General features: G+C 71.0%; 49 protein-coding genes and 1 pseudogene (1 of these 50 cut by a window edge). 30 read left to right on the forward strand and 20 right to left on the reverse strand.

Annotation, left to right across the window (positions count from 1 at the left end):
• Nucleotides 1-55: 55 nt before the first annotated feature.
• Nucleotides 56-682: a TetR/AcrR family transcriptional regulator gene (locus IE153_RS38780; protein ID WP_189594380.1), complete on the reverse strand. Its 627-nt coding sequence runs from the start codon at nt 680-682 to the stop codon at nt 56-58.
• 103 nt (nt 683-785) lie between these two features.
• Between IE153_RS38780 and IE153_RS38785 the strand changes: the two genes are divergently transcribed.
• On the forward strand, nt 786-1841 hold the full coding sequence (locus tag IE153_RS38785) for an aldo/keto reductase (protein WP_189594381.1): 1056 nt from the start codon (nt 786-788) through the stop codon (nt 1839-1841).
• A 55-nt stretch (nt 1842-1896) separates the two neighbouring features.
• Here the strand turns inward: IE153_RS38785 and IE153_RS38790 are convergent, their stop codons facing one another.
• The gene (locus tag IE153_RS38790; protein ID WP_184912193.1) at nt 1897-2211 is read right to left on the reverse strand and encodes a hypothetical protein; all 315 of its coding nucleotides are present in this window, start codon (nt 2209-2211) and stop codon (nt 1897-1899) included.
• Nucleotides 2212-2439: 228 nt separating this feature from the next.
• On the opposite strand from IE153_RS38790, the gene IE153_RS38795 reads away from it, so the two are divergent.
• The 10 genes from IE153_RS38795 to IE153_RS38835 all read left to right on the forward strand — a co-directional run bounded on the left by IE153_RS38795 (nt 2440) and on the right by IE153_RS38835 (nt 11818).
• Nucleotides 2440-2799 (forward strand): arsenate reductase family protein, encoded by a 360-nt coding sequence (locus tag IE153_RS38795; protein WP_189594382.1) that lies wholly within the window; start codon nt 2440-2442, stop codon nt 2797-2799.
• A 146-nt stretch (nt 2800-2945) separates the two neighbouring features.
• A complete protein-coding gene (locus IE153_RS38800) occupies nt 2946-3632 on the forward strand; it encodes an SCO2207 family protein (protein ID WP_189594383.1) in 687 nt (228 codons plus the stop codon).
• Between the two features lie 355 nt (nt 3633-3987).
• Entirely contained in the window at nt 3988-5019 is a 1032-nt protein-coding gene (gene glnII, locus IE153_RS38805; RefSeq protein ID WP_097216221.1) for a glutamine synthetase, read from the forward strand.
• A gap of 89 nt (nt 5020-5108) precedes the next feature.
• The gene (locus tag IE153_RS38810) at nt 5109-6044 is read left to right on the forward strand and encodes a DUF6891 domain-containing protein (RefSeq protein WP_189594384.1); all 936 of its coding nucleotides are present in this window, start codon (nt 5109-5111) and stop codon (nt 6042-6044) included.
• 89 nt (nt 6045-6133) lie between these two features.
• Complete coding sequence (locus IE153_RS42515; protein WP_097216223.1) at nt 6134-6256, forward strand: hypothetical protein; 123 nt, start codon at nt 6134-6136, stop codon at nt 6254-6256.
• 118 nt (nt 6257-6374) lie between these two features.
• A complete protein-coding gene (locus tag IE153_RS38815) occupies nt 6375-6965 on the forward strand; it encodes a winged helix-turn-helix domain-containing protein (protein WP_189594385.1) in 591 nt (196 codons plus the stop codon).
• 77 nt (nt 6966-7042) lie between these two features.
• Complete coding sequence (locus IE153_RS38820; protein WP_189594386.1) at nt 7043-8053, forward strand: NAD-dependent epimerase/dehydratase family protein; 1011 nt, start codon at nt 7043-7045, stop codon at nt 8051-8053.
• An 89-nt stretch (nt 8054-8142) separates the two neighbouring features.
• A complete protein-coding gene (locus tag IE153_RS38825; RefSeq protein ID WP_189594387.1) occupies nt 8143-9402 on the forward strand; it encodes a sensor histidine kinase in 1260 nt (419 codons plus the stop codon).
• Nucleotides 9393-10046, forward strand: coding sequence for a LuxR C-terminal-related transcriptional regulator (locus IE153_RS38830; RefSeq protein WP_189594388.1), 654 nt, complete (start codon nt 9393-9395; stop codon nt 10044-10046). Before IE153_RS38825 ends, IE153_RS38830 begins: the two co-directional genes overlap by 10 nt.
• Before the next feature lie 203 nt (nt 10047-10249).
• Complete coding sequence (locus IE153_RS38835) at nt 10250-11818, forward strand: DUF1996 domain-containing protein (protein WP_189594389.1); 1569 nt, start codon at nt 10250-10252, stop codon at nt 11816-11818.
• Between the two features lie 75 nt (nt 11819-11893).
• On the opposite strand, the gene IE153_RS38840 is transcribed toward IE153_RS38835, so the two are convergent.
• Entirely contained in the window at nt 11894-12346 is a 453-nt protein-coding gene (locus IE153_RS38840) for a hypothetical protein (RefSeq protein ID WP_189594390.1), read from the reverse strand.
• A 162-nt stretch (nt 12347-12508) separates the two neighbouring features.
• On the opposite strand from IE153_RS38840, the gene IE153_RS38845 reads away from it, so the two are divergent.
• The 3 genes from IE153_RS38845 (at nt 12509) to IE153_RS38855 (ending at nt 15791) form a co-directional block, all read left to right on the forward strand.
• The gene (locus IE153_RS38845; RefSeq protein ID WP_189594391.1) at nt 12509-13036 is read left to right on the forward strand and encodes a tetratricopeptide repeat protein; all 528 of its coding nucleotides are present in this window, start codon (nt 12509-12511) and stop codon (nt 13034-13036) included.
• Nucleotides 13037-13084: 48 nt separating this feature from the next.
• Nucleotides 13085-15007 (forward strand): hypothetical protein, encoded by a 1923-nt coding sequence (locus tag IE153_RS38850; protein WP_189594392.1) that lies wholly within the window; start codon nt 13085-13087, stop codon nt 15005-15007.
• A 94-nt stretch (nt 15008-15101) separates the two neighbouring features.
• Complete coding sequence (locus IE153_RS38855) at nt 15102-15791, forward strand: TetR/AcrR family transcriptional regulator (RefSeq protein WP_189594393.1); 690 nt, start codon at nt 15102-15104, stop codon at nt 15789-15791.
• A 6-nt stretch (nt 15792-15797) separates the two neighbouring features.
• On the opposite strand, the gene IE153_RS38860 is transcribed toward IE153_RS38855, so the two are convergent.
• From IE153_RS38860 to IE153_RS38895, 8 genes are all read right to left on the reverse strand, one after another.
• Nucleotides 15798-16154 (reverse strand): 5-carboxymethyl-2-hydroxymuconate Delta-isomerase, encoded by a 357-nt coding sequence (locus IE153_RS38860; protein ID WP_189594394.1) that lies wholly within the window; start codon nt 16152-16154, stop codon nt 15798-15800.
• A gap of 31 nt (nt 16155-16185) precedes the next feature.
• Entirely contained in the window at nt 16186-17805 is a 1620-nt protein-coding gene (locus IE153_RS38865; RefSeq protein WP_189594395.1) for a fused response regulator/phosphatase, read from the reverse strand.
• Nucleotides 17806-17879: 74 nt separating this feature from the next.
• Complete coding sequence (pulA, locus tag IE153_RS38870; protein ID WP_189594396.1) at nt 17880-23285, reverse strand: pullulanase-type alpha-1,6-glucosidase; 5406 nt, start codon at nt 23283-23285, stop codon at nt 17880-17882.
• Between the two features lie 185 nt (nt 23286-23470).
• Nucleotides 23471-24844 (reverse strand): alpha-amylase, encoded by a 1374-nt coding sequence (locus IE153_RS38875; RefSeq protein WP_189594397.1) that lies wholly within the window; start codon nt 24842-24844, stop codon nt 23471-23473.
• A gap of 119 nt (nt 24845-24963) precedes the next feature.
• Entirely contained in the window at nt 24964-26658 is a 1695-nt protein-coding gene (locus IE153_RS38880; RefSeq protein WP_189594436.1) for a glycoside hydrolase family 13 protein, read from the reverse strand.
• Between the two features lie 173 nt (nt 26659-26831).
• The gene (locus IE153_RS38885) at nt 26832-27740 is read right to left on the reverse strand and encodes a sugar ABC transporter permease (protein ID WP_189594398.1); all 909 of its coding nucleotides are present in this window, start codon (nt 27738-27740) and stop codon (nt 26832-26834) included.
• 14 nt (nt 27741-27754) lie between these two features.
• Nucleotides 27755-28759: a carbohydrate ABC transporter permease gene (locus IE153_RS38890; RefSeq protein WP_189594399.1), complete on the reverse strand. Its 1005-nt coding sequence runs from the start codon at nt 28757-28759 to the stop codon at nt 27755-27757.
• A gap of 118 nt (nt 28760-28877) precedes the next feature.
• On the reverse strand, nt 28878-30146 hold the full coding sequence (locus IE153_RS38895; protein WP_189594400.1) for an extracellular solute-binding protein: 1269 nt from the start codon (nt 30144-30146) through the stop codon (nt 28878-28880).
• Between the two features lie 402 nt (nt 30147-30548).
• On the opposite strand from IE153_RS38895, the gene IE153_RS38900 reads away from it, so the two are divergent.
• Both IE153_RS38900 and IE153_RS38905 read left to right on the forward strand, forming a co-directional pair.
• Nucleotides 30549-31583, forward strand: a complete 1035-nt coding sequence (locus IE153_RS38900) for a LacI family DNA-binding transcriptional regulator (protein ID WP_189594401.1) — start codon at nt 30549-30551, stop codon at nt 31581-31583.
• A gap of 93 nt (nt 31584-31676) precedes the next feature.
• Entirely contained in the window at nt 31677-32717 is a 1041-nt protein-coding gene (locus IE153_RS38905; protein WP_189594402.1) for a phosphatase PAP2 family protein, read from the forward strand.
• On the opposite strand, the gene IE153_RS38910 is transcribed toward IE153_RS38905, so the two are convergent.
• The gene (locus IE153_RS38910) at nt 32714-35722 is read right to left on the reverse strand and encodes a bifunctional [glutamine synthetase] adenylyltransferase/[glutamine synthetase]-adenylyl-L-tyrosine phosphorylase (protein ID WP_189594403.1); all 3009 of its coding nucleotides are present in this window, start codon (nt 35720-35722) and stop codon (nt 32714-32716) included. The two genes, IE153_RS38905 and IE153_RS38910, sit on opposite strands and share 4 nt — an antisense overlap.
• A 354-nt stretch (nt 35723-36076) precedes the next feature.
• Between IE153_RS38910 and IE153_RS38915 the strand changes: the two genes are divergently transcribed.
• Together IE153_RS38915 and IE153_RS38920 are read left to right on the forward strand one after the other, a co-directional pair.
• Entirely contained in the window at nt 36077-36523 is a 447-nt protein-coding gene (locus IE153_RS38915) for a VOC family protein (protein WP_185014803.1), read from the forward strand.
• A gap of 57 nt (nt 36524-36580) precedes the next feature.
• Nucleotides 36581-37204, forward strand: coding sequence for a VOC family protein (locus IE153_RS38920; RefSeq protein WP_189594404.1), 624 nt, complete (start codon nt 36581-36583; stop codon nt 37202-37204).
• Between the two features lie 11 nt (nt 37205-37215).
• Here the strand turns inward: IE153_RS38920 and IE153_RS38925 are convergent, their stop codons facing one another.
• The 3 genes from IE153_RS38925 to glnA2 all read right to left on the reverse strand — a co-directional run bounded on the left by IE153_RS38925 (nt 37216) and on the right by glnA2 (nt 39829).
• Nucleotides 37216-37764 carry a TetR/AcrR family transcriptional regulator gene (locus tag IE153_RS38925; RefSeq protein ID WP_189594405.1) on the reverse strand — a complete coding sequence of 183 codons (549 nt, stop codon included), beginning with the start codon at nt 37762-37764 and terminating at the stop codon, nt 37216-37218.
• A gap of 19 nt (nt 37765-37783) precedes the next feature.
• Nucleotides 37784-38365 (reverse strand): sugar O-acetyltransferase, encoded by a 582-nt coding sequence (locus IE153_RS38930; RefSeq protein ID WP_189594406.1) that lies wholly within the window; start codon nt 38363-38365, stop codon nt 37784-37786.
• 102 nt (nt 38366-38467) lie between these two features.
• A complete protein-coding gene (gene glnA2, locus IE153_RS38935; RefSeq protein ID WP_189594407.1) occupies nt 38468-39829 on the reverse strand; it encodes a gamma-glutamylpolyamine synthetase GlnA2 in 1362 nt (453 codons plus the stop codon).
• Nucleotides 39830-40122: 293 nt separating this feature from the next.
• Between glnA2 and IE153_RS38940 the strand changes: the two genes are divergently transcribed.
• Nucleotides 40123-41310 carry a globin domain-containing protein gene (locus IE153_RS38940; RefSeq protein WP_189594408.1) on the forward strand — a complete coding sequence of 396 codons (1188 nt, stop codon included), beginning with the start codon at nt 40123-40125 and terminating at the stop codon, nt 41308-41310.
• A 44-nt stretch (nt 41311-41354) separates the two neighbouring features.
• Here IE153_RS38940 and IE153_RS38945 read toward each other — a convergent pair whose 3' ends face one another.
• Entirely contained in the window at nt 41355-41804 is a 450-nt protein-coding gene (locus IE153_RS38945; protein WP_189594409.1) for an RrF2 family transcriptional regulator, read from the reverse strand.
• 213 nt (nt 41805-42017) lie between these two features.
• On the opposite strand from IE153_RS38945, the gene IE153_RS38950 reads away from it, so the two are divergent.
• The 9 genes and pseudogenes from IE153_RS38950 (at nt 42018) to IE153_RS38990 (ending at nt 50702) form a co-directional block, all read left to right on the forward strand.
• Nucleotides 42018-43400 (forward strand): RNA-guided endonuclease InsQ/TnpB family protein, encoded by a 1383-nt coding sequence (locus tag IE153_RS38950; protein ID WP_229829385.1) that lies wholly within the window; start codon nt 42018-42020, stop codon nt 43398-43400.
• Entirely contained in the window at nt 43324-43992 is a 669-nt protein-coding gene (locus IE153_RS38955) for a thioredoxin-like domain-containing protein (RefSeq protein ID WP_189594410.1), read from the forward strand. The genes IE153_RS38950 and IE153_RS38955 overlap by 77 nt, the downstream gene beginning before the upstream one ends.
• On the forward strand, nt 43989-44609 hold the full coding sequence (locus IE153_RS38960) for a DUF305 domain-containing protein (protein WP_189594411.1): 621 nt from the start codon (nt 43989-43991) through the stop codon (nt 44607-44609). The genes IE153_RS38955 and IE153_RS38960 overlap by 4 nt, the downstream gene beginning before the upstream one ends.
• Nucleotides 44610-44957: 348 nt before the next feature.
• Entirely contained in the window at nt 44958-46895 is a 1938-nt protein-coding gene (locus IE153_RS38965; protein WP_189594412.1) for a S53 family peptidase, read from the forward strand.
• Nucleotides 46896-46973: 78 nt separating this feature from the next.
• Nucleotides 46974-48728 (forward strand): NAD+ synthase, encoded by a 1755-nt coding sequence (locus tag IE153_RS38970; protein ID WP_189594413.1) that lies wholly within the window; start codon nt 46974-46976, stop codon nt 48726-48728.
• Between the two features lie 55 nt (nt 48729-48783).
• Nucleotides 48784-49086: an ArsR/SmtB family transcription factor gene (locus IE153_RS38975; RefSeq protein ID WP_189594414.1), complete on the forward strand. Its 303-nt coding sequence runs from the start codon at nt 48784-48786 to the stop codon at nt 49084-49086.
• Nucleotides 49083-49406: pseudogene (locus tag IE153_RS38980) on the forward strand (VOC family protein); the annotation flags it as partial. The gene IE153_RS38975 and the pseudogene IE153_RS38980, both read left to right, overlap by 4 nt.
• A gap of 1 nt (nt 49407) precedes the next feature.
• Nucleotides 49408-50112, forward strand: coding sequence for a haloacid dehalogenase type II (locus IE153_RS38985; RefSeq protein WP_268251966.1), 705 nt, complete (start codon nt 49408-49410; stop codon nt 50110-50112).
• A 14-nt stretch (nt 50113-50126) separates the two neighbouring features.
• A complete protein-coding gene (locus IE153_RS38990) occupies nt 50127-50702 on the forward strand; it encodes an O-methyltransferase (protein ID WP_189594416.1) in 576 nt (191 codons plus the stop codon).
• A gap of 55 nt (nt 50703-50757) precedes the next feature.
• Here the strand turns inward: IE153_RS38990 and IE153_RS38995 are convergent, their stop codons facing one another.
• From IE153_RS38995 to IE153_RS39010, 4 genes are all read right to left on the reverse strand, one after another.
• Complete coding sequence (locus IE153_RS38995) at nt 50758-51975, reverse strand: MFS transporter (RefSeq protein ID WP_189594417.1); 1218 nt, start codon at nt 51973-51975, stop codon at nt 50758-50760.
• A gap of 136 nt (nt 51976-52111) precedes the next feature.
• Nucleotides 52112-53164 carry an endonuclease/exonuclease/phosphatase family protein gene (locus tag IE153_RS39000; RefSeq protein WP_189594418.1) on the reverse strand — a complete coding sequence of 351 codons (1053 nt, stop codon included), beginning with the start codon at nt 53162-53164 and terminating at the stop codon, nt 52112-52114.
• Between the two features lie 178 nt (nt 53165-53342).
• Nucleotides 53343-53993, reverse strand: a complete 651-nt coding sequence (locus tag IE153_RS39005) for a TetR/AcrR family transcriptional regulator (RefSeq protein ID WP_189594419.1) — start codon at nt 53991-53993, stop codon at nt 53343-53345.
• A gap of 70 nt (nt 53994-54063) precedes the next feature.
• Complete coding sequence (locus IE153_RS39010) at nt 54064-55665, reverse strand: MFS transporter (protein WP_189594420.1); 1602 nt, start codon at nt 55663-55665, stop codon at nt 54064-54066.
• A 201-nt stretch (nt 55666-55866) separates the two neighbouring features.
• Between IE153_RS39010 and panB the strand changes: the two genes are divergently transcribed.
• Both panB and IE153_RS39020 read left to right on the forward strand, forming a co-directional pair.
• On the forward strand, nt 55867-56742 hold the full coding sequence (gene panB, locus IE153_RS39015; RefSeq protein WP_097216257.1) for a 3-methyl-2-oxobutanoate hydroxymethyltransferase: 876 nt from the start codon (nt 55867-55869) through the stop codon (nt 56740-56742).
• A 155-nt stretch (nt 56743-56897) separates the two neighbouring features.
• On the forward strand, nt 56898-57397 hold the start of the coding sequence (locus IE153_RS39020) for an ATP-binding cassette domain-containing protein (RefSeq protein ID WP_189594421.1). Its footprint extends 520 nt past the window's final position; only the first 500 of its 1020 coding nucleotides appear in the window; the start codon lies at nt 56898-56900; its stop codon lies beyond the right edge, outside the window.

Raw genomic sequence — 57397 nt, forward strand, 5'->3', positions numbered from 1 at the left:
CATGGTCACCCTCGCCTGCCTACTGCTCTGGCTGCCCTGACTTTGCGGACACGACCTAGGCCTTCGTCCCCCGGTCCGTGACGTACACCCCCGCCCGCGCCGCCGTCACCGCGGCCTCGGCGGCGCGGGCGGCCGTGGTCTCGTCGAGCCGGTCCCCGCTGATCAGCAGGTGGTAGTAGAGCGGGGCGGAGACCGCGCGCACCACCTCGTGGGCGTCGGTGCCCTGGGGCACCTCGCCCCGTTCGACGGCCTGCCGGACGCAGGGGGCCCATTCCCGTACGCGGATGTCGTAGAAGCGGTGCAGGGCGGCGGCCGTTCTCGCGTCGCCGGTCGCGGCGGCGATCAGGGCCTTGAACAGCGGTCCCTGCCGAGGGTCCGTGAGCGTGCGCTGGACGAGGAGGGCGTTGGCCGTCAGGTCGCCGAGCAGCGAGCCCGTCTCGGTGCGCGGCGCGGACTGCTCGGCCATGTCCTGGAGGAGGTCGGCCACCAGTGCGGCCACCGTCCCCCAGCGGCGGTAGACGGTCGTCTTGCCCACGTCGGCGCGGCGGGCGATGTCGGCCAGGTCCAGGCCGCTGAAGCCCTGCTCGGTCAGGGCGTCCTCGGCCGCGCGCAGCACCGCCTCCCGCACGCGCGCCGTGCGTCCCCCGGGCCGTACGGTCCCCGGTTCACCCCCGTCAGCCATAACGGCACTCCTGTTCCATTAGCGACCTCACCCTGCTACTTTAGTGACTACTAACGGAACCAGAGACCCGTTAATGAAGGGTCGCTGCCGAGAGGGGTCCGCAATGGAATACAGGCGATTGGGCGCGTCCGGACTCATGGTCCCGGCGCTGAGCTTCGGAGCCGGCACCTTCGGCGGGCGGGGTCCGCTCTTCGGCGCCTGGGGCACCACCGACGCGCAGGAGGCACGCCGCCTGGTGGACATCTGCCTGGACGCCGGCATCACGATGTTCGACACCGCCGACGTCTACTCCGCCGGCGCCTCCGAGGATGTGCTCGGCCAGGCGGTCAAGGGCCGCCGCGACCAGGTGATCCTCTCCACCAAGACGAGCCTGCCGATGGGTGACGGACCGGGCGACGCGGGCTCCTCCCGCTCCCGGCTGATCCGCGCCTGCGAGGACGCCCTGCGCCGGCTCGGCACGGATCACCTCGATCTCTTCCAGCTCCACGCCTTCGACGCCGGGACACCGGTCGAGGAGGTGCTGGCCGCGCTCGACTCGCTGGTCCAGGCGGGCAAGGTCCGCTACACCGGCGTCTCCAACTTCTCCGGCTGGCAGGTGATGAAGTCCCTCGCGGCCGCCGAGCGGCACGGCCGTCCGCGCTATGTGGCCCACCAGGTGTACTACTCGCTGATCGGCCGCGACTACGAGTGGGAGCTGATGCCGCTCGCCCTCGACCAGGGCCTCGGCGCGATCGTCTGGAGCCCGCTCGGCTGGGGGCGCCTGACCGGCAAGGTCCGCCGCGGCACACCGCTCCCGCCCGGCAGCCGGCTGCACCGCACCGCCGAATTCGGCCCGCCCGTCTCCGACGAGCACCTCTACGACGTCGTCGACGCACTGGACGAGATCGCGGAGGAGACGGGCAAGGCGGTGCCGCAGATCGCCCTGAACTGGCTGCTCCAGCGGCCGACCGTGTCCTCCGTCCTCATCGGCGCCCGGGACGAGCGGCAGCTGCGCCAGAATCTCGGCGCCGTCGGCTGGAGCCTCACTCCCGAGCAGGTGGCGAAGCTCGACGCGGCGAGCCACCGCCCGGCGCCGTACCCCTACTTCCCCTACGAGCGTCAGGAGGGCTTCGCCCGCCTCAACCCGCCGGTGCTCACGGCGCCCGGCCGGGCGGCATGAGCGAGTGCCGGGCACCCCGCGGTTCGGGGCGCCCGGCACTCGGCGCGGAGCAGGGTCAGCGCGCGTACCGCATGAACGCCCGCACCATGTGGCACGTCGTGTCCGACGGCGGGTGCACGCCGATCATTTCGGCCGTGTCGCGAATCGTCTCGTTGCGGGCCTGGTTCGGCATGTAGACCCCCGAGTCGAGCAGGGCGATGGCGAGGCGCATCGCCTTGAGGCGGCGGTTGTGCGTCACGTACCACTGGCGCGGCCGGCCCGGCGGCAGCGGCCGCTTCTGAACGGGCACATAGGGCAGGTCGAGCAGGACGGGACGCTTCGCGGTGGACTGGGTGGGCAACGGCTTCGACTTCAGGGCGGCAGCGGGCACAGGCATCCTCCTGTCGCGGTCGGGCGGCTCACCGAAGACGTCGGCATCCCCGGCGCCACCCTCGAACACTGCTTACAGTTTACCGCCCGGCACTGACAACCGGGAGTCCGTAAAGCCCGGCAAATGCCCAGGTGAACAAGGGATTTGGCGGCATGTCACGGCAGGTCGGCGAGGTGCCCGTGGGGCGACAGGAAATCGAACAAGAGGCTCGGCGCGTACCGTGTGCACATGGAGATCTGGATCAACCCCGCGTGTTCGAAGTGCCGCAGCGCCCTGACGCTGCTCGACGCCGAGGGCGCCGACTACACCGTCCGCCGCTACCTGGAGGACGTGCCGAGCGAGGACGAGATCCGGGGCGTGCTCGAGCGCCTCGGTCTCGAGCCCTGGGACATCACCCGCACCCAGGAGGCCGACGCGAAGGAGCTCGGGCTCAAGGAGTGGCCGCGGGACGCCGGTTCGCGCGACCGCTGGATCACGGCGCTCGCCGGGCACCCCAAGCTGATCCAGCGCCCGATCATCACCGCCGACGACGGCACAGCGGTGGTCGGCCGCACTGACGAGGCCGTGCGGGACGCCCTGTCACGCTGACCATGACGCCGGCCCACCGGCGTGTTGACCAGCCCACAACGGCGTGTGGCGCAGGTCACTTGAGTGACTCCTGTAACCGCTGAGTAACCTCGTTCGGTATCTCGTACATAGCGGCGTACGCTCCCCTACCTCTTCAGGAGGCGCGCATGTCGCGCAGGAGAACTCTCGGCACGAAGAAGAAGATCGCGCTGCTGCTGAGCGCGGCGACGGTGGCGGGAGGCGGGGCCTTCGTCATGGCGAGCACGTCGAACGCGTCGCCGCCGGCCCCCAAGTCGGCGTCGGAGTCGACGGTCTGCCTGGGTCTCGCCACCGCCCTCGGCAACAACCAGAAGTTCATCGCGGACCAGCGGGCCAACCCGGACGCGCAGTCCGAGGCGCGGATCGCCAACCGCGAGGCGGTCGTCGCGGAGATCGAGCGGAAGCAGGAGGCGTCGGGGTGCGCCGTCGGGGAGTCGGCTCAGGACTCCCAGACCGCGCAGCCCTCGCAGCCCGCCCAGTCGGCGCAGCCACCCGCGGCGTCGGCCGAGCCGTCACAGCCCGCCGCGTCCGCCCCCGCGGGAAACGGCGGCGGTGCCGCTGCCTCCGGGCAGCAGGTGTGCAACGGCTCCACGGTCACGCTCTCCGGTGAGGGCGGTGCGCCTGCCGCGTCCAGCAACCAGTTCCCGGCCGGCACGAAGCTGAAGGTCACCAACCTGGACAACAACAAGTCCACGACGGTGGAGGTCACTTCGGTCTCCGGCAGCTGTGCGCTGCTCAACAACGCGGCCTTCGAACAGGTCCGTGAGCCCGGCAAGTTCCTGATCCGCCGGGCCCTGATCGAGAAGGTGGGGTGAGGCGTTACGACCGAATGAACGGATGAGGCGGCGGCCACCCCCTCGGCCGCCCCCTCGTACGTGTCACCGGTCCTGCCGCCCCCGGCCAGGGGCGGCAGGACCGGCACGTCCGGGCCGTGCGGCGCCGGTCACCGGCTTTGACGGAGGGGAGCCGGTGACCGGCGCCGCTCGACGAAAAAGCTCTCCGGCGTGAAGTGCGGCACAGCGTCACCAGGTAACACGGGGTTCACATTCGAGCAATGGCCGGGAAATCGCCTGTTGACAGGCTGCCGGGCAGTTGACGCGGCGCCTCAGTGCCGCAGCGCCGCAGCACCCGCGACACGCGCCCAGACACACCCCCGAAGGATGTGGCCCCGTGACCTTCAAGGCTGAGTACATCTGGATCGACGGCACCGAGCCGACGGCCAAACTGCGCTCCAAGACCAAGATCATCTCGGGTGCGCCCGCCGGTCTGGACGCGCTGCCGATCTGGGGCTTCGACGGGTCTTCCACCAACCAGGCCGAGGGGCACTCCTCGGACTGCGTCCTCAAGCCGGTCTTCACCTGCCCGGACCCGATCCGCGGTGGCGACGACATCCTGGTGCTGTGCGAGGTCCTGAACATCGACCTCACCCCGCACGCCAGCAACACCCGCGCGGCGCTGGCCGAGGTGGAGGAGAAGTTCGCGGCGCAGGAGCCGATCTTCGGCATCGAGCAGGAGTACACGTTCTTCCAGGACGGCTACCCGCTCGGTTTCCCCAAGGGCGGCTTCCCGGCTCCCCAGGGCGGCTACTACTGCGGTGTCGGCGCGGACGAGATCTTCGGCCGTGACGTCGTCGAGGCCCACCTCGACAACTGCCTGAAGGCCGGCCTCGCCATCTCCGGCATCAACGCCGAGGTCATGCCCGGCCAGTGGGAGTTCCAGGTCGGTCCGGTCTCCCCGCTGGAGGTCTCCGACCACCTGTGGGTGGCCCGCTGGCTGCTCTACCGCACCGCCGAGGACTTCGACGTCGCCGCCACCCTCGACCCCAAGCCGGTCAAGGGCGACTGGAACGGCGCCGGTGCGCACACCAACTTCTCCACCAAGGCGATGCGCGAGGGCTACGACGCGATCATCACCGCCTGCGAGTCGCTCGGTGAGGGCTCCAAGCCGCTCGACCACGTCAAGAACTACGGCGCCGGCATCGACGACCGCCTGACCGGTCTGCACGAGACCGCCCCGTGGAACGAGTACTCCTACGGCGTCTCCAACCGCGGCGCCTCGGTCCGCATCCCCTGGCAGGTCGAGAAGGACGGCAAGGGCTACATCGAGGACCGCCGCCCGAACGCCAACGTCGACCCGTATGTGGTGACCCGCCTGCTCGTCGACACCTGCTGCTCGGCGCTGGAGAAGGCCGGCCAGGTCTGACCGGCGCACCGCCCGGCTCCCGAGGGGGCGCTCACCGTTCGCGGTGGGCGCCCCCTCGCGTTGTCAGTGGGGCGTGCCATCGTGGGGGCATGGAGATCGACGGGGGCCTCGCGGTCAAGGTGCTGACGGAGAGCGGGCGGACGCACGCGCGGGTTTCGGCGGGTGAGCTGCGCGCGTTGGTGGAGCGGATCGGCGGTGCCGACGACCACTTCCTCGTGGTCCAGCGGATACCGGACCGGCCGAGGGTCTTCATCCAGACCGCGCGTGACGAGGACGGCGCGTACGACCTCCAGCACCGCACCGGGTCCGTTCCCCACCTGTGGGTGACCCGCGTGACCGACCCGGGCCTCGTCGCCGAGGTGATGGTGCGCTGGGCACGCCAGGAGGACGGCTGGGACGCCGGAGTCACCTGGGAGCGCGAGGAGTTCGGGCTGCCCGAGGAGCCGCCCGCGCTCGCGCCCGAGGTCGCCGCCCGGGCCGAGGGGCATGTCCGCGAGCTGCTCCAGGACGGCTACCTGGGCATCGACGCGGTGATCGGCGAGACGGTGTATCTGATGGAGGACGGCGAGGGCTCGTCCCCTCTGTCCCCGGCGCAGGCCCGCGCGTTGGTCGAGAGGCTGTGGCTGGAAGAGGTCGACGAGCAGGAGGCGTGGACCGGGCCGACCGATCCGGACCGGCTGGAGCGGGCCTTCGCGGCCCTGGAGGACGCCGGCATCGTCGCCCGGGAGAACTTCACCTGCTGCCGGGGCTGCGGCATGACGGAGATCGGCGCGGAGGTGGACGACGAGTCGGCGGTGCGCGGTTTCGTCTTCTTCCACCGGCAGGGCACGCGCGCGGCGGCGGAGGGGCACGGCCTGTCGCTGTACTACGGCGGGTTCGACGGCTCCGAGCAGACCACCACGGCCGTCGGACACGAGGTCGTGGCGGCGCTGACGTCGGCCGGGCTGTCCACGGAGTGGGACGGCGACCCGGGCCAGGCCATCGACGTGACACCGCTGGAGTGGCGCAAGCGCCTGGTGGGATGAGGGGCGAGCGGCCGCGCGGCGCTCCCGGCGCATGTCCAAGCAGTGAGAGGAGACTCCCGGCGGAGGACCGGCTCTGCTTCAATGGGCACATGGCCAGCTACCAGAAGCACACCGCGACGGGTCGTCATGACCTCGAGCCCTTCTGGCCGTCCCGCCAGGACCACGACTTCGACCGGGTGTGTTGCCGCGCGATGAACGCGCAGGCCCTCTAAAGCCGTACACCCCGGCCTTCGGCCAGCGCGAACCGCGTACGTCCCTCGGCGAGCCCGACCACGAATCGCGGCCGTCGACCTCCTGACGAACTCCTCGCGCGAAAAGAGCTGACCTCTCATGGCGACCACTCGTTCCCTGTCCACCGCCGCCCCCCTCACCGCCCCCGCGCCCCACGGCCCACGGCACCGGTTGCGTGCCGTCGACCGGGACGAGGTGGTGACGGTCGCTGACCTGCTGCCGCCGGGCGCCACCTGGCTGCCGGCTCCGCAGCACACCCTGCCCACGCTGCCGGGGCAGCCGCCGATGGTCGGCTACCTGGTGCTCGTCCCGGCCGATCAGCAGCCGCCGTTCCCGGTGGCGGTGCCCGACCTGCCTCAGTCCGCCGGCCCGGACCTCGATGCCGAGCCGGGAGGCGAGCCGCTGATCCGCGTCGACACCGTGCAGCGCACCGCCCGGGTGGCCGGGCAGCCGCTCGACCTCACCTACCTGGAGTTCGAGTTGCTGGCGCACCTGGTGGCGCACCCGAACCGGGTGCACACCCGTGACCAGCTGGTCGGCACGGTGTGGGGTTACGGGCACGTGGGCGACGGCCGCACGGTCGACGTCCACATCGCCCGCCTGCGCCGCAAGCTCGGCGCGGAGCACCGCGACACGATCCGCACCGTGCGCCGCGTGGGCTACAAGTACGTGCCGGCGACAGCACACTGACACCGCCCCGCCCTGACCCGTCTGCTGACAGCAGATCCCCGTTCCCTCCTCTTCCCCGACCGGGCAGAGTCACCGGCATGAGGCTTCTGATGCTGGGCGGTACGGAGTTCGTGGGGCGGGCCGTCGTGGAGGCGGCGCTGGAACGGGGCTGGGAGGTGACCGTCTTCCACCGGGGGCGGCACGACGCGCCGCCGGGTGTGCGGTCGTTGCTCGGCGACCGCACCGCTCCCGGCGGCCTCGCCGCCCTCGCCGACGACCCGGGCGAGTGGGACGTCGTCGTCGACACCTGGTCGGCGGCGCCCCATGCGGTGCGGGACACGGCGCGGCTGCTGCGGGGCCGCGCCGGCCGGTACGTGTACGTGTCGAGCTGCTCGGTGTACGCGTGGGCCCCGCCCGCCGGGTACGACGAGGGCGCGCCCCTGGTGGAGGGGGCGTCGGCCGACGCCGAGCAGACCGCGTACCCGCAGGACAAGCGGGGCGGCGAACTGGCCGTGCTGGACGCCTTCGGCGCCGACCGGTCGGTGCTCGTACGGTCCGGGCTGATCCTCGGCCCGTACGAGAACATCGGCCGGCTGCCCTGGTGGCTGGGCCGCACGGCACGCGGCGGCCCGGTGCTGGCGCCGGGCCCGCGTGACCTGCCCCTGCAGTACGTGGACGTCCGCGACCTGGCCGAGTGGATCGTGCTCGCGGCCGAGCGGGAGCTGAGCGGGCCGTACAACCTGGTCAGTCCGCAGGGCCACGCCACCATGGGCGCGTTGCTCGACGCCTGCACCCGGGTCACCGGCGACGCCGCCGAGCTCCGCTGGACCGAGCCCGGGGTGATCCTTGAGGCGGGCATCGAGCCGTGGACCGAACTGCCGGTGTGGGTACCGCCGGGCAGCGACCTGCACGACGCCCTGCACAGCGCGGACGTCTCCCGGGCGGTCGGGGCCGGGCTGGTGTGCCGGCCCGTCGAGGAGACCGTGGCGGACACCTGGCGGTGGCTCCAGGACCTCGGGGGCGTGGTGCCCCAGCGCCCGGACCGGCCGCGCTCGGGCCTCGATCCGGAGGTGGAGGCGAAGGTGCTCGCGTCCGGCGCCGGTGCCTGAACGACCCACCCGAGGTGTACGTAGCACCACCCCCCGGCCGGGTGTCCCGGCCCCGTGACCGGGCAGGCGCGCTCGGCGAGACTGACGCCATGACCATGGACACGAAGAACGGCAGCGGGCGGACGACAGGGCGGGGCATCGGGCTCGCAGCGGTGCGGGGGCTCGCGCTGGCCCTCGTCTCCCTGCCGGGGGCGGTGCTGTGCTTCTGCCTGTCCCTGGTCTCGATCGCGCTCATCCCGATCGGGGTCGGGATCGTCACCACGCCGTACGCGCTGACGGGGGTGCGGGCGTTCGCGAATTCACGGCGGGTGCTCGCGGCGGAGTGGGGCGGGGTGCGGATCCCTCCGGCGTACCGGCCGCTGCCCGAGGACGCCAACCCGTGGGCGCGCACCTTCGGGATGCTGCGCGACCCGGCGACCTGGCGGGACCTGCGGTGGCTGCCGGTCGACATGACCGCGGGGTTCGTCACCGCGCTGCTGCCTGCGGTGCTGCTGCTCTACCCGCTGGAGGGGTTCGCGCTGGCGATCGGGCTGTGGCGGGTCTTCCCCGACGGGTACTGGTACGGCTTCGTGCCGGTCACCGGCCAGGCGTCCGCCTTCGGTGCGGCGGCCCTGGGGCTGGTGCTGCTGTTCCTCGCGCACTTCCTCACCCCGCGCCTGCTCGGCGTCCACTTCCGGCTCACCCGGGCCGTGCTCGCCGGCGACCAGGGGGAACTGGCCGAGCGGGTGCGGGTGCTGACCGAGACGCGGCGCGACGCCGTCGACACCTCCGCCGCCGAACTGCGGCGCATCGAGCGGGACCTGCACGACGGGGCCCAGGCCCGGCTGGTCGCCGTCGGCATGGACCTCGGCACCATCGAGGCGCTCCTCGACAAGGACCCGGCGCGGGCCAAGGAGCTGATCGCGCAGGCCCGGAGGTCCTCGGTGGAGGCGCTGACCGAGCTGCGCGAGCTGGTGCGGGGCATCCACCCGCCGGTCCTCGCCGAGCGCGGTCTGGGAGACGCCGTACGGGCGCTGGCGCTGCGGCTGCCGGTGGCCACCGAGGTGAGCGTGGATCTGCCCGGGCGGGCCGAGGCGCCCGTGGAGTCGGCGGCGTACTTCGCCGTCAGCGAGGTGCTCACCAACGCCGTGAAGCACTCGGGCGCCGACCGGATCTGGGTCGATGTGCACCGGGCGGACGGCATGCTCCGGGCGACCGTCACGGACAACGGCAAGGGCGGTGCGGTGATCGGGGCCGGTTCGGGGCTGGCCGGGGTCGAGCGGCGACTGGGTACATTCGACGGCGTCCTGGCCGTCAGCAGCCCCGCGGGCGGCCCCACCATGGTCACCATGGAGATCCCTTGCGCGTAGTCCTGGCCGAAGACCTCTTCCTGCTGCGCGACGGACTCGTCCGGCTGCTCCAGGCGCACGACTTCGAGATCGCGGCGGCCGTCGAGACCGGGCCGGAACTGGCCGCCGCGCTGGCCGAACTGGACCCGGACGTCGCCGTGGTCGACGTCCGCCTGCCTCCCACGCACACCGACGAAGGTCTGCAGTGCGCGCTCGACGCCCGCAGGAAGCGGCCCGGGCTGCCGGTGCTGGTGCTCTCCCAGCACGTGGAGCAGCTGTACGCGCGCGAGCTGCTCGCCGACGGCACCGGCGGGGTCGGTTACCTGCTGAAGGACCGGGTGTTCGACGCCGAGCAGTTCGTGGACGCCGTACGGCGGGTGGCCGCCGGTGGCACGGCGATGGACCCGCAGGTCATCCAGCAGCTGCTGGCCCGCCGTTCGGGCGACGACCGGCCGCTGGCGCGGCTGACGCCCCGGGAGCGGGAGGTGCTGGAGCTGATGGCGCAGGGCCGCTCCAACGCGGCGATCGCGGGGAAGCTGGTCGTGACGGAACGGGCGATCGCCAAGCACACCGCCAACATCTTCGCCAAACTGGGGCTGGAGGTCTCGGACGACGACAACCGCCGCGTGCTGGCGGTTCTCGCCTATCTCGACCACGGCCGGTGAAACCGGACGAGCCCATTCACCCACCGTGGAGGATCAGCAACTCCCGATGTCAAAGGGGCTGTTGAGGACACACGGCCCTCACGAATCTCGCATCAATTTCCGAGACATCTGAACACCTGTGGGACCACCTCCGTATGGAAGGGAGCCGCTTCACTCCTGTCGGGCGCCTCGATGCCCCCGAAAAAGGAAGTCAGAGGAGTTCCATGGGACGCAACACAAGAAAACGCCGTACGCCGCTGGCCACCAAGGCCATTGCCGCATCGGCGGCCCTAGCGCTCGGTGGGGGCGGGCTGATCTGGGCAAACTTCTACGCCTCGGCGCACGAGGAGAACTCGGCGAACCAGACGAAGTCCGCGGGCGCACAGATCGCCACGATCCAGTGCCCGGACGTCGGACAGAAGCTGACCGATGTGCCGGACGGTGCTCGCCAGGGGGTGGACAAGGAGCTGGCCAACCTCGACAAGCAGATCAGCGAGGCCTACACCCGGCTCGCCTCCACCCGTCAGGCCCAGGCCGGTGACGCGGGCTTCGTCGACAACGCCATCCTCGGCCCGCTGAAGTCGAAGCGGACCGCGGTCATCGACCGGATCGGCATCAACATCCGCCGGGTCGGCGGTAAGGCCCCGGGCAACCTCGAGCAGCTGGCCTCGTGCCAGGGCATGGCCGCCGACGCCAACACCAACGACGGCCAGGCCGGCGGTGGTCAGAACAACGACGGCCAGAACAACGATGGTCAGAACAACGACGGTCAGAACAACGACGGCGGTCAGAACGACGGCGGTCAGGACCAGGGCCAGGACAACGGCGGCCAGGACAACGGGCAGGGCGGCAACGGCGGGCAGGGCGGCAACGGCCCGGTGGCGGACGACTTCATCAACATCGAGAACGTCCAGCCCAACTCCCGGAACCTGCCGAACGGCCTCGCCGCGAACGGCGACGGCGGTTCCACGGGCACGTTCACCACGCAGTGCGGCACCAACGAGAACGAGAACCGCAACTCGGACAACGTGATCGTGGCGCCCGGCGTCTCCAACGGTGCGCAGCACCAGCACGACTACGTCGGCAACCAGAACAACAACGCCTTCGCGAGCGACGACGACCTGGCCAACGGCGAGACGACCTGCCAGAACCAGGGCGACAAGTCCACGTACTTCTGGCCCGTCATCCGGATCCAGGACGGCTCGGACGACATCGACGCGGGCCAGCCCGGCGGTGGCCAGGACGGCAACGTCGGCAAGATCGTCGAGCCGGCCGAGGCCCAGCTGAAGTTCGTCGGCAACCGCACCAGCGACGTCGTCGCGATGCCGAAGGCCCTGCGCATCATCACCGGTGACGCCAAGTCCCTCACCAACGGCCTGAACAACGCCAACACGTCCTGGACCTGCACGGGCTTCGAAGACCGTCAGGTGACGGACAAGTACCCGATCTGCCCCGACGGCAGCAGCGTGGTCCGGCTGTCCAACTTCCAGAGCTGCTGGGACGGCCAGAACATCGACAGCGCCAACCACCGCACCCACGTGGACTTCGTGGAGGCGGACGGCAGCTGCTCGAACGGCTTCAAGGCCATCCCCCAGCTCCAGGTCCGACTGGTCTACGACGTCCAGGCGCCGCAGATCAACAACGGCCAGGTGCAGAACGCCTTCGCGGTGGACTCCTTCCCGGAGCAGCTGCACAAGCCGATCACCGACCACAACGACTTCATCAACTTCTTCGACGACAACGTGATGAACGAGATGGTCCAGTGCATCAACAACGGCCAGGACTGCCAGTAGTCCTGATCCGGTAACGGCGGAAGGCCGGCGGTGGGAATTCCCACCGCCGGCCTTCCGCCGTTCCGGCCCGCGCGTTCAGCCGTGGTGGCCGGCGCCGCCGTCGTGACCGTTCTTGTTGTGGCTGCCGCCGGGGTTCATGTGCTCGGAGCCCTCCTCCATGGTCCCGCCGAGGGTGCCCTGCAGCGACGTGACCGTCTTCTGCTGGCCGACGGCGACCCACTTGCGGCCGACGAGGTAGTAGCCGCCGTAGTCCTTGGCGCTGTTCAGCCACTCGCGCTGGCCGCGGTCGGTGGCGAAGGTGGCGAGGACGTACTTCTCCTTGCCCTTCTTGCAGAGGGCCTGGCGGATGGTGTCCGCGTCGGTCTGCATGTTCGGCTTGCAGTCGGCCTCCGCCGCGATGTGCTCCAGGCTGCCGCTCACCTCCTTCGGAACGGCCGCCTCGTCCTTGCCGCCGGATCCGCCGCAGCCGGTCAGCGCCAGTATCGCCACCGCGCCGCTCAGCGCGAGCATCGGTCGGGTCACCCTCATCTGTTCCTCCGGTCCTTGTCGGCACGGTCCTTGTCACGGCACGATCCGGACGCATGCCGCACGGAGCCCCGGCAAGAGGCTCTCGCCTTCGATACGGCTGCGGAGCCCCCCGTGCTCAAAATCCCGCTGCCCCGGTGTGCACTCCTGTGCGAGGGTGGTCCGGTGGATCAGGACTGGGAAGATCGTGTGGCCGCCCTGTGGGACCGTTTCGACGACTACGCCGAGACGGAGGAGGACGAGGCCCGCTTCCGCGCCGACGTCGACGCCCTGGTCGCCGAGCTGCCCGAGGGCAGCCCGCACGGCGCGTTCGAGCAAGCCTGCGCCTGGGACTCCACGGGCCGCTCCGACAAGGCGGTCCCCCTGTACCGGGAGGCGCTGGAGAACGGCCTCGCCGACGCCAGCCCCTACAAGGCCCGCCGGACGAAGATCCAGCTGGCCAGCTCCCTGCGGAACATCGGCCGGGCCGAGGAGGGCGTCGCGCTGCTGACGCCCGAGCTTCTCGCGCCGTCCGACGAGCTGGACGACCCCGTACGCGCCTGTCTCGCCCTGTGTCTGTCGAGCCTCGGCCGCGACCGGGAGGCCCTGGCGCTGGCCCTGGGCGCCCTGGCCCCGCATCTGCCGCGCTACCAGCGGTCCATGGCGAACTACGCCCGGCTGCTCGTGGAGCCCGGAGAGCACCCGGGCGCGTGACGCCGCGCGGCCAGGTGACCATCCAACGATTCGCTCGTTCTGCTGAACGTGCAGTCACAGGATGTCGCCCAGCGCCCCGCACCCCCCTCCCCGGCCGGCCCGGTCGTCGACGTCGAGCAGGCCGAGGCCGCGCTCGTCGAGCACTATCCGCGGCTCGTCCGGCTGGCCTATCTGGTGCTGCCACCCGGGCTGGGCCGCAGCCGCCGCGTCCTGACCGCGCACGCCCTCACCCAGCGGGCCCTCCCCCGCACCCGCACCCCGGCCCCGGTGATTCCGGCCCAGTCCACGGGCCGGGACGGCGACCCGGGGTACGCCCTGGTCCGTCTCCAGGTGTTGCGCACGGCGCTGGAGGCGGGGCTGCCGCTGAAGGCGAAGGCGTGGCCCAAGAGGTCCCAGCTGCCGCCGCTGCTGCCGCACGTGTGGGGTCTGAAGCTGTTCCCGCGCTCCGGCGGCGCCGACGAACTCTCCCTGGACCAGCGGCTGTCCACCCTGTCGGGCCCGGCCCGGGCCGCCTACGCGATGCGCGGCCTGGAGCGGCTCACGGACGAGGGGGTGTGCAAGGTCCTCGCTGCGGCGGGCGTCGCCGACCCGGAGGGCGCCGTCCTGGAGGCCGACGGGGTCCCCGCCCAGTACGGGTTGCTCGACTCCCCCGAGTTCGACCCCTGCTCGCTCCAGGCCCGCCCCACCGACCTGATGCGCCGCCGCCAGCACCTGAAGGCCGCCCTGGTCGCCGGTGCCGCGCTGCTGGCGTGCGGGGCGCTGCTCGGCCTGCCCGGTGAGGGCTGGGGGCCCGAGGGCGCCGCGGCACCCCCGTATGCGCAGAACCCGGCCGCGCAGGCCGCCCTGGACCCCTCGAAGCTGACCCGGATGCCCGCGTCCGCCTGGCGCAGCTCGGCGCGCACCGACTTCTCCGTGTGGCCGGCCCGCGGCGACCTGACCGGCGACAAGGCCCTGCTGCGCCGCGCCCTGGCCGTGTGGGCCCGCCCCGGCGAGACGGTCCAGGTGTCGGTGACCCCCGGCACCCTGTCCGGCGGCCCGGCCGGACCGCCCCAGCTGCTGTACGCGGGGACGGTCGACGCGGCGCGCGTGGTGATCCTCTACGACGGTCTGCGCATCGCCCGGTACGCCGAGCCGAAGGACGGCACCCAGGGCGCCGTCCTCGATTTCGCCCGGGTCGACGGGGCCGGCCGGGCCGAGGCGGGCGCGGTGGTCCTGGGCCGGTCCGACGGCAACGTCCGCTATCTGACGGCCCCTTGGGTGCGGAAGGCCGGCGAGCGGGACCTGATGAAGCCGGGCTCCGGCGCGATGGATCTCGCGCTCACCGACGGAGTGACCGCACCGCTGGCCAGCCCGGCGCTGCGGTCCGGCCCCTGCTCCTCGTGGAACGTGCTGCAGGTGGCCGACGGCACCAGGACCCGGCTGCTGACCGACCTCGGCGAACTGGTCCCGGCCCGGCTCACCGCCGGACGGCCGGGCTCCCCGCGCGAGGTGTCCGGGGCCGCGGCGCTGCACACCTGGCAGCCGTTCGCCTGCTCGCTGGGCACGGTGCGCTCGGCGGGGGTGCGCAGCGTCAACGCCTGGGCGTTCAACGAGCAGCCGCTGCCCGACGCGAGCGGCTCGGCGGCGTGGGTGTGCACCCGGGCCGAGACCTGGCGGGGCGGCGGGGCGCGGGTGCTGGCGCAGTTCCACACGCCGGGCGGGGCGTACGGAGCGGCTGCGGCGCAGGCCGAGAACGTCCCGGCGTGCGGGCCGCGGGACCCGCATGTGCTGGCCGGGGTGCTGTGGAAGGCGAAGGCCGGTGACTGGTACCTGCTGGCCGCGGGAAGCCGGGAGACCGCGTCGATCCGGGCGACGGGCGGAGTGAACGGGGCGGCTCGGAACAGTCTGCTGACCGTGCCGGCCGAGCAGGGGGCGCAGGCTCAGCTCAAGGGAACCCTGAAGGACGGTCGTTCGCTCGGCGGGCTGCGCTGACGGAGGCGGTTTTCGGGCCCGTCCGGTGAGGCCGGCGGAACCCCGCGATCGATCCGGGCCGTTCGAGGCCGGAATCGATCGGTAAGGTGTTCGTATGACTACCGGGGTTCGCCGCAGGATGGGAGTCGAGGAGCGGCGGCAGCAGTTGATCGGCGTCGCCCTCGAACTGTTCAGCCGCCGCTCGCCCGACGAGGTCTCCATCGACGAGATAGCGTCGGCCGCGGGCATTTCACGCCCGTTGGTCTACCACTACTTTCCCGGCAAACTCAGCCTGTACGAGGCCGCGTTGCAGCGGGCCTCGGACGACCTCGCGGCCCGTTTCGTGGAGCCGCACGAGGGTCCGCTGGGGGCGCGGCTGCTGCGCGTGATGCGCCGCTACTTCGATTTCGTGGACGAGCACGGGCCCGGTTTCTCCGCCCTCATGCGCGGCGGCCCGGCCGTCGGCTCCTCCACGACCAACGCGCTCGTCGACTCCGTACGGCAGGCCGCGTATGTCCAGATCCTTTCGCACCTGGGCGTGACCGATCCGCCCGCGCGCCTCGAACTGGTCGTCCGTTCCTGGATCTCCCTCGCCGAGTCGACGGCGCTGATCTGGCTGGACGGCCGGCGCATCCCGCGCGAGGAGCTGGAGCCCCAGCTCGTCAACGACTTCGCCGCCCTCGCCGCGGTCAGTGCCACCTACGACGAGGAGATGGCCACGCTGCTGCGCGGCATCGTCAAGGACGAGCCGGCCGACGGCCCGTTCGCGCTCCTGGCCGGCCGGCTCATCGCCCTGGCGAGCTGATCCGCCCTAGCTCTCGAACTTCGCGTACGACGGGTCCAGGTCGCGGACCTCGGCGGAGGCGTGCAGCGCGAGCCCCGCGGCCGGCTTCAGATGGGCCCGCAGCAGCTCCAGCGCGGCCTGGGTGAGCCGGGCCTTGACCTCGTCGGTGCGGCCGGCGAGCAGCGCGATGTGGATGTGGACATGGGCGTGCCCCTCGGCCTCGGGGCCGACCACGATGTCCTCGGTCGGACGGAACCGGCTCTTGCAGGCGGGCGGCTTGGCGGCCGCGATCTCGACCGTCGCCTCGTGCAGCGCCTTCGCGAAACCGGGCCGGTCGAAGTCGCCGGCGAGGTCGGCCGAGTAGTCGACGGTGATCTGCGGCATCAGTACTCCTGTTCCAGGGCGGCCATCGGGCTCACCCTAACCGCAGGGCCAGCATCGCGATGTCGTCCTCGCGGTCCTGGCCGAAGCAGCCCAGCAGCACGTCGCAGAGGCCGTCGAGGCCGGCCGGGGCGCCTGCGGCGGCCGTGCGGAGCTGCTCCATGGAGGTCGTGAGGGGGATGCCGCGGGTCTCGATGAGGCCGTCGGTGATCATGAGCAGGCGGTCGGTGCGGCGCAGCCGGCACTCGGTCGCCGGGGGCCGCTCCAGGCCCAGCCCGAGCAGCGGACCGCAGGCGTCGGCGTACGCGGCGCCGCCCCCGTCGCGCAGGATCAGCGGCGGGATGTGACCGGCGTTGGCGATGCGCACCCGCCCGCTGCCGGGGTCGAGCAGGGTCAGGCACACGGTGGCGGTGATGTCGGGGTGGTACTCCTGGAGCATCCGGTCGAGCCGCGTGGCCAGCACGACGGGGTCGCTCTCGTCGACGCAGTAGGCGCGCAGGGCGTGGCGGATCTCGACCATGACGGTGGCCGCGTCCAGGGAGTGCCCGACCACGTCCCCGACCGCGGTGAGGACACCGTCGCGGGTGCGCAGGGCGGCGTAGAAGTCGCCGCCGATCTCGGCCTGCTCGGAGGCGGGCACGTAGCGGACGACGATGTCGACGCCCGGCAGGTGCGGCAGCTTGTGCGGCCGGGGCAGGAAGCTGCGCTGGAGGGTGAGGGCGACGTGCCGTTCCACCTGGTACATCAGCAGCGGTTCGGCGGCGAGCACGGTGGCCTGGGCGAGGCGGGCGCGCAGTCCGTCGTCCGCGGGATCGCCGGTCGCCGTGGACCGCGCGGGCGTGGCGAGGCACACCGTCGTCCGGCCGTCCTGGGCCGTCGCCACGGTCAGGCGGGCGTCCTCCTCGACGCCGGCCCGGAAGACGCCGGCCGGCCACAGCGGCGCGGGGACGACGGTGGTGTGCACGCCCGTGCGGCCCTCCGCGAGCCGGCTGACCAGCCGGGCCGCCGCCTGGTGGGCGTCGCCGCCGGTGGTCGCGGGGCGGCCTCGGGCCGTGCCGCGGTACGGCTCGCCGTCCGGGCCGACGACGAACACCACGGCCGGTGAGGCGGTGAGGCGTGCGGTGCCGTCGGCGGCGGCGGTGGCGAGTTCCCGGGGGCAGCGGGCCGCCTGCACGGTGATGACGGCCTCGGCCAGGAGTGTGAGCCGGTGGACGGCGGTCTCGGCGCCGGTGGTGCGGCGGGCTCCGCGCACGGCGGCCCGGACGACGGCCTGGATCTCCAGTGGTTCGGCGGGCACGGTCAGATAGGCGTCCCCGCCTGCGTCGAGTCCCCTGCACCGGTCGCCGGGCGCGGTCGCGGCGGCGGAGAAGTGCACGACGGGGAGTGCGGCCATGGGCGGCTGGGCCCGAACCCGGCGGCACAGTTCGAAGCCGCTCATGTCGGGCAGCCCCACGTCGACGAGGGCCACGTCGGGCAGGGTGCCGTCCCGCAGCCGGACGTCGAGTTCGATGAGCGCCTCGCCGCCGCTGGCGACGGGGACGACGCGGTGGCCGGCCCGTTGCAGCACCGCGCCCATGGCGTAGCGGCTGGCCGCGACGTCGTCGACGACCAGCACCGTGGTGCCGGGGCTCTGCTGCGTGCCGCTGGGGTGCAAGTCGGCGGCCCCTCGGGAGCGTGCGGGGGTGGGGCGGACCGTGGGTCACGGCCCGCCCCACCCAACGTAGTGCGCTATCCGGCGGACCGGGTGAAGACGGCGACGGTACGCCCCGGAACGGCGAACGTGCCCGATTCGGCCGCGTAGGAGGAGGACTTGACGGTAGAGTCCGCCCCCGCCGCCTGCACCGGGTGCAAGCGGTAGCCGGCCCCGGCGAGTGCCGGGACGCGCTGTTCCTGCTTCTCGGGCGTGGCGTTGAAGACGACGACGAGGTCACCGAGCCGCATGGTGATCACGCCGGGCGTCTCGTCCTCGCCGGACAGCGGGAAGGAGAGCCGGGACTGCACCCGCTCGGCCGTGCCGAGGGAGAAGTCCTCCTCGGTGCTGCGGATCCGCAGCAGGTCGCGGTAGGCGGCCGAGGTGCCCTCGATCTGCTCGCAGCCCACCTCGACCGTGCTCAGCAGGGGCTTGGCGTACGGCCACTTGTCGGTGTTGTCGGCCGCCATGGGCAGTCCGCGGCCGAAGCCGTTGCCGTCCTCGCACCTCCAGTGGACGGCGTTGAACCAGTCGCCGCTGTCGTAGGAGTTGCGGTCCAGGGACTTGGAGCGCAGCAGGTCGGTGCCCGCCTGGGAGAGGGCCGGGCCCTGCGAGAGGGTGGCCGTCGCCATGGCCAGGACCTGCATCCGGGCCCGGTCGGCCGCGCTCGTCGAAGCGGGCAGCTTGAAGGCGAGCGCGTCGAACAGGGACTCGTTGTCATGGGCGTCGGCGTAGGCGAGGGCGTCACCGGGGGCGTCCGCGTAGCCGGCGGGGGCGCCGTTGTAGTCGACCTCGGAACCGTTGACCTCCTTGCCCGCGGTGTCGGTGAACCGGTAGTCGGCGAGGTTGCCGGACAGGCCGACCTTGATGAGGTCCTGGTAGTGCAGCAGGCGGGCCTTCTGCTCGGCCGGAGTGCCGTTGTTCTCAGAGGAGTTGGGGTCGGTGTACAGACCGGAGGCGAAGCCCTGGACGCCGGGGTCCTCGTCGAAGGGGCCGCCGCCGCGGACCGCGTCACGGGCGCGGTCGGAGAAGGTGGCGATGCCGGTGCCGGCCATGTTCTTCTGCGTGGCCTGGACGAACCGGGCGTCGTCGGCGATCTCGCCGAAGTTCCAGCCCTCCCCGTAGAGGATGATCTTCTTGCCGTCGACGCCGTCCTCCTTGAGGGTCAGCGCGTCGAGAGCCTTTCGGACCGCGAGGATGTTGGCCTTCGGGTGGTGGCCCATGAGGTCGAAGCGGAAGCCGTCGACCTTGTACTCCTTCGCCCAGGTGACGATCGAGTCGACGACGAGCTTGCCCATCATGGCGTTCTCGGTGGCGGTGTTGGCGCAGCAGGTGCTGTTCGCGACCGAGCCGTCGGCGAGGAGCCGCTGGTAGTAGCCGGGCACGATCCGGTCGAGGACGCTTGTCTTCTCCTGGCCGCTCGCGGCGGTGTGGTTGTAGACGACGTCCATGACGACCCGCAGTCCGTCGTCGTTGAGGGCCTTCACCATCTTCCGGAACTCGACCGTGCGGGCGGTGCCGTCCGGGTCGGTGGCGTAGGAGCCCTCGGGCACCGTGTAGTGGTACGGGTCGTAGCCCCAGTTGTAGGCGTCCTTCGCGGCGGTCTTCCCGACGCACTCCTGCTGCTTGTCGGAGTCGGCCGGGAAGGAGGCCAGGTCGCAGTCGGGCTTCGCCTGGTCGGCCTTCTTCTCCGGGATGGTGGCGATGTCGAAGGCGGGCAGCAGGTGGACGTAGGAGGTGCCCGCCTTCGCCAGCTCGCGCAGGTGCTTGCCGCCGTCGGCGGTCTTGTCGGTGAAGGCCAGGTAGGTGCCGGGGTGCTTCGCTGTGCGGTCCTCCACGGAGAAGTCCCGGATGTGCAGCTCCTGGATCTGCGCGTCCTTCAGCGGTACGGCCCTGGGCTTGGTGTACGCCGACCAGCCGGAGGGCTTGAGCGCCTTGTCGCGCAGGTCGACGACGAGGCTGCGCTCGGAGTCGGCGGTGAGGGCGAGGGAGTAGGGGTCGGTGACCTTGTTGGTGACGACCTCGCGGACGCTGGGCGCCCAGACCTTCACGACGTACCGGTAGGGCTTGCCCTTCCAGGACTTCGGGCCGGTGACGGACCAGACGCCGGTGGCGGCGTCGCGCTTCATCGGCACGGTGGAGTCACCGATCTCCAGTGACACCTGCTGTGCGGTCGGCGCCCACACGGACAGCGTGGGGCGGCCCTTGGAGAACGTCGGCCCCAGGTCGGCCTTGGTGGCGCCGGGGTACAAGTCGTCGAGGACTCCGGCGATCTGCACGCCGGTCGCGGCGAGCACGGCGCCGTTGGCCGCGTGCTGAGCGGCGACGACCTGGCCGCGCAGGGCCTCGCGGACCCGGTCACGGTCGCGCGGGTCGACGGTCCAGGCGTCGTACCCCTTCAGATGCGGGAACTTCGCCTTCTGGGCGTCGGTCAGCTCGCCCTTCGACAGGCGCAGCCACTTCGCGTCACCGGTCAGGACGCCGTCCTTCGCGGCGATCGAACCGTCGCGGGAGTACAGCAGCTGGGTGGAGGCGGCGGCGTCGGAGCCGTTCCAGGCGAGGGTGTTCCGGTCGATCCAGACGGCCTTGGAGGTGGTCAGGTCAAGGGCGGCCGCGCTGCCGGCGGGCTGCGGGAGCAGGTACTTCTCCTGGCCGTTCACCAGCCACACCTCGTGGCCGTTCGCCTTGAGGTCGAGCGACTGGTCGGTGGGCAGGTCCTTCTCGTCGCCCTTGTGGATGATGTAGCTGAGACTGGTGGCACCCTCGGTGAGCGGCACCTCGTAGACAGCGCCATAGGAGTCAGTCTTCACCGGCTTGAGGGGGTTCGACCAGTCGGTGGGGTTCGCGGCGCCGGTCCAGACGTGCAGGCCCCAGCCGTCGTAGTTCCCGTCGGCCCGGTGGTAGTGCAGGACGGCCTTGGTCTTGTCGGGCGCCGGTAGGTCGGGGCGCTCGGTGGTGACGGTGTCCTTGCCCTGCTCGATCCAGATCTCGCCGGTCTTGGTGACGTCGATGGTGCGGTCGGTGGAGACGTCCTTGTCGCCGTCCTTGTCGATGACGAGGAAGCCGACGTTCGAGGCGCCGGGCTTGAGCTTGACCCAGGCGAAGGCTCCGTAGGCGTCACGGCCGGTGAAGGGGTGGCTCTTCGGCCACTCGGTGGCCTCGCCCTCGGCGAGGTCGCCCCAGGCGTACAGACCCCAGTCGTCGTAGTCGCCGTCGGCGCGCTTGTAGTGGACGATCGCGTAGTCGCGGGAGGAGGCGGTGGGCGGCTCCTCGGCGGGCGGGGTGCCGGTGGTGGAGGCGGCGAGGGCGCTCGCGGTGCGGCCGGCCGAGTCGATCACGACGGCCTTGTAGCGCAGGGCCGTGCCGGGGGGCACGTTCTTGCCGATGGTGTGGGTGACCTTGTACGGGGCGTGGTCGGCGGAGCCGAGGGTCTGCCACCTGCCGTTGCCGGTCTGCGCGGCGAAGACGACCCGGTTGAGCTGTCCCCCGTCCACATCCGCGGAGACCTCCGCGGTGCCGGTGGCGCCGGCGGCCGGGGCCTTCAGGGTGATCGTGGGCGCCGTGGCGGGCTTGGCGAGCCTGCCGGACGCCTTGAGGACGACCGCCGAGCCGGCCGGGACGGTGACCGTGAGCTTCTTGCCGCCGTCGCTCTTCGGGGCGGCGTCGGTGCCGTGGATGCCCTTGAAGGTCATGCCGGCCGAGCCGGTCGGGAAGGTCGCGGTCTTCGCCTCGCCCGCGTTGTTGAAGGCGACGACGTACTCGGTGCCCGTCTTCGCGTCGGTGCGGGAGAAGGCGTAGACGCCCGGGCCGTCGGCCGCGTACCGCTGCTGCTGGACGCCGTCGGTGAGGGCCGGGTTGGCCTTGCGGAGTGCGGCGAGGGCGCTGATCTGCCGGTAGAGCGGGGCCTTGGTGTCGTAGGCGTCCTCGGCGTGGGTGCGGTCGGTGCCGATGCGGTCGTCGTCGAGGTAGTCGGCGGTGCGCGAGGCGAACATGCTCTGCCGGGCGTCCTTGTCGCCGCCCGGGCCGGTGAAGCCCTGCTCGTCGCCGTAGTAGACGACCGGGTTGCCGCGGCTGAGGAACATCAGCTCGTTGGCGAGCTCGTCCCTGGCGAGGAGCTCGGCGTCGGTGGCCTTCGGGTCGTCCTGCTTCAGGAACGACCCGATGCGGCCCATGTCGTGGTTGCCGAGGAAGGTGACCTGCTCGTACGCGTTGGCCTTGCCGGTCGTGTACTTGTGGTCGTCGCCGAAGACACCCGCGAGCTTCTGGGCGCTCGCGCCCTGCGAGGCGTACTGCCGGGCGGCCTCCTGGAAGGGGAAGTCGAGCGTGGCGTCGAGCCGGCCCTGGGTAACGTACGGGGCGGTGACGTTCGTGTCGGCCGAGTACACCTCGCCGAACATGAAGAAGTCGTCCCGGCCGCGCTGGGCGGCGTAGGCGTCGAGGGCGGTGGCCCACTGCGTCCAGAACTCCATGTTGACGTGCTTCACGGTGTCGATCCGGAAGCCGTCGACGTCGAAGTCCCGTACCCAGCGCTGGTAGATCTTCTCCATGCCCCGCACGACTTCGGGCCGTTCGGTCCACAGGTCGTCCAGGCCGGAGAAGTCGCCGTGTGCGGAGCTCTCACCGGCGAAGGTGGAGTCGCCCCGGTTGTGGTACATCGTCGGGTCGTTGAGCCACGACGGGACCTTGACGTTCTTCTTCGCCGTGGGGACGGCCGGGGTACGCGGGAAGGAGCCGGTGCCGACCTCGGGGAAGTCCCGTCGCCCGTCCGCGTAGTCGGCGTCGTCGAAGGGCTCGCCGCCCTTCGTCAGGTACGGGAAGGCGCCCTTGGAGAGGTAGTCGTAGGACTTCTCCTCGTAGTCGACGACGTCCGCCGTGTGGTTGGTGATGACGTCGAAGAAGACCTTCATGCCCTTGGCGTGGGCTTTGTCGATGAGGGTCTCGAGGTCCTTGTTGGTGCCGAAGTGCGGGTCGACCTGGGTGAAGTCCGTGATCCAGTAACCGTGGTAGCCGGCCGAGGCGTTCGCCCCGGTGCCCTGCACGGGCTGGTTCTTGAAGATCGGGGCCATCCAGAGGGCGGTGGTGCCCAGGCCCTTGATGTAGTCGAGCCGCTCGGTCAGGCCCTTGAGGTCGCCGCCCTGGTAGAAGCCCTTGTCGGTGGGGTCGTAACCAGTGGTCAGGCGGGTACCGGTGAGTGCGCCCTTGTCGTTGCCGGTGTCGCCGTTGGCGAAGCGGTCCGGCAGGACGAAGTAGAACTGCTCACGGGTGGCGTCGTGCCGGGCGGGCTCGGCGGCCAGCTTGGCTTCGGACGGGGGCGCCGGCGGGGTGGCCGCCCCGGCGGCGAGCGGTTGGACGAGTGTGGCGGCCAGCGCGGTGGCGGTGACCGCGGCGACCCGTCCGGTACGGGCGGTTCGGCGCCTTGCGGGCGCACGCCATCTCGGTATCACTGACGTGGACTCCTTGCATTGCGGCTCTCTCGGGTCCGACCCCGCGCGACCGTATCGCCGCCGAAACGCTTACAGCAAGAGTCTTGAAAGCATGGGAAAGAACTTTCAACCACCGGAGTGGGGCCTGAGGAGCGGCCCCGGCCGCCACAGGACGTGGTGGCCGGGGCCGCGCACGATGCCCGGCTTCAGCAGCCGGACTTGCCCGCGTGGATCGCCAGCGCCGTGTGCGAACCGAGGGTGGCCGTGAACTGCCCGCTGGAGTTCACCGTCACGGTCCTGTTGTTCTGCACATCGCAGTACGTCCCCGCAGGCAGCGACGTCTGATACGTACGGCTCAGCGAACCCGGCTCGTGGTTGATGGCCACGAAGCCCTTGCCGCCCCGGCCGAAGGCGATCGCGTCGCCGCCGTTGTCCCACCAGTTGGTGACGGCCTGACCCCGGGTGGCGTTGCGGAAGCCGACCATGGACTTGATCTCGGGCCAGTTGTGCTGGCACTTCCAGCCGTCCTGCCAGCAGGCGCTCACCTGGCCGCCGTTCGGTGGGCCGGCGTCGTGGTCGGAGAAATCGTAGCCGGAGTTGATGTCCGGGGCGCCGTAGGGCCAGGCCAGCATGAAGACGTTGGCCAAGGTGTAGGTGGCGCCGTCCTTGTAGCTGAGCGTCGAGCCGTTGCGCTCGGTGTCGTGGTTGTCGACGAAGACACCGGAGGCACCGCTGCTCATGTAGCCCCAGCCCTCGCCGTAGTTCTTCAGGTAGGCGAGGTTCTCGTTGTTGAAGACCCGCTTGAGGTCGTAGGCGTAGCGGAACTCCTGGACGTCGCCGTTACTCGTGTATTCGGTGGGCTGGACGGCCTCGCCGGAGCCGTAAATGACCTCCTGCTTCCAGTACACCGACGGGTTGCTCAGCCGGGACTTGATGGTGGCGAGGTCGGCGATGTCGATGTGCTTGGCCGCGTCGATGCGGAAGCCGTCGACGCCGAGGGAGAGCAGGTCGTTCATGTACCCGGCGATCGCGCCTCGGACGTAGTTCTCGCCCGTGTCGAGGTCGGAGAGGCCGACCAGTTCGCAGTGCTGGACGTTCCAGCGGTCCTGGTAATTGCTGATCTGGCCCGTGCAGTCGTCGAAGTCGGGCGCGGAGTAGAGGCCGGGGTAGGTGTACTTGCTGTAGGACGAGCCGCCGGTGCCGGTGCCGCTGCCGGCCGCCATGTGGTTGATGACGGTATCCGCGACGACCTTCACACCGGCCGCGTGGCAGGTGTTCACCATGTTCCGGAACGCCGTGCGGTCGCCGAGCCGGCCGGCGATCTTGTAGCTGACCGGCTGGTACGAGGTCCACCACTGCGAGCCCTGTATGTGCTCGGCGGGCGGGGAGACCTGGACGTAGCCGTATCCGGCGGGCCCGAGGGTGGTGGTGCACTCGCGGGCGACCGAGGCGAAGTTCCACTCGAAGAGGACGGCGGTGACGTCCTTGATGCCAGGTGGGGAGGCCTGCGCACCAGTCGGGTTCATGACAACCGCAGCCGCGGCGAGCGCGACGGCGGAGGCGAGGTATCTGCGTGCCATGTGGGGTTTCCTTCTTCGTTGAAGGTTCTTGCTGCAAGGTTCAGAAACCTTGCGGTGACGCAGATAGTAGAGGCCCGCCACCCGAAAGGGCAGCGGGCCGTACGGAATTCAAAGGAAAATCAGGCGCGGGCCCCCGCGGTCGCGGTGGTCCACCACACCGTGGTGTCGGCCGGCACCTTCGCCTCGTCGTCGACCTCGACGATCTCCCCGCTCGCCACGAGCACCCGGCCGTACGCGGGCATCGCCACCGACTCGCCGGTGGTGTTCGCGACGCACACGAACTCCCCGCGCCGGAAGGCCAGCACGCCCTCGGGCGCCCGCAGCCACTCGACGGACGTGCCGGCGCCGAGGTCGGGCTGCTCGCGCCGCACACGGAGCGCGGCCCGGTACAGCTCCAGGGTCGAACCGGCCTCGCCGGTCTGCGCCTCGACGCTCAGCTCACCCCAGCCCTCCGGCTGCGGCAGCCAGCTGCCGCCGTCACCGAAGCCGTACGACGAACCCGTCCGGGTCCACGGGATCGGCACCCGGCAGCCGTCGCGGAAGCCGTCCTGGCCCGCGCCCCGGAAGTACGCCGGGTCCTGGCGCACCTCGTCCGGCAGGTCGACGACGTCGGGCAGGCCGAGCTCCTCGCCCTGGTAGACGTAGGCCGAGCCGGGCAGCGCCAGCATCAGCAGGCTCGCGGCCCGGGCCCTGCGCAGGCCCAGTTCGCGGTCACCGGCCAGGCGGATCTGGGTGCCGAGGCCGGGCGGGTTGGCGAAGCGGGTGGCGTGCCGGGTCACGTCGTGGTTGGACAGCACCCAGGTGGCGGGGGCGCCGACCGGGCGCATGGCCTCCAGGGTGCGGTCGATGACCTCGCGCATCTCCTCGGCGTCCCAGTGGGTGCTGAGGTACTGGAAGTTGAAGGCCTGGTGCAGCTCGTCCGGGCGGACGTAGTGGGCCGTCCGCTCGATGGTGGGCGTCCAGGCCTCGGCGACGAAAATGCGCTCGCCCGCGTACTCGTCGAGGATGAGCCGCCACTGCCGGTAGATCTCGTGCACGCCCTCCTGGTCGAAGAAGGGCATGACATCGTTGCCCAGCAGCTTCACCTGGTCGTGGGATCCAAGGTCGGGCAGGCCTTCCGCCTTCACCAGACCGTGGGCGACGTCGATGCGGAAGCCGTCGACGCCCATGTCCAGCCAGAAGCGCAGGATGGAGCGGAACTCGTCGCCGACCGCCGGGTGCACCCAGTTGAAGTCGGGCTGCTCGGGGGCGAAGAGGTGCAGGTACCACTCGCCGGGCGTGCCGTCGGGCTCGGTGACCCGGGTCCAGGCCGGGCCGCCGAAGATCGACTCCCAGTCGTTGGGCGGCAGTTCGCCGTTCTCGCCCTTGCCGGGGCGGAAGTGGTAGCGGTCCCGCAGCGAGGAGCCCGGGCCCTCGGCGAGGGCCCGCTTGAACCACTCGTGCTGGTCGGAGGAGTGGTTGGGGACCAGGTCCACGATGACCCGCAGGCTCAGCCGGTGGGCGTCGCAGATGAGCGCGTCGGCGTCCAGGAGGTTGCCGAACATGGGGTCGACGGCGCGGTAGTCGGCCACGTCGTAGCCGGCGTCGGCCTGCGGCGAGGCGTAGAAGGGGCTGAGCCACACGGCGTCCACGCCGAGGTCGCGCAGGTACGGCAGGCGGCTGCGGACACCCTCCAGGTCGCCCATGCCGTCGCCGTTGCTGTCGGCGAAGCTGCGCGGGTACACCTGGTAGATCACCGCGTCCCGCCACCAGTCGCGGCGCTTGGCGACGGCCACTGTGGGGGTGGGGGCAGGTGCAGCTGAGTGCTGGCTCATGTCGTCCTTGATGCGTAACGAGGTGTCGGTCATGGAAAGCGTGGATGGGGTTCGGGCGGCCGCGGCACAGCGGGGTCGGATGGGCACCGCGGCCGCCCCCACGCGCCCCGAAAGGGGCGCGGGGAACTGCGCGACCGGCCACGACGGCGCCGCGGCCGGCCCATGGGCGGAGGTCACCCCTTGGTGCCGCCCGCGGTGAGCCCGGTCACCAGGTTCTTCTGCACGAGGTAGAAGAACAGGGCGGCCGGTATCGCGATCAGTACGGCCGTCGCGGCCATCAGGTTGCGCTGGGCGTCGTGTTCGCTGACGAACGTCTGCAGACCGACGGCGAACGTGTAGTTGTCGTCGCTCAGCATGAACGTCGAGGCGAACGCGACCTCACCGAAGGCCGTGAGGAAGCTGTAGAACGCCGCGACCGCGAGGCCCGGCTTGGCGAGCGGCAGGATGAGCCGCGCGAACGTGCCGAAGGGGGTCAGCCCGTCGACGCGCCCTGCCTCGTCGATCTCGAACGGGATGGTGTCGAAATAGCCCTTCATCAGCCAGGCGCAGTACGGCACGATCGTGGTGCAGTTGACCAGGATGAGACCAAGGTAGCTGTCGATGAGCTGCAGATCCGAGAGGATCTGGTACATCGGCACGATCAGTACCGCGATGGGGAACATCTGGGTGACCAGCAGCACCCACATCAGCTTCCGGTAGCCGGGGAACCGCATACGGGAGACGGCGTAGCCGGTGGACGCGGCGACGACGACGCCGATGAGTGTCGTGCCCAGCACCACGGCCAGCGTGCTCTTCAGCCAGTCGAAGAACCCGGTGTCCTGGAGGACATAGGCGTAGTTGTCGAGCGACAGCTTGCCCCAGATGCGTCCGGGGTGGAGGTAGTCGTCCTTGTCCGGGCCGAGGGACAGGAAGGCCAGCCAGGCGACCGGGAAGAGCGCGGTCAGGCTGGCGGCGATCAGCACGGCGTGCGAGGCGAGGGAGGCGCCGCGGCTGCGTTCGCCTCGGCCGCGGACCTTGCCGGGGGCGGTCGCGGGGCGCCGCTCGCCGGCCGGTGCGGAGCTCTCGACGGTGGTCGTACTCATGGGGAACTCCTGCCTCAGATCGCGAGCTGCTGCTCGTTGCGGTTCAGCCAGCGGCGGTAGAAGGAGGTGAAGACGATCAGGATGGACAGGAGCAGGATTCCGTAGGCGGCGGACTGGGCGTAGTCGCGCGGCTGCTGCCCGAAGCCCAGTTGGTAGGCCCACGTGACGAGGATCTGGGCGTCCGGTGCGGTGTTGCCGAACAACAGGAAGATGATGGCGAACTGGTTGAAGGTCCAGATGACACCCAGGAGGACAACCGTCGTGCTGACGGACCTCAGACCGGGCAGGGTGACGTAGCGGAATCGCTGCCAGGCGTTGGCTCCGTCCATCTCGGAGGCCTCGTACAGGCTCGCGTCGATCGACTGCAGGCCGCCGAGGAGCGAGACCATCATGAACGGCACACCGCACCAGGTGTTGACCATGATCGCGGCGAACCGCTGCCAGAAGGTGTCCTCCAGCCACAGCGGTGTCGGCAGACCGAGGCCCTCCAGGGCGGTGTTGATGACGCCGCCGTCCGCGAGCATGAACCGCCATCCGAAGACGGTGACGAAGGTGGGCACCGCCCAGGGCAGGACCAGGATCATCCGGTAGAGGGTGCGGCCGCGCAGCTTCTGGTTGAGCAGCAGGGCGAGGCCGAGACCGATGCCGTAGTGCAGGGCGACACAGGCCGCCGTCCAGAAGACCGTCCACAGGAAGTGCGACCAGAAGCGGTCGTAGGCCGTCGGGCCCCAGAGGATGTCGGCGTAGTTGTCCAGGCCGATGAACTTGTACGTGGCGTCGATGTGGTTGACGCCGATCGTGCGGGCGGTGTTGAGGCTGGTGGCGTCGGTGAGGGTGAGGTACAGGCCGTACACCAGCGGGTACACCACGAGGACGCCGAGCACGACGGCCACCGGGGCGATCATCGCGTAGGCGTACCAGTGCTTGTGGAAGCCGTTCTTCAGCCGCTGGGCCGGCCCGGGTCGCGGTTCCCGCTCACCGCGCCGCTTGCCGGTCGCTCGGTCGATGGCGACTGTCATGGTTCGACACCTTCTGGAGGTTCAAGGAGGTCAAGGGGGCTGCCCGGGCTCAGGCGCGGGCCGGTGGCCGCCGGATCCCCTCCCCCCACGACAGGGGGATCCGGCGGCCACCAGGCGGTCACTTGGAGAAGTCGGGCACCAGCTTGGCGATGGCGGTCTCGGCGTTGCCGAGGCCCTTGTCCAGGGATTCCTTGCCGCCGGCGATCTTGATCAGCTCGTCGTCGAGCGGACCCCACAGGGAGCTGTACTCGGGCAGCGCCGGGCGCGGCTGGGCGCTGGAGAGCACGCCCTGGTAGCCGGCGATGCCGGGGTCGGCCTTGACCTTGTCGGTGTAGGCGTCCTCGCGGGTGGGGAGCGTGGAGTTCTTCAGCGCGATGGTCTCCTGGGCCTTCGCCGAGGTCATGAAGTTCACGAACTTCATCGAGGCCTTCTGGTGGGCCTCGTCGGAGCCGGCGTAGACGGACAGGTTGTGGCCGCCGGTCGGGGCGCCCGCCTTGCCGGCGGAGCCGGCCGGGACGGTGGCGATGCCGAGGTTGTTCTTGTCCTTGAAGGCCGAGCCCTTGTAGAAGTTCGTGATCTCCCACGGGCCCTGGACGATCGAGGCGACCTTGCCGCTGACGAACGCCTCCTGGATGTGGGCGTAGGCGTCGGCGGTGGTGTCGGCCTTGTGCAGGCCCTTGCCGGAGAAGAGGCCCTGCCAGGTGCCGTAGGCCTTCTTGGCCTCGGGCGAGGTGACGGTGATCTTCTTGGCGTCGGCGTCGACGGTGTCGGTGCCCTCGCCGTAGAGGAAGGACTGGGCGTAGTAGGCCTGGGTGGAGCCCCAGTAGCCGTCGACGCCGGTCTTGCCCTTGATCGTGGCGGCGGCCTTCTTCAGGTCGTCCCAGGTCTTGGGGGCCTCGACGCCGGCCTTCTCGAACAGGGCCTTGTTGTAGACGAGGGCGAGGGTGTCCGTGGTGAACGGGACGCCGTAGGTCTTGCCCTCGTACTTGGCCTGCTCGATCAGGCTGGGCTGGAACGTGGCCTGGTCCTTGAGGGCCTCGGTGCCGTCCAGCGGCGCGAAGAAGCCCTTCTTGGCGAAGGCCGGGGTCCAGCCGACCTCGGAACGCAGCACGTCCGGGGCACCCTTGGAACCGGCGGCGGTGTCGAACTTGTTCTGCGCCTGGTCGAAGGGGACGTTGACGTACTTGACCTTGATGTCCTTGTTGGCAGCCTCGAACTGCTTCACCAGGGCCTGGTACGTCGGCGCCTCGTTGGTGGCGTTGGAGGTGTCCCACCAGGTGATGGTGACCGGGCCGTCGGCCTCGTCGCCACTGTCGCTACCGCCGCAGGCCGTCGCCGCCAGGGCGAGGGACGCCACCAGCGCGGTGGCCGCTATGCCACGCCGCATGAGTTCTCCTTGAGGGTGAAAGCCCGTTGTGCTGCCGACTGCGCCGTTGGCGGCCGGGCGTCGGTGACATTAACCGCGCCGCAACGTGTTGCGAAAGACCTTGCAGCAAAAAGTTGCAAGGGGTGCGGATGGTTATCCCGCCGTGACCTCTCCGCGGCCTCTCCCCCACGGCCCCGCAGCCCTTGTTTCCAGCTGTTCGACGGGGAGTCGGACAGCTGTGCAAGACTCTGCAAGCACTTGCCATCCGCGTCCGCCGGGGGAATCATCCGTTGCGGATCGGACGCCGACCACGAGTTTCGAGGGACCGCGATGACCAAGCCACCCGCAGCGGGCCGTGCGACGGCGCGCATCAGGCGTCCCGTCGGTGTGCAAGGAGAACCCCGGCCGCTACAGTCCAGTGCTGTGACCACACGGCTTGCCGACATCGCTGTGCAGGCGGGGGTGAGCGAAGCGACCGTCAGCCGGGTCCTCAACGGGAAGCCGGGCGTCGCCGCCACCACCCGCCAGTCCGTGCTGGCCGCTCTCGACGTGCTGGGCTACGAACGCCCGGTGCGCCTGCGCCAGCGCAGCGAGGGGCTGGTGGGGCTGATCACCCCGGAGCTGGAGAACCCGATCTTCCCGGCCCTGGCGCAGGTCATCGGCCAGGCGCTGACGCGGCAGGGCTACACGCCGGTGCTGGCCACCCAGACGCCGGGCGGCTCGACCGAGGACGAGCTCACGGAGATGCTCGTGGACCGCGGGGTCGCCGGCATCATCTACGTCTCCGGACTGCACGCGGACACCACCGCCGACATGCAGCGCTACGACCGGCTGCGCGCCCAGGGCGTGCCCTACGTGCTGGTCGACGGTTTCTCGCCGAAGGTGCAGGCGCCGTTCATCTCCCCCGACGACCGCGCGGCGATGAGCCTGGCGGTCACGCACCTGGCGTCCCTGGGGCACACCCGGATCGGTCTGGCCCTCGGGCCCAAGCGGTTCGTGCCGGTGCAGCGCAAGATCGAGGGCTTCGTGCGCGCGGTGCAGGATCAGTTGGGCCTCGATGCCGCGACGGTCGAGTCGGAGCTGGTGCAGCACTCCCTGTACACCCTTGAGGGTGGTCAGGCGGCGGCCGTCGCGTTGATCGAACGGAACTGCACGGCCGTGGTGTGCGCCAGCGACATGATGGCGCTGGGCGCGATCCGGGCGGCGCGGCAGCTCGGTCTGGACGTGCCGAAGGACATCTCCGTCGTCGGCTTCGACGACTCCCCGCTGATCGCCTTCACCGACCCGCCGCTGACCACGATCCGCAAGCCGGTCCCGGCGATGGGGCAGGCGGCCGTGCGCACGCTGCTGGAGGAGATCGGCGGGACGCCCGCGCCCCACAGCGAGTTCGTGTTCATGCCGGAGCTGGTGGTGCGTGGTTCGACCGCCTCGGCTCCGGGGGAACGCGGTCGCTCCTGAGGCCTTCGGCCTGATTTCGCCGCAGAACATGCGGCTCGTGCGGGGCCGCGGGATGATCGGTGGGGAAGTCCTTTTCTGGCAGACTTTGCGCCTATGGGTGAAACGACCGTAACGAAGCCGGAGGGCCTGGAAGCGGCCCTCCCGGAGACCGTTGCGGCCGATTCGGGTCACGGTCCGCTGCGCCGGCTGCGCACCCCGCGCCGGCCCCGCTTCTGGTTCGAGATCCTGCTGATCGCGGTGAGTTACTGGACGTACTCGCTCGTCCGCAACGCCGTGCCCGAGCAGAGGACCGAGGCGCTGCACAACGCCGACTGGATCTGGCAGGTCGAGCACCATCTGGGCATCGCCGTCGAGGAGTCGGTCAACCACGCCGTGAACTCGGTGCATTGGCTGATCGTCGGGATGAACTACTACTACGCGACGCTGCACTTCATCGTCACACTGGGTGTCCTGGTGTGGCTGTACCGTCGCCACCCCGGCCGTTACGCGGCGACCCGTCTGGTGCTGTTCGCGACCACGGCCGTCGCCCTGGTCGGTTACTACCTGTATCCGCTGGCGCCCCCGCGGCTGATGAACGGCGGCGACTTCATCGACACGGTCATGGTCCACCAGACCTGGGGTTCGATGGCGTCCGGCGACCTGAAGCACATGTCGAACCAGTACGCGGCGATGCCGTCGATGCACATCGGCTGGTCCCTGTGGTGCGGGCTGACGATCGCCGCGCTGGCGACGGTTCCCTGGGTGCGGGTGCTGGGGCTGCTGTACCCGGCGCTGACGCTGGTGGTCATCGTCGCCACGGCCAACCATTTCTGGCTGGACGCGGTGGGCGGCATGCTGTGCCTGGCCTTCGGGTTCACGGTCGCGCGGCTCTGGTACGGCAGGCAGCCGTACGCGCTGCCGCGGACGGTGCCGACGCGCGGGCCGCGCGCCTCCCGGGCTGAGGCGAAGAGGCCTGGGGCCGGGAGGCCTGGGGCCGGGAGGGCTGAGGCCGGGAGGGCTGCGGCCAGGAGGCCTGAGGCCGGGAGGGCCGCGGCCGGGACGTCAGGGCGTGGCGTGCCGGACAGGTCCCGGGGGGTGCCGGACAGGTCCCAGGGGGTGCGGGACAAGTCCCCGGGGTGGTCCGGCAGGCCCTAACGCTCGGCGATGCCGTAGAACAGTTCCTCCACCACACCGCGCGCCCGGCGTGCCGTGCGCCGGTACGCGTCCAGCATGTCGCCCGCGTGGCCGGGGCCGTAGCCCAGGTACCTGCCCACGGCGGCCAGTTCCCGGGGCTCCGTCGGGAACGTGTCGCCGGCCCGGCCGCGGACCAGCATCACCGCGTTGCGGACGCGGGTCGCGAGGACCCAGGCCTCGTCGAGGGTCGCCGCGTCCTCGTCCGTGATGAGCCCGGCGGCGCGGGCGGCGGCCAGGGCCTCGCGGGTGCGGGTGGTGCGCAGGCCCGGCTCCGCCGAGCCGTGCCGCAGCTGCATGAGCTGCACGGTCCACTCCACGTCGGACAGGCCGCCCGGCCCGAGCTTGGCGTGCAGCTTGGGGTCGGCGCCGCGCGGCAGCCGCTCGGACTCCATGCGGGCCTTCAGCCGCCGGATCTCGCGTACCGCCTCGTCGGCGAGTCCGTCCGCCGGGTAGCGCAGCGGGTCGATCAGCTCGATGAAGCGGCGGCCCAGGCCCTCGTCACCGGCGACGGGCTCGGCCCGCAGCAGCGCGTGCGACTCCCACGTCAGGGCCCACCGGCGGTAGTAGGCCGCGTACGACGTGAGGGTGCGGACCAGCGGCCCGGACTTGCCCTCGGGGCGCAGGTCGGCGTCGATGAGCAGGGGCGGGTCGGCGCTGGGGATCTGCAGCAGGCGGCGCATCTCGGAGACGACCTTGCTGGCCGCCTGGGAGGCCTCTCGCTCGTCTACGCCGTCGCGCGGTTCGTGCACGAACAGCACGTCCGCGTCGGAGCCGTAGCCCAGCTCGTGGCCGCCGAACCGGCCCATGCCGATGACCGCGAACCGGGTGGGCAGGTCGTCGCCCCAGCCGTCCCGCACGACCGCGCGGAGTGTGCCGGCGAGGGTCGCGGCGGTCAGGTCCGACACCGCGCCGCCGACCCGGTCCACCAGGGCGCCCTGGTCGGCCTCGGCGGGCTGCTCCTCGGTGCCGTAGGAGCCGACGATGTCGGCGGCGGCCGTGCGGAACAGCTCGCGGCGGCGCACCCCGCGGGCTGCCGTGACCGCCTGGGCGGCGCCGTCGGCGCGTTTCACCGCGGCGTATATCTCCTGCTCCAGGTGGGCGCGCGGCCGTGGCTCCAGGCCGCCGCCGTCCCCGTCACCGAGCAGCGCCACCGCCTCCGGGGCGCGCATGAGCAGGTCGGGCGCGAGCCGGCCGGCGGACAGCACCCGGGCGAGGTTCTGCGCGGCGGCGCCCTCGTCCCGCAGCAGCCGCAGGTACCAGGGGGTCTTGCCGAGCGCGTCGGAGACCTTGCGGAAGTTGAGCAGGCCCGCGTCCGGGTCGGCCGAGTCGGCGAACCAGCCGAGCAGCACGGGCAGCAGGGTGCGCTGGATGGCGGCCTTGCGGGTGACGCCGGAGGCCAGCGCCTCCAGGTGACGCAGGGCGGATGCCGGGTCGGCGTAGCCGAGGGCGACCATGCGCTCCCGGGCCGCCTCGGTGCTGAGCCGGGCCTCGCCGGTGGCGAGCTGGGCGACGGCGTCGAGCAGCGGCCGGTAGAAGAGCTTCTCGTGCAGGCGGCGTACGACACCCGCGTGCCGGCGCCACTCGCGGTGCAGGTCGGCGACCGGGTCCGTGCGCAGGCCGAGGGAGCGGCCGATGCGGCGCAGCTCGGCCTCCTCCTCGGGGACGAGGTGGGTGCGCCGCAGCCGGAAGAGCTGGATGCGGTGCTCCATGGAGCGCAGGAAGCGGTAGGCCTCGTCGAGCTGTGCCGCGTCGGCCCGGCCGACGTAGCCGCCGGCGGCGAGGGCCTTGAGGGCGTCCAGGGTCGTGCCGCTGCGCAGGGAGGTGTCGGCCCGGCCGTGCACCAGCTGGAGCAGCTGCACGGCGAACTCGACGTCCCGGAGGCCGCCCGGGCCGAGCTTCAGCTGGCGGTCGACCTCGGCGACGGGGATGTTCTCCACGACCCGGCGGCGCATCTTCTGCACGTCGGAGACGAAGTTCTCGCGTTCGGCGGCCTTCCACACCAGGGGCTGGACGGCGGCGACGTACTCCGCGCCGAGGTCGAGGTCGCCGGCCACCGGGCGGGCCTTGAGCAGCGCCTGGAACTCCCAGGTCTTGGCCCAGCGCTGGTAGTAGGCGAGGTGGCTGGAGAGGGTCCGCACGAGCGGGCCGTTCCTGCCCTCGGGCCGGAGGTTGGCGTCGACGGGCCAGATCGAACCCTCGACCGTCGTCTCGGAGCAGATCCGCATCATGTGCGAGGCGAGCCGGGTGGCGGCGCGCACCGCCTTGGTCTCGTCGGTCCCCTCGGTGGCCTCGCCCACGAAGATGACGTCCACGTCGGAGACGTAGTTGAGTTCGTGGCCGCCGCACTTGCCCATCGCGATGACCGCGAGCCGGCACAGGGCGGCGTCCTCGGGCGCGGCCGCCTCGGCGATCCCGAGGGCGGCGCGCAGAGTGGCGGTGGCGAGGTCGGCGAGCTCGGCGGCGGACTCGGCGAGGCCGGTGGTGCCGCAGACGTCCCGGGCGGCGATGGACAGCAGGCAGCGCCGGTAGGCGACGCGCAGGGATACCGGGTCGGTGGCCTCCGCGAGGCCGGCCTCGAACTCCTCCACCCCGGGGTGCAGGTCGTAGGCCTCGTACATGACGAGGGCCTGCCAGTCGTCCGGGTGCCGGGCGAGGTGGTCGGCGAGTGCGGTGGAGGCGCCGAGGACGCCGAGGAGGCGGTCGCGCAGGGGCTTGGCCGCGATGAGGGTGTCGAGCAGTTCCCGGCGGGCGCCGGGGCTCTGCTGGGCTTCCAGCAGCCGGACCAGCCCGAGCAGCGCGAGATCGGGGTCGGCGGTGCCGCCCAGCGCCTCCAGCAGCACCGGGTCGTCGCGCAGCGGCGCGAGCTCAGGACTGTCCAGGAGCCGCTCGGCGGCGGAGGCGTCGGTGAAACCGTGCCGCAGCAGCCGTGTGAAAGTACTGCTCCTGCGCCCCGGCGCCGCCGTCATCCGGGCCTCCCTCGCACTGTTCCTCGGACATGCATCGGATCAAGGTCGTACGGCTTTGAGCGTAACCGCCCGGGGCGGGGGAGGCGCCGCTGAGTCCGGCAGGCGGACGGGGCGGGCGCGTGGCTACGGCGACTGGCCGCGGAGGGGGAGGCACGCTACGGCGGTCTCCGGCCACAGGGGGTACGGGAGGGCCATTTCCCCTGCGGCGCGGGCCGTGCGGCCGTCCACTCGGTGGCGCGGCACACCGTTATCGGCTTCGGTGAGGGGAACCGTTCATCCGGCTTCAGTCCGCGCCAGCGGCTTCCGCCGGACAAGGTGATCGGTTCTCGTGAGGCCGGACGAAGGAGTCACGCCATGGACATCACCCTCGAAGTCATCCCGCTGCCCGTGTCCGACGTCGACCGTGCCCGGGACTTCTACCGGGACAAGGTCGGCTTCCATGTGGACATCGACCAGGAGGTCATGCCCGGGATGCGGATCGTCCAGCTGACCCCTCCGGGTTCCGGCTGTTCGATCGCGCTGGGCGAGTCGATCTGGCAGATGACCCCCGGCCCGACCCCGGCCCCGGGTTCCTACCAGGGTCTGCAGCTGTGCGTCGCCGACATCAAGGCGGCCCACGCGGAGCTGGTCGCCCGCGGCCTCGACGTCTCGGAACCCGTCCAGTACTCCCCGGACGACGGCGCGACGTTCATGCACTTCCAGGATCCGGACGGCAACGGGTGGGCGGTGCAGGAGTACCGGCGCAGGGCCACCGAGCCACTGCACCGGTTGCTGGCGGACCTGAAGCGGAAGCAGGCCTGAACAACCTGGTCAGGAATCGAGAAGCGGGGTGCGTGGAGCGCGATTAGCGTCGTTGTCATGACTTCCATCGCATCCGTCACCCTCGAGGTGGCCGACCCCGCGGCCGCCGACCGCTTCTACTCCGCCGCCTTCGGTGTGGGCGACCGGTTGCGCCTGCGGGCGTCGGAGGAACCGACCTCCGGCTTCCGCGGGTTCACGCTGTCGCTCGTGGTCTCCCAGCCGGCCGACGTGGACGCCCTCCTCGACGCGGCCGTGCAGGCCGGCGCGACGACGCTGAAGCCCGCCGCGAAGTCGCTCTGGGGCTACGGGGGCGTCGTACAGGCCCCCGACGGGACGATCTGGCAGCTCGCGTCGTCGTCGAAGAAGAACACCGGCCCGGCGACCCGGCAGGTCGACGAGTTCGTCCTGCTGCTCGGCGTCGAGGACGTGAAGGCCAGCAAGCAGTTCTACGTCGAGCACGGGCTGGCCGTGGGCAAGAGCTTCGGCAGCAAGTACGTCGAGTTCGCCACCGAGGGACCCGTGAAGCTGGCCCTGTACAAGCGCCGGGGCCTGGCCAAGGTCGCCGGCGTCTCCCCCGACGGCACCGGCTCCCACCGCCTCACCATCGGCAGCGACGCCGGGCCGTTCACCGACCCGGACGGGTTCGCGTGGACGACGGCGTCGGAGAGCGCGTCGGTGTGACGGGGCGGGCCTCAGGACGGCACTGCCGTCAGGCGGGTCACCGCCAGCCGCGTCAGCTCGCGGCTGTGCGGCTCGCCGTCGAGGGAGCGGTGCAGGGTCAGTCCTTCGATCAGCGCGTCCAGCTGACGTGCCGTGACGGGGTCGAAGTGCTGCTCCAGGAGCAGGCGGCTGCGGCGCATCCAGGCCTGTGTCAGCTCGCGGTACTCGGGCCGCCGGGCGGCCAGGGTGTACAGCTCGTGCACGAGGACGAGGTCACGCCGGGGCCCCTCGGACAGGGCGTGGACGAGGTCCGTGACGGCTTGACGGACCTGCTCGGGTGTCTCGGCACCGCCGAGATGGTGCTCGAAGACGGCCACGATGTGGTCCGCGAACCGGGTGAAGGCCTCCCGCAGCAGCTCGTCGATGCCGCTGAAGTGGTAGGTCATCGAACCGAGCGGCACCCCGGCCCGGGCGGCGATCCTGCGGTGGGAGACCCCGGCGACACCCTCGTCGGCGATGTGGTCGAGCGTGGCGGCGAGAATGCGTTCGCGGCGCTGCGGATCGGCGTGCCCGGTGGCCATGGCGGTCGTCTCCGGCGGGTCAGAAGTCGCGGACGGGCCGGGCGGGGTTGCCCACGGCGACGACGTTGGCGGGCACGTCCTTGGTGACGACCGCGCCCGCGCCGACGACCGCGTTGTCGCCGATGGTCACGCCCGGACACACGATGACCCCGCCCCCGAGCCAGACGTTGTCCCCGACCACGATCGGCCGCGCCGCCTCCAGCTTGTCCCTGCGCGGCTCCGGCTCCACGGGATGGGTGGGCGTGAGGAGCTGGACGTTGGGCCCGATCTGACAGTCCTCGCCGATGGTGATCCGGGCGACGTCCAGCGCGGTCAGGTTGTAGTTGACGAAGGTCCGGGCCCCGATGGAGATGTTGCTCCCGTAGTCGACGTACACCGGCGGCCGCAGATCGACCCCCTCCCCCACGGCACCGAGCAGCTCGTGCAGCATCGGCCGCGCCGACTCGGCGTCCTCGGTATAGGCGGCCAGATACCGCGCGGCGAGCCGCATCGCCCGCTGCTGCCGCCGGGCGATCTCGGGGTCGTCGGCGATGTAGAGATCACCGGCGAGCATGCGCTCGAGGTTGGTCCGGGGGTCGTCGGCGAAGTGGTCCGTGGCCATGCGTACGATCGTACGCTCTGGAAGGTACGAACGTACACTCGTGCGCCGAAAAGGGGGCCCGCGGTCCGCGACCGCCGGCCCCCTGGGACGTTCCACCTGCCCTTACAGCGCCGGAAGGTTCTTCCGCAGCTCGAACGCCGTGACCTCCGAGCGGTACTCCTCCCACTCCTGCCGCTTGTTGCGCAGGAAGAAGTCGAAGACGTGCTCGCCGAGGGTCTCGGCGACGAGGTCGCTGCGTTCCATGAGGGTCAGGGCCTCGCCCAGGTTCTGGGGAAGCGGCTCGATGCCCATCGCGCGGCGCTCCGCGTCGGAGAGGGCCCAGACGTCGTCCTCGGCGCCCGGCGGGAGCTCGTAGCCCTCCTCGATGCCCTTGAGGCCGGCGGCCAGCAGCAGGGCGTAGGCCAGGTACGGGTTCGCACCCGAGTCGAGGGAGCGGACCTCGACCCGCGCCGAGCCCGTCTTGCCGGGCTTGTACATGGGGACGCGGACCAGGGCCGAGCGGTTGTTGTGGCCCCAGCAGATGTAGGAGGGGGCCTCGCCGCCCGCGCCCGCGGTGCGCTCCGCGCCGCCCCAGATGCGCTTGTAGGAGTTCACCCACTGGTTGGTGACGGCGGAGATGTCCGCCGCGTGCCGCAGCAGGCCCGCGATGAAGGAGCGGCCCACCTTGGAGAGCTGGTACTCCGAGCCCGACTCGTAGAAGGCGTTGCGGTCGCCCTCGAAGAGCGACAGGTGCGTGTGCATGCCGCTGCCGGGGTGCTCGGAGAACGGCTTCGGCATGAATGTGGCGTGCACGCCCTGCTCCAGGGCCACCTGCTTCATGACGAGGCGGAACGTCATGATGTTGTCGGCCGTGGAGAGCGCGTCGGCGTAGCGGAGGTCGATCTCCTGCTGGCCGGGGGCGCCCTCGTGGTGGGAGAACTCGACCGAGATGCCCATCGACTCCAGCATGGTGATCGCCTGGCGGCGGAAGTCCATGCCGACGTTGGTCGGGGTGTGGTCGAAGTAGCCGGAGTTGTCGGCGGGCGTCGGACGGCTGCCGTCCAGCGGCCGGTCCTTCAGCAGGAAGAACTCGATCTCCGGGTGGGTGTAGAAGGTGAAGCCCAGGTCGGAGGTGCGGGCGAGGGCGCGCTTGAGCACGTAGCGCGGGTCGGCGAAGGACGGGGAGCCGTCCGGCATGAGGATGTCGCAGAACATGCGGGCCGTGCCCGGGGCCTCCGCCCGCCAGGGCAGGATCTGGAAGGTCGACGGGTCCGGCTTGGCGATCATGTCGGACTCGTAGACCCGGGCGAAGCCCTCGATCGCGGAGCCGTCGAAGCCGATGCCCTCGTCGAAGGCCTGCTCCAGCTCGGCCGGGGCCACCGCGACCGACTTGAGGAAGCCCAGCACGTCCGTGAACCACAGGCGTACGAACCGGATGTCGCGCTCCTCCAACGTCCGGAGCACGAACTCCTGCTGCTTGTCCATCTTCCGCTTCCCCATCCTTGCTGGTCAGGCCGCCTGTCTTCCGTACCACGGGAGGCGGTCGGGCACCAGAGCATCAGACCACACCACCGTTTCGTGCGCGTTGCGGACCATGATCGCCCGGGGGGCCTGGGGCCGAACGCCTCACATACGGCAGGTGAACTGCTCTTCCGCCCATAGTGCCTGCTCGCACCGGCATCCGTAACGGCCGGTTCCTTTCGCCGCCCCACCCACTTAATTTGCATCTTATATGCAACTTTAAATAGCGTGCCCCAGTCGAGCCTTGAGGAGCCCAGATGCTGTCCGAGCAGTCCGCCGCCACCGTCCGCGCCACACTCCCCGCCGTCGGCGCGGCCCTCGGCACAATCACCGAGCGCTTCTACGCCGGGCTGTTCGAGGCCCACCCGGAACTGCTGCGGGACCTGTTCAACCGGGGCAACCAGGCCGCCGGCACCCAGCGCCAGGCTCTGGCCGGGTCCATCGCCGCGTTCGCGACGCACCTGCTGGACCGTCCGGGGCAGCGGCCGGACGCGATGCTGCAGCGCATCGCCCACAAGCACGCCTCGCTCGGCGTCACGCCGGAGCAGTACGGCGTCGTCCACGAGCACCTGTTCGCCGCCATCGCCGAGGTGCTCGGCGACGCGGTCACGCCGGAGGTCGCCGCAGCCTGGGACGAGGTCTACTGGCTGATGGCGAACGCGCTCATCGCCGTGGAGCGGCGGCTGCGCGAGGAGCACGGCGGGCCCACCTGGCGGGCCTGGGAGGTCGTCGAGCGGGTCGCCGAGACCGCGGACGTCGCCACGTTCCGGTTGCGGCCGGCCGACGGCGGCCCGGTGCGGGACTTCCTCGCGGGCCAGTACGTCTCCGTCCGCGTCACCCTCACGGACGGTGCCCGTCAGATACGGCAGTACAGCCTGTCCGGGGCGCCCGGCCCGGACCTGCGGCAGATCAGCGTGAAGCGCGTGCACACGGCCGCCGCCCCCGACGGCGAGGTCTCGAACCACCTCCACGCGCGCGTGGAGGTGGGTGACGTCCTGGAGGTGTCCGAGCCGTACGGCGACCTGGTCCTGGACGCCGACTCCGACACGCCGCTGCTGCTGGCCTCGGCCGGCATCGGCGTGACCCCGATGACCGCGATGCTGGCGCACCTCGCCGACTCGGGGCACCGCGCCCCGGTCACCGTCGTGCACGCCGACCACTCCCCCGCGACCCACGCCCTGCGCACCGACCACGAGGCCTACGCGGCCAAGCTCCCGGACGCGGCCGTCCACCTCTGGTACGAGCAGGACGCCCCGGCGGGCACCCACCCGGGCCTGGTCGACCTCACCGGCGTTGCGCTGACCCCGGGCACGCGCGCGTTCCTGTGCGGACCGCTCCCCTTCATGCGGGCGGTGCGGACCCAGTTGATCGCGAAGGGCGTGGCACCCGCCGACATCCACTACGAGGTGTTCGGCCCGGACCTGTGGCTGGCGGGGCAGGCCTAGGCCTGCCCTCGGGGGAACCGGGCCCTGGTCGGGGGGACCGGGCCCTAGACGTCACGGGGATCCACGCCCCGCGAGATCCCCAGCAGCAGCACCCCCGTCGGCTCCGCCACGATGTCCTCCACCGTGACCGGGTCCAGTGAGGCGAAGAACGCCTCCTGGGCCCGGCGCAGGGCGCCGCGCAGGCGGCAGGCGGAGTTGAGGGGGCAGGGGGTGGCGCCCTCGCAGTCGACGACGTCGCCGCTGCCCTCGAAGGCACGGACCACGGCACCCACCGAGGCCGTGCGGCCCTGCTCGGTGAGGGTGAGGCCGCCGCCTCGGCCGCGGCGGGCCTCGAGCAGGCCCATGTGCTGGAGCTCGGCGACGACCTTCGCCAGGTGGGTGTACGGCACGTCCATGCCGTCCGCGACGTCCCGGGTCGTCGGACTCGACCCGCCCGCGACGGCGAGCCGCATCAGGACCCGCAGGGCGAGGTCGGTGGAGCGCAGCAGCCGCATGCAGGCAGCGTATGTAATAGGAATCCAGGGTTCAAATTATCCGGTACCCGAAGGTCAGCGGCTGACGGCCGCCTCCCAGACGTGATCGTGTCAGCCGCCCTCCTTCACCTCAACTTCGAAGCAATCGAACAAGGTTGCCCACATCGTGCGCAATTCCGATGAGATGTGATCTTTCGCAGCGAGCGACCGCGAAGCGTCCATATGGTGATCGCCATGCAGCTCCGCTACAACTACCGGGCCTATCCGTCTGCCTCTCAGTGCCGTGCGCTGGCGCGGGCGTTCGGGTGTGCCCGTGTGGTGTGGAACGACTGCCTGCGCGACCGGAGGGAAGCGCACGCTGCGGGGCTGCCGTACGTGAAATCGGCGGATCTTTCCCGTTTGCGGATCACCCAGGCCAAGCGCACTGAAGATCGCGCCTGGCTCGCCGAAGTGTCGGCGGTGGTCCTGCAGCAGTCCCTGCGGGACCTGGACACCGCTTACAAGAACTTCTTCGACAGCGTCAGCGGCAAGCGGACGGGTCGGAGGGTGGGGCCGCCCCGGTACAAGTCCAAGAAGGACACCCGGCATTCGATCCGGCTCAACACCAACGCCTTCTCCTTGCGCGACGACGGCACGGTGCACGTGGCCAAGGTCGGCAGCCTCAAGGTCAAGTGGTCGCGCCCGCTTCCGGCCGCACCGACGTCTCTCACGGTCACCAAAGACTGTTCTGGCCGGTATTTCCTGAGCTTCGTCGTGGACACCGAGCCCGAGACTCTCCCGCGAACGCAGACGGAAGCCGGTATCGATCTGGGTCTGTCCACTTTCGCGGTCCTGTCCGACGGCCGGAAGATCGACAGTCCCCGCTTCCTGCGCCGGGCGGAGAAGAAGCTCAGGCGTCTTCAGCGGGAGCTGTCTCGCAAGGTGAAGGGATCGAGGAACCGGGCCAAGGCCCGTATCAAGGTCGCCCGCCAGCATGCGCGTGTGGCGGACCGGCGGCGGGACTTCCACCACAAGGCATCCACGCAGATCATCCGCGACAACCAAGCGGTGTACGTGGAGGACCTCGCGGTGGCCGGTCTCGGCCGAACCCGGCTCGCGAAGTCGGTGCACGACGCGGGATGGTCCGCGTTCGTCGGGATGCTGGGGTACAAGGCGGCCAGACACGGCCGCACCTTCGCCAAGGTGGGCCGGGCGTTCCCGTCCTCCCAGATCTGCTCGGCCTGCGGATACCGGGACGGCCCCAAACCGCTGCACGTCCGGCAGTGGACGTGCGGCGGATGCGGCACGGTGCACGATCGTGACCACAACGCTGCCCGCAATGTCCTGCTCGAAGGACGCCGTATCGTCGCCGCCGGACGGGCGGAGACGCAAAACGCCTGTGGAGCGCGGGTAAGACGGGCACACGTGCCCGCACAGCGCGGTGAAGCAGGAAGCCCCCGGAAGGGCCCAGGCGGCCCAGGCCGGACCCCCTGGACATCAGGCCGGGAAGCACGTCAAGATCAGCCCACCCGACTGTCACTTTTCCCACGAAGGACACCTCATGGGCTCCGCCAAGAAGAGCAACACGGACCGCAGGGCGCGAATAGAGGAGATGCGGCGCGCCGAGCAGTCCCGTGAGCGTCGCAACCGGGTCCTCACCATCGCGGCCAGTGTCGTGGTCGTCGCCGGACTCGTGGTCGGCGGCGTCGTGCTCGTGCGGTCCCAGGACGACAAGGGCAGTGACACCGCTGCGGCGAGCGACTCCTCGGGCAAGGGCAAGTTCGTGACGGGCAAGGACGGCGTGAAGACCTGGGAGGGGAAGCTCGCCCGCAACCACGTCGCCAAGGCCGTGAAGTACGCCTCCGAGCCGCCGGTCGGCGGTGACCACAACCAGGTCTGGATGAACTGCAATGGCGACGTCTACACCGAAAAGCTGAACAACACCAACGCCGTGCACTCGCTGGAGCACGGGGCGGTGTGGGTGACGTACAACGCCGCCGCGAAGAAGGCCGACATCGACGCGCTCGCGGCGAAGGTGAAGAAGACGCCCTACACGCTGATGAGCCCGATGGACGACCAGAAGGACCCGATCATGCTCTCGGCGTGGGGCCACCAGCGCACGGTGACGGGCGCGAGCGACCCGAACGTGGACAAGTTCTTCGAGAAGTTCGTCCAGGGCGAGCAGACCCCCGAGCCGGGCGCCGCCTGCACGAACGGGCTGTCGAAGTGAGGCATGTCGGCCTGATCGCCGGGGCCGCGACGGCAGCGCTCGTCGCCGCCGGCGCGATCACCTACGCGGTCGCCGGGGACGACGGCGGCGGCAGGACACCGTCCGCCGAGTCCGCGGACGCCGGGTTCGCCCGGGACATGGCGGTGCACCACCAGCAGGCCGTGGAGATGTCGTACATCGTGCGCGACCGCACGAAGGACGAGGAGGTCCGGCGCCTGGCGTACGACATCGCGCAGACGCAGGCCAACCAGCGCGGCATGATGCTGGGCTGGCTCGACCTGTGGGGCCTGCCCAAGGTGTCCTCCGAGCCGCCGATGACCTGGATGGACATGGGCGGCATGGCGTCCGGCAAGGACGGCGCGCTGATGCCGGGCATGGCGACCAACTCCGAGATGAAGAAGCTCGGCGAGCTCGACGGGAGGCAGGCGGAGGTCTTCTACCTCCAGCTGATGACGGACCATCACAAGGGCGGCATCCACATGGCCGAGGGCTGCGTGGCCAAGTGCCAGGTCGGCGTGGAGAAGCGGCTCGCGCAGGGCATGGTGGACGCGCAGCAGTCGGAGATCTCCCTGATGGCCGACATGCTCAAGGAGCGGGGCGCGACGCCGCGGGCGTAGAGCGGTGGGCGCGGGCGATGAGCCGTCGGCGCGGGCGCGGAGCGGTCCTCCCGGGCAGGGAACGGTCACCGCGGGCACGGAGCGATCCTCCCGGGCAGGGAACCGGTCACCGCGGGCACGGAGCGATCCTCCCGGGCAGGGAACCGGTCACCGCGGGCACGGAGCGATCCTCCTGGGCATGCTTCGGCGGCGCGTAAGCCTCAAAACGCCCTTCCCAGCGGTCTCTTGGGCTCTTCTTGGTCTCCATAGGGCGCTTCTTGGGCTGCGCCATTCCCTGGCATGAACGGTTCATCGCGAGAGTGGCGACCGTCGAGTGATCCACTCGCGACGAACCGCACAGGGGGTTCCATGAGATCCAACCGCGCCAAGGTGCGCGCCGTGAGCGTGGCAGCGACACTGCCGATGCTCGCCGGTGCGCTGGCGCTCGGCATACCCGCGGCGCACGCCGCCGACCACCCGCTCCGCGATCTGCTGGCCGGGACCCGGCCCGCGTGGGCCACGGCCAAGGCGGACAAGGGCGCCACCTCCGACGGCGCCCGGGTCTCGGCCCGGGTCTACCTGGCCGGCAAGGACGCCGCAGGGCTCGCCGCCTACGCGAAGGCCGTCTCCGACCCGGACTCGGCCTCGTACGGCGAGTACCTGACGGCCAAGCAGGCGCAGGCCCGCTTCGGCGCCACGAAGGCCCAGGTGGCGGCCGTGAAGTCCTGGCTGACGGCGGCCGGTCTGAAGGTCACCGGCGTCACGCGGCACTACGTGTCCGTGAGCGGTGACGTGGCCGCGGCCGAGAAGGCGTTCGGCACCCAGCTGCACAACTTCGCCAAGGGCTCGAAGACCTACCGCGCCCCGGCGAGCGCCGCCTCCGTGCCGCAGGGCCTGGCCGACGCCGTCCTGACCGTGACCGGGCTGGACAACGCGCCGCACATGGCCACGCACGACGATCAACTGCCCCCGCCGGACACCGTGTTCCGCAACGCCGGGCCGTTCTCCTCGTACTACGGCTCGAAGACCGCGAGCACGCTCCCGAGTGCGTACGGCAAGAAGATCCCGTACGCCGTGAAGGGCTACACGGGCAAGCAGCTGCGGGCCGCCTACGGCGCGGGCAAGCGCACCGGCAAGGGCGTCCGGGTCGCCATCACGGACGCCTACGCCTCCCCGACGATCGCCTACGACGCCGGCACCTACGCCAAGCGCAACGGCGACGCGGCGTGGAAGACGGGTCAGCTGCACCAGTCGCTGCCCGCGACGTACACGAACACCGAGGACTGCGGGGCGTCCGGCTGGTACGGCGAGGAGACCCTGGACGTCGAGGCGGTGCACGCGGTCGCACCGGCCGCGGACGTCACGTACGTCGGCGCCGCCTCCTGCACGGACGGGGACCTGCTCGACGCGCTCGGCAAGGTCGTCGACAACCACCTGGCCGACATCGTCTCCAACTCCTGGGGCGAGGTGGAGGCCGCGCAGACGCCCGACCTCGCGGCCGCCTACGACCAGGTGTTCCAGCTGGGCGCGGTCGAGGGCATCGGCTTCTACTTCTCCTCGGGTGACGACGGCGACGAGGTCGCGAGCTCCGGGACGAAGCAGGTCGACTCCCCGGCCAACTCGGCGTGGGTGACCGCCGTCGGCGGCACCTCGCTGGCCGTCGGCAAGAACGACACGTACCTCTGGGAGACCGGCTGGGGCACCGACAAGGCGGTGCTGTCGGCGGACGGCAAGAGCTGGACCGACTTCCCCGGCGCCTTCACCTCCGGCGCGGGCGGCGGCACCAGCAGGACCGTCGCCGAGCCCGACTACCAGCAGGGTGTCGTGCCGGACGCACTGGCCAAGGCCAACAGCGCGAACGGCAACCGGGTCGTCCCGGACATCGCGGCGATCGCCGACCCGAACACCGGCTTCCTGGTCGGCCAGACGCAGAGCTCGCCGGACGGGAAGAGGCAGGCGTACAGCGAGTACCGCATCGGCGGCACCTCGCTCGCCGCGCCGGCCATCGCGGCCGTCCAGGCCCTGGCCCAGGAGGCCCGCGGCAAGGCGATCGGCTTCGCCAACCCGGCGATCTACGCGAAGTACGGCTCGAAGGTCTACCACGACGTCACCGACAACCCGACGGGCAAGGGTCTCGCCGTGGCCCGGCTCGACTTCGTGAACGGCTACGACGCCACCGGCGGTCTGGCCACCTCCGTGCGCAGTCTCGGCAAGGACAGCTCGCTGTCCGCCGTGAAGGGCTACGACGACGTCACCGGCGTGGGCACACCCGCGAGCGGTTACGTCGAGTCGTACCGGCGCCGCTGACCTCCGCAAGGGGACCGGGGTGGTGTGGGGTGACCCACACCACCCCATTGCGTCGCACTGACGATTACACTGGGCGGCGTGCCTCAACTACGTCTCGCCCTGAACCAGATCGACGCCGGCGTCGGCGACCTCGCCGGGAACACCGAGTCGATCGTCCGCTGGACCCGGCACTCCGCCGAACAGGGAGCGCATCTCGTGGCGTTCCCGGAGATGGTGCTGACCGGGTACCCCGTCGAGGACCTGGCGCTCAGGTCGTCCTTCGTGGAGGCCTCCCGGACGGCGCTGCGCGCGCTCGCGGCGCGCCTGGCCGACGAGGGCTTCGGAGAGCTGCCGGTGATCGTCGGCTACCTCGACCGCAGTGCGACCGCCCAGCCGAAGTACGGCCAGCCGGCCGGCGCGCCGCAGAACGCCGGGGCGGTGCTGCACCGCGGCGAGGTGGTCCTGAACTTCGCCAAGCACCACCTGCCGAACTACGGCGTGTTCGACGAGTTCCGCTACTTCGTGCCCGGCGACAGCATGCCGGTGCTGCGGGTGCACGGTGTGGACGTCGCCCTGGCCATCTGCGAGGACCTCTGGCAGGACGGCGGGCGCGTCCCCGCCGCCCGGTCGGCGCGGGCGGGCCTGCTGGTCTCGATCAACGCCTCCCCTTATGAGCGCAACAAGGACGACACGCGTCTGGAGCTGGTCCGCAAGCGGGCCCAGGAGGCCGGCTGCACCACGGCGTACCTGGCCATGATCGGCGGCCAGGACGAGCTGGTGTTCGACGGCGACTCGATCGTGGTCGACAAGGACGGCGAGGTCGTGGCGCGGGCGCCGCAGTTCTCCGAGGGCTGCGTGGTCCTGGACCTGGACCTGCCGGCAGCGTCGGCGGACGCCCCGACGGGCGTGGTCGACGACGGTCTGCGCATCGACCGGGTCGTCCTGTCGGAGGAGCCGCTCGCCCCGTACGAGCCCGAGCTCACGGGCGGCTACGCGGACCGTCTGGAGGACGACGAGGAGGTCTACTCGGCGCTGGTCGTGGGCCTGCGGGCGTACGTCGCGAAGAACGGCTTCTCCTCGGTCCTGATCGGCCTGTCGGGCGGCATCGACTCGGCGCTGGTCGCGGCGATCGCGTGCGACGCGGTGGGCGCGCGGAACGTGTACGGCGTGTCGATGCCGTCGAAGTACTCCTCGGACCACTCCAAGGACGACGCGGCCGAACTGGCCCGCCGCACGGGTCTGAACTACCGCACGGTCGCGATCGAGCCGATGTTCGACGCCTACATGGGCTCGCTGGGGCTCACGGGCCTGGCGGAGGAGAACCTCCAGTCGCGCCTGCGCGGCACGCTGCTCATGGCGATCTCCAACCAGGAGGGCCACATCGTCCTGGCCCCCGGCAACAAGTCGGAGCTGGCGGTCGGCTACTCGACGCTCTACGGCGACTCGGTCGGGGCGTACGGCCCCATCAAGGACGTCTACAAGACGTCGGTCTTCCGGCTCGCCGAGTGGCGCAACCGGGCCGCCGGGGAGCGCGGCCAGACCCCGCCGATCCCCGAGAGCTCCATCAGCAAGCCCCCGAGCGCGGAACTGCGCCCGGGCCAGGTGGACACGGACTCGCTGCCGGACTACCCGGTGCTGGACGCGATCCTGGAGCTGTACGTCGACCGGGACCGGGGCGCGGACGAGATCGTGGCGGCCGGGTTCGACGCGGAGCTGGTCGCGAAGACGCTGCGCATGGTGGACACGGCCGAGTACAAGCGCCGCCAGTATCCGCCGGGCACGAAGATCTCCCCGAAGGGCTTCGGCAAGGACCGCCGCCTGCCGATCACCAACGGGTGGCGGGAGTCGCTCTGAGGGACATGCCGGGAGGACCTTGATAGGCAAGTGGACACTTGCCTATCCTGGGGTCGTGGCCGATGACCTTTTCAAAGCCTTGGCCGACCCCACCCGTCGCACCATCCTCGACGAGCTCGCGGAGAAGTCCGGGCAGACGCTGTTCGAGATCTGCTCGCGGCTGAGCATGAAGCATCAGCTCGGCATCTCGCGCCAGGCGGTCTCCCAGCACCTCGCGGTGCTGGAGGCCGCCGGGCTCGTCGAGACCAGGCGGGAGGGCCGCTACAAGTTCCACGACCTGAACACGGCCCCGCTGCGTCACATCACCGCGAGATGGCTCGACCGCGGGGCACCCGGACCCGAAGAGAGCACCCCATGAAGATCCATCTCACCAGCGTCTTCGTCGACGACCAGGCCAAGGCCCTCCGCTTCTACACGGAGGTCCTCGGTTTCGTGAAGAAGTACGACGTCCCCCTGGGCGAGACGGACCGGTGGCTGACCGTCGTCTCCCCCGAGAACCCCGGCGGCACGGAACTGCTCCTGGAGCCCGCCGGTCACCCGGCCGTCAAGCCCTACCGTGACGCGCTCGCCGCCGACGGCATCCCGCTCGCCCAGTTCGCCGTCGACGACGTCCGGGCCGAGTACGAGCGCCTGAGCGGCCTCGGCGTCCGCTTCACCCAGGAACCCCTGGACAACGGAGATCCGCGGCATCGAGGTCGTCGTCTTCGACGTCCTCGGCACCATGGTCGACGAACCCGGCGGCCTTCGGGCGGCCGTACAGGAAGCGACACGGCTGCCCGACCCGGCGGCCGCCGACGAGCTCGTCGCCCTGTGGCAGCGGCACGGCGAGCAGGAGCGGGAACGCATCCGGCGGGGGCTGCGCCCGTACGCGAGCACCGAGGTCCTCGACGCCGAGGCCGCCCGGCTCGTGGCGGACCGCGCCGGAGTCACCGATCCGGGGGCCGTCGCCCGGCTGGCCACGGCGGGCCGGCGCCTGCCCCCGTGGCACGACTCCGCCGCCGGGCTGGAGCGGCTCGCCCGGCGGTTCCCCGTGCTCGGGCTGTCCAACGCCGGCCGCACGGCCCTGCTGCACCTCAACGCGTATGCCGGGCTGCGCTGGCATCAGGCCCTGTCGGCCGAGGCGGCCCGGGCCTACAAGCCGGCGCCCGAGGTCTACCGACTCGCCCTCGACAGTGCCGGATGCCCGCCGGAGTGCGTGCTGATGGTGGCCGCCCACTCCTGGGACCTGCGCGGTGCGCGGGCGGCCGGCATGCGCACCGCCTACGTGCACCGCCCGGTCGGGGACCCGCCCACGGACTCCGACGACTTCGACGGGCGGTTCGGCGAACTCGGTGAACTGATCAACGCGCTGACGGACGGCCAGGTAGCGTCGGATCCGTCCTGAAGGGGGGTCCGGTCATGAGTGAGCGCGCAGTTCCGGCGCGGGTGCTGGCCGGCGAACGCCTCGCCGCCGAGGCGGGGTTCGAGAAAAGCTGCATCGCGGAGGTCGGCAGGCTGCTGAGGACGGCCGCCGCTTCCAAGCCCGGCGGGGTCGTCGCCGAGAGCGGCACCGGATCGGGGGTGGGGACCGCCTGGCTGCACAGCGGACTCGGCGACGGTGCGCGGCTCGTCACCGTGGAGCGGGACGAGGAGCTGGCCCGGCGGGCGGCCGGGGTCTTCGCCGACGACGGCCGCGTCAGCGTCCTGACCGGCGACTGGCGGCTGCTCGAACGGCACGCCCCGTTCGACGTGTTCTTCTGCGACGGCGGCGGCAAACGGGACGCCCCGGGAAGGGTCGTCGAGCTGCTCGCTCCCGGGGGGATCCTCGTCCTGGACGACTTCACTCCGTCGGCGGAGTGGCCGCCCCGGTTCGAGGGCGAGGTGGACGAACTGCGCCTGTTCTACCTGACCCATCCGGAGCTGGACGCCACCGAAATCCTCACCACGCCCACCAGTTCGGCGGTCGTCGCGGCGCGGCGCGGGGCGCCCCGGTAGACGCGGCGGCGGCCCGTGGGAGGTGATCCCACGGGCCGCCGCCCACCGGAAACCGTCAGTGGTGCACCGTTTCCGCCTCCTGCGGGACGTGGCTCGCCACGATCCGCTCGCGTCCGGCGACCGGAGTCCGGCGCCGGTCCACCGCGTAGGCCAGCGACGCCACGGCCAGGCCGAGGACGGCCAGGGCCACACCGGCCAGGGCCGGGGAGGTGACGCCGAAGCCCGCGGCCAGCGCGAGGCCGCCGATCCAGGCGCCGCCGGCGTTGGCCAGGTTGAAGGCGGCCTGGTTGGCGGAGGAGGCCAGGGACGGGGCCGAGGAGGCCTTCTCCATGACCATCAGCTGGAGCGGGGAGCCGGTGGCGAAGGCCGCCATGCCGAGCAGGATCACGGCCACGGCGGCCGTGAGCTCCGTGCGCATCAGCAGCGGGAACAGCGCCAGCACCGCCACCAGCGAGGTCAGGCCGCCGAACAGCGTGCCGCGCAGCGAGTGGTCGGCCAGCCGGCCGCCCAGCAGGTTGCCTGCGGTCGCGCCGACACCGAACAGCGCCAGCAGCAGGGTGACGCTGGCGTCGGCGTAGCCGGCGGCGTCCGTGAGCATCGGCGTGATGTAGCTGTAGGCCGCGAAGAGGGCACCGAAGCCCGCGACGGTGGTGCCGAGCGACAGCCAGACCGGGAGGGAGCGCAGGGCGGCGAGTTCGCCGCGCAGGCCCTGGGCGGAGGTGTGCTCGTGGTCGCGCGGGATGAGGAACGCGAGCGCGGCGATCGCCGCCAGGCCGATGGCGCTGACGCCGAGGAAGGTCGCCCTCCAGCCGAGGTTCTGCCCCATGAGGGTGGCGACCGGCACGCCCAGGACGTTCGCGACCGTCAGGCCGAGGAACATCAGCGAGACCGACCGCGCCTTGCGTTCGGGGGCGACCATGTTCGTCGCGACGACGGCGCCCACGCCGAAGAAGGCGCCGTGCGGCAGACCGCTCAGGAAGCGGGCGGCCAGCAGCCAGCCGTTGTCCGGCGCGAGGGCCGACAGGGCGTTGCCCACGACGAACAGTCCCATCAGGCCGATCAGGACCGTGCGCCGGGACATCCTGGCGGTGACCGCGGCCAGGAGCGGGGCGCCGATGACGACGCCCAGCGCGTACGCCGACACCAGGTGGCCGGCGCTGGGTATCGAGATGTTCAGGTCGTCCGCGACATCGGGCAGCAGCCCCATCATCACGAACTCGGTCGTACCGATGCCGAAGGCGCCCACGGCGAGGGCGAGCAGGGCCAGGGGCATGAGTGAGCCTTTCGAGACTTGCTTGGAGATCCGTACGCGTATGTTCAAGTACGGAACAAAGTCTCTCAGGCGCACTATTCCACGAGGTGCCGCCTCGGCTGCGGATTTCTGTCGGCAGTGCCCTGACCAGCGGGTTTCAGGAGCCGCTTGTGGTGACCCTCACACGGGCCGCGACCGGCAGATGGTCGCTGCCCGTCTGCGGAAGGGTCCACGAGCTCTCCGGCTTCAGGCCCCGGACCATGATCTGGTCGATGCGCGCCATCGGGAACGACGCGGGCCAGCTGAAGCCGAAACCGCTGCCGGCCGCGCCCTGCGCCGAGCGCATCTGGGAGGTGACGGCGTTGAGCGCGCGGTCGTTCATCGTGCCGTTGAGGTCGCCGAGCAGGACGACGTTCTTCAGCGGCTCGTGGGCGATGGCCTCGCCCAGGTAGTCGGCGCTGCGGTCGCGCTGGCGGGCCGTGAAGCCGGCCTCCATCTTCACGCGCACGGACGGCAGATGGGCGACGTAGACCGCCAACTGCCCGGACGGGGCGGTCACCGTGGCGCGCATCGCGCGCGTCCAGCCCATGTCGAGGTTCACGTCCCGCACGCCGCCCAGCGGGTACTTGCTCCACACGCCGACCGTGCCCTGCACCGAGTGGTAGCGGTACGTCGACGCCAGCGCCTTCTCGTACGTCGGGACGGCGGCCGGCGTCAGCTCCTCCAGGGCCAGCACGTCCGCGCCGGAGGCGGCCACGTCACGGGCGGTGCCGGACGGGTCCGGGTTGTCGGCGTTGACGTTGTGCGTGACCACCGTGAGGTCACCGCCGGTCGCCGCCTTGTCGCTGAGCTGGCCGCCGAAGAGGTTCAGCCAGACCACGGACGGCAGCACCACCGCGATCAGCGCGGTCGCGGACCTGCGGACCAGGGCGAGGACGAGCAGCACCGGGACGAGGAGCCCCAGCCACGGCAGGAACGTCTCGATGAGGCTGCCCAGGTTGCCGATCGTGTTCGGGATGCGCGAGTGCAGCACCATGACCAGGGCGAGCAGCACCGCGCACGCGGTGACGAGCAGTCCGCGCCGCCAGATCCGGGGGTCGCCCCGCCAGGGGCCCGCCAGCCGGTCGAACAGGCGCCGAAGCCGGGTTCCCCGGTGCTCGGGCCCCGAGCCGCCGTTGTCCGTCTCCGTCATGTACGCCTGCTGCGCCATACCGTCGCCTCACTGCCTGCCGTGCACACCATCGCCCCCGTGTCCTTACGACCCTAGGGGATGATCCGTTCCGTTCCCGCCGTCCTCCGACGGCCGTACGGGGGCGATGACGTTCGAGCCCCCGCGGGGAGTTCCGATCAGGCCCGCCGAAAGCGCCCTCTGTGACGAAACGCGCACACTAGGAGCCCTCGGAGGCCGATCTGACGGACGGTGAGCCGCCGGGCCGCAGCCCTTCGAGCAGGGTGTCGACGACCTGCTCGGCGAGGTCGTCGGGCAGGTCGGCGTCGGGGCGCAGCACGGCGCGCACGAGAACCGGGCCGACGAACAGGTCGTTCAGCAGTTCGAGGTCGAGGTCCGTGCGCAGTTCGCCGTTCTCCCGGCCGCGGCGCAGGACCTCCAGGCCGAGCCGGCGGCGCGGGGCGACGACGGTGGCGTGGTACGCCGCCCAGAGCTTCGGACTGCTCTTCATCTGGGCCTGCACGCTGTGCAGGATCGCCGAGGAGCGGTTGGCCAGGCCGCGCCGGCGCACCTGCTCCAGCAGGACCACGAGGTCGTCGCGCATGGAGGTGCCGGGCAGCGGCGGGTCCGGGGGTTCCGCGGCGCGCACGACGTCGACGAAGAGCTCCTCCTTGCCGCTCCAGCGGCGGTAGATGGTGGCCTTGCCGACGCCGGCGGTACGGGCGATGCGCTCGATGGACAGCTCCGCGAGGGGCACGCCCTCCTCCAGGAGCTTCATCACACCCTCGATGATGGCGCGCTCGACGGCCTCGCTTCTGGGGCGGCCCCTCGCGGGTCCGCCGTGCGGAGAGTGCCGTTCGGCGAGGCTCACGTCGCTGCGTCCTTTCCTGACCGGGTGGAGACCGTTCCTGGCGGTACGGAAGGTGAATTCTTCCGCAGGCCTACGCCCGCGTGTGCGTCAACTCCTTCTCCCCCTCGCCCTGCTGGGGCGCCGGCGGCTTGCCCGGCAGAAACAGCGCCACGACGACCGCGCCGATCAGGGCGACGCCCGCACCCCACAGGGCGGTGGTGTGCATCGCGTGCAGGAACGCGTCGTAGGCCGGCGCGACGAGGGACTCGCCCCGCGGGCCGAGCTTGTCCGCGACGCCGAGCGTGGCCTCGATGGACTCCCCGGCGGTGTGCCGCAGGGCCGGGGGCAGGACGCCGAGCTTGTCCTCGATGCCCGTGCGGTACGCCGTGGACAGCACCGAGCCGAGGACCGCGATGCCGAGGGCGCCGCCGACCTGCCGGAAGGTGTTGCTGAGCGCGGAGGCGGAACCGGCCTTCTCGCGGGGCAGGGCCTGCATGATGACGACGCTGACCGGCGTCATGATGTGCGCCATGCCGGCACCCATGAGGAAGAAGATCACTTCCAGGATCCAGATGGGGGTGTCCGCGTCCAGGGTGGCGAAGGCGACCAGCATGGCGGCGATGACGACCATGCCGGCCGTGGTCGTGACCCGGTTGCCGAAGCGGTCGACCACCAGCCGGGCGCGCGGCGCGAAGATCAACTGGGCGGCGGCCAGCGGCAGCATCAGCAGACCGGTCTGCAGCGGCGAGTAGCCGCGCACGCTCTGCGTGTAGAAGACGGCGAAGAAGGTCACGCCCATCAGGGCGAAGAAGACCAGCGCGATGGCGGCGATGGCGGCCGAGAAGACCTTGTCCTTGAAGTACGTGACGTCTATCGACGGGTGGTCGCTGCGCTTCTCGAACACGACGAAGGCGACGAGCACGGCGACACCGGCACCGATGGTCGCCAGCACGGTCGCGTCGGTGAAGTCGGCGAGCTGGCCGCCCTTGATGATGCCGTAGACGAGCAGCACCAGGCCGACGACGGAGAGCACGACGCCGACGGGGTCGATCCGGCCCGGGTGCGGATCGCGCGAGTCGGGCACCAGCCAGAGCATCAGCGCGAGCCCGAGCACCACGATCGGCACGTTGACGAGGAAGACCGAGCCCCACCAGAAGTGGTCGAGCAGGACGCCGCCGGTGATCGGGCCGATGGCGACGGCGAGGCCGACCCCGCCCGCCCAGATGCCGATGGCCTTGGGCTGCTCCTCACGCTCGAAGACGTTCATGAGGACGGCGAGGGTGGCGGGCATGACGAACGCGGCGCCCAGGCCCATCACCGCCCGGAAGGTGATCAGCTCGCCCGGCGAGCCGGAGAACGCGGCGAGCGCCGATCCGAGGCCGAACACGGCGAGACCGCCGATCAGCACCTTCTTGCGGCCCAGCCGGTCGCCGAGCAGCCCGGCGGTGAACAGCAGGCCCGCGAAGACGAGGGTGTAGGCGTTGATCGCCCACTCCAGCTCGCTCTGGGTGGCGCCCAGGCCGGTGGGGGCCGGGGTGGAGATCGTCTTGATGGCGACGTTCAGGATCGAGTTGTCGAGCACGACGATCAGCAGGCTGAGCATCAGCACGCCGAGGATCGCCCAGCGGCGCCGGTGCACCGCTTCCGGTACGCGCGGGCCGGTGGGGGCGGCCGGGTCGGCAGGAGTAGTCATGTGTCCGAGCCTAGAGCCATTTCGATACGAGACCGTCTCGTATTGGAATACTCTTACCCGGATCTTACGCAACGCCCGCTTCCGGTTCCGGGGCGGAACTCACAGGGGCTCCCCTAGCCCTCGATGGCACGAGGTGCCACCATGGACGTGGTCCGGGGACGCCGTCAGGGCGCCTCGAGATGACGTGTTAGGAGCCGTGCAATGACGCAGCTTCCGGCTGCCCAGACTGCTCAGACGAAGCCCTCCGACGGCGGCAAGGCGCTGTACGGGGGCAAGGGCACCCGCCGTATCACCGTGCGGGACATCGCCGCCGCCAAGGAGCGCGGCGAGAAGTGGCCGATGCTCACCGCGTACGACGCGATGACCGCGTCCGTCTTCGACGAGGCCGGCATCCCTGTGATGCTCGTCGGCGACTCGGCGGGCAACTGCCACCTCGGGTACGAGACGACCGTGCCCGTCACCCTCGACGAGATGACGATGCTGTCGGCGGCGGTCGTACGGGGCACCTCCCGTGCCCTGATCGTCGGCGACCTGCCCTTCGGCTCCTACCAGGAGGGTCCGGTGCAGGCGCTGCGCTCGGCGACCCGGCTGGTGAAGGAGGCCGGGGTGCAGGCGGTGAAGCTGGAGGGGGGCGAGCGGTCGCACGAGCAGATCCGGCTGCTCGTCGAGTCCGGCATCCCGGTCATGGCGCACATCGGCCTGACCCCCCAGTCGGTCAACGCCATGGGCTACCGCGTGCAGGGCCGCGGCGAGGAGGCGGCCCAGCAGCTGCTGCGGGACGCGAAGGCCGTGCAGGACGCGGGCGCGTTCGCGGTGGTGCTGGAGCTGGTCCCCGCGGAGCTGGCCGCCGAGGTGACACGGGTGCTGCACATTCCGACCGTCGGGATCGGGGCGGGCCCCGAGACCGACGCGCAGGTGCTGGTGTGGACGGACATGCTGGGCCTGACCGGCGGGCGGGTGCCGAAGTTCGTGAAGCAGTACGCCAACCTGCGTGAGGTGATGGGCGACGCGGTGAAGGCGTTCGCCGACGAGGTCGTCGGCGGAACGTTCCCGCAGGAGGAGAACTCCGTCCACTAGAGAGCCACAGCGGTACCACGGACAGCCCGTCGGCCTTCCCCCAGCCGACGGGCTGTTCGCTTTCCGCCGGGAGCACCCACTCCGCCGGTACCACCGACAAGGGGTGTCGGCGGCTTGTCGGTGATTTGTCGGTGGGCACTGAGACCGTCTGTCTCATGACGCGAATCGACACACGAACCGGCGGCGCCGCTGTGACCGTGCGGGGGCTGGTGAAGCACTACGGGGAGACCAAGGCTCTGGACGGGGTCGACCTGGAGGTGCGCGAGGGCACCGTGATGGGGGTGCTCGGGCCGAACGGGGCCGGGAAGACCACCCTCGTGCGGATCCTGTCCACACTGCTGGCACCCGACTCGGGCCAGGCCACGGTGGCCGGCTACGACGTCGTACGGCAGCCGCGGCAGCTGCGGCGGGTGATAGGCCTCACCGGGCAGTACGCCTCCGTCGACGAGAAGCTCCCCGGCTGGGAGAACCTGTACATGATCGGCCGGCTGCTCGACCTGCCCCGCAAGGAGGCACGCAGGCGGGCCGACGAGCTGCTGGAGCGGTTCTCGCTGACCGAGGCCGCCAAGCGGCCGGCGAGCACCTACTCCGGCGGTATGCGGCGGCGGCTCGACCTGGCCGCCTCGATGATCGGGCGGCCCTCCGTCCTCTTCCT

Origin of the sequence: Streptomyces massasporeus, assembly GCF_014648995.1 — a bacterium.
Classification (GTDB): domain Bacteria; phylum Actinomycetota; class Actinomycetes; order Streptomycetales; family Streptomycetaceae; genus Streptomyces; species Streptomyces massasporeus.

Bases quoted from the DNA above. Each gene is read 5' to 3' on its own strand.
- IE153_RS38855 (WP_189594393.1), top strand. From the start codon at position 15,102: ATGACTACCGGGGTTCGCCGCAGGATGGGAGTCGAGGAGCGGCGGCAG.
- IE153_RS38835 (WP_189594389.1), top strand. From the start codon at position 10,250: ATGGGACGCAACACAAGAAAACGCCGTACGCCGCTGGCCACCAAGGCC.
- IE153_RS38995 (WP_189594417.1), bottom strand. From the start codon at position 51,975: ATGCCCCTGGCCCTGCTCGCCCTCGCCGTGGGCGCCTTCGGCATCGGT.
- IE153_RS38910 (WP_189594403.1), bottom strand. From the start codon at position 35,722: ATGACGGCGGCGCCGGGGCGCAGGAGCAGTACTTTCACACGGCTGCTG.
- IE153_RS38925 (WP_189594405.1), bottom strand. From the start codon at position 37,764: ATGGCCACCGGGCACGCCGATCCGCAGCGCCGCGAACGCATTCTCGCC.
- IE153_RS38920 (WP_189594404.1), top strand. From the start codon at position 36,581: ATGACTTCCATCGCATCCGTCACCCTCGAGGTGGCCGACCCCGCGGCC.
- IE153_RS38950 (WP_229829385.1), top strand. From the start codon at position 42,018: ATGCAGCTCCGCTACAACTACCGGGCCTATCCGTCTGCCTCTCAGTGC.
- IE153_RS38815 (WP_189594385.1), top strand. From the start codon at position 6,375: ATGGCGACCACTCGTTCCCTGTCCACCGCCGCCCCCCTCACCGCCCCC.
- IE153_RS38880 (WP_189594436.1), bottom strand. From the start codon at position 26,658: ATGAGCCAGCACTCAGCTGCACCTGCCCCCACCCCCACAGTGGCCGTC.
- IE153_RS38940 (WP_189594408.1), top strand. From the start codon at position 40,123: ATGCTGTCCGAGCAGTCCGCCGCCACCGTCCGCGCCACACTCCCCGCC.
- IE153_RS39010 (WP_189594420.1), bottom strand. From the start codon at position 55,665: ATGACTACTCCTGCCGACCCGGCCGCCCCCACCGGCCCGCGCGTACCG.
- IE153_RS38890 (WP_189594399.1), bottom strand. From the start codon at position 28,759: ATGACAGTCGCCATCGACCGAGCGACCGGCAAGCGGCGCGGTGAGCGG.
- IE153_RS39000 (WP_189594418.1), bottom strand. From the start codon at position 53,164: ATGGCGCAGCAGGCGTACATGACGGAGACGGACAACGGCGGCTCGGGG.
- IE153_RS38800 (WP_189594383.1), top strand. From the start codon at position 2,946: ATGTCGCGCAGGAGAACTCTCGGCACGAAGAAGAAGATCGCGCTGCTG.
- IE153_RS38875 (WP_189594397.1), bottom strand. From the start codon at position 24,844: ATGGCACGCAGATACCTCGCCTCCGCCGTCGCGCTCGCCGCGGCTGCG.
- IE153_RS38955 (WP_189594410.1), top strand. From the start codon at position 43,324: ATGGGCTCCGCCAAGAAGAGCAACACGGACCGCAGGGCGCGAATAGAG.
- IE153_RS38840 (WP_189594390.1), bottom strand. From the start codon at position 12,346: ATGAGGGTGACCCGACCGATGCTCGCGCTGAGCGGCGCGGTGGCGATA.
- IE153_RS38905 (WP_189594402.1), top strand. From the start codon at position 31,677: ATGGGTGAAACGACCGTAACGAAGCCGGAGGGCCTGGAAGCGGCCCTC.
- IE153_RS38820 (WP_189594386.1), top strand. From the start codon at position 7,043: ATGAGGCTTCTGATGCTGGGCGGTACGGAGTTCGTGGGGCGGGCCGTC.
- IE153_RS38895 (WP_189594400.1), bottom strand. From the start codon at position 30,146: ATGCGGCGTGGCATAGCGGCCACCGCGCTGGTGGCGTCCCTCGCCCTG.
- IE153_RS38780 (WP_189594380.1), bottom strand. From the start codon at position 682: ATGGCTGACGGGGGTGAACCGGGGACCGTACGGCCCGGGGGACGCACG.
- IE153_RS38785 (WP_189594381.1), top strand. From the start codon at position 786: ATGGAATACAGGCGATTGGGCGCGTCCGGACTCATGGTCCCGGCGCTG.
- IE153_RS38860 (WP_189594394.1), bottom strand. From the start codon at position 16,154: ATGCCGCAGATCACCGTCGACTACTCGGCCGACCTCGCCGGCGACTTC.
- IE153_RS38810 (WP_189594384.1), top strand. From the start codon at position 5,109: ATGGAGATCGACGGGGGCCTCGCGGTCAAGGTGCTGACGGAGAGCGGG.
- IE153_RS38795 (WP_189594382.1), top strand. From the start codon at position 2,440: ATGGAGATCTGGATCAACCCCGCGTGTTCGAAGTGCCGCAGCGCCCTG.
- panB (WP_097216257.1), top strand. From the start codon at position 55,867: ATGACGCAGCTTCCGGCTGCCCAGACTGCTCAGACGAAGCCCTCCGAC.
- IE153_RS38930 (WP_189594406.1), bottom strand. From the start codon at position 38,365: ATGGCCACGGACCACTTCGCCGACGACCCCCGGACCAACCTCGAGCGC.
- IE153_RS38990 (WP_189594416.1), top strand. From the start codon at position 50,127: ATGAGTGAGCGCGCAGTTCCGGCGCGGGTGCTGGCCGGCGAACGCCTC.
- IE153_RS42515 (WP_097216223.1), top strand. From the start codon at position 6,134: ATGGCCAGCTACCAGAAGCACACCGCGACGGGTCGTCATGACCTCGAG.
- IE153_RS38965 (WP_189594412.1), top strand. From the start codon at position 44,958: ATGAGATCCAACCGCGCCAAGGTGCGCGCCGTGAGCGTGGCAGCGACA.
- IE153_RS38825 (WP_189594387.1), top strand. From the start codon at position 8,143: ATGACCATGGACACGAAGAACGGCAGCGGGCGGACGACAGGGCGGGGC.
- glnA2 (WP_189594407.1), bottom strand. From the start codon at position 39,829: ATGGACAAGCAGCAGGAGTTCGTGCTCCGGACGTTGGAGGAGCGCGAC.
- IE153_RS38945 (WP_189594409.1), bottom strand. From the start codon at position 41,804: ATGCGGCTGCTGCGCTCCACCGACCTCGCCCTGCGGGTCCTGATGCGG.
- IE153_RS38915 (WP_185014803.1), top strand. From the start codon at position 36,077: ATGGACATCACCCTCGAAGTCATCCCGCTGCCCGTGTCCGACGTCGAC.
- IE153_RS38885 (WP_189594398.1), bottom strand. From the start codon at position 27,740: ATGAGTACGACCACCGTCGAGAGCTCCGCACCGGCCGGCGAGCGGCGC.